The 57,671-nt window shown below is 37.3% G+C and carries 56 protein-coding genes and 1 pseudogene (2 of these 57 cut by a window edge); 32 read left to right on the top strand and 25 right to left on the bottom strand.

The genetic code is table 11. The annotated features are described in order from the left end of the window. The 4 genes from MMY79_RS07855 to MMY79_RS07840 form a co-directional block, all read right to left on the bottom strand. Window positions 1–315: the 5' portion of an alpha/beta fold hydrolase gene (locus MMY79_RS07855; RefSeq protein WP_252612807.1), read on the bottom strand. Its footprint begins 780 nt before the window's first position; the window shows 315 of its 1,095 coding nt (coding positions 1–315); its start codon is at window positions 313–315; the stop codon falls past the left edge of the window. Window positions 316–334: 19 nt separating this feature from the next. Beyond that, entirely contained in the window at window positions 335–1,051 is a 717-nt protein-coding gene (locus MMY79_RS07850; RefSeq protein ID WP_252612806.1) for an SGNH/GDSL hydrolase family protein, read from the bottom strand. Window positions 1,052–1,089: 38 nt separating this feature from the next. After that, window positions 1,090–1,497: a nuclear transport factor 2 family protein gene (locus MMY79_RS07845; protein WP_252612804.1), complete on the bottom strand. Its 408-nt coding sequence runs from the start codon at window positions 1,495–1,497 to the stop codon at window positions 1,090–1,092. Window positions 1,498–1,567: 70 nt separating this feature from the next. Further along, window positions 1,568–3,592, bottom strand: a complete 2,025-nt coding sequence (locus MMY79_RS07840; protein ID WP_252612802.1) for an NADPH-dependent 2,4-dienoyl-CoA reductase — start codon at window positions 3,590–3,592, stop codon at window positions 1,568–1,570. A gap of 135 nt (window positions 3,593–3,727) precedes the next feature. On the opposite strand from MMY79_RS07840, the gene MMY79_RS07835 reads away from it, so the two are divergent. Both MMY79_RS07835 and MMY79_RS07830 read left to right on the top strand, forming a co-directional pair. Beyond that, the gene (locus tag MMY79_RS07835) at window positions 3,728–4,288 is read left to right on the top strand and encodes a PadR family transcriptional regulator (protein WP_005306103.1); all 561 of its coding nucleotides are present in this window, start codon (window positions 3,728–3,730) and stop codon (window positions 4,286–4,288) included. 2 nt (window positions 4,289–4,290) lie between these two features. Continuing rightward, window positions 4,291–5,208: an alpha/beta hydrolase gene (locus MMY79_RS07830; protein WP_252612801.1), complete on the top strand. Its 918-nt coding sequence runs from the start codon at window positions 4,291–4,293 to the stop codon at window positions 5,206–5,208. 47 nt (window positions 5,209–5,255) lie between these two features. Here MMY79_RS07830 and MMY79_RS07825 read toward each other — a convergent pair whose 3' ends face one another. The 6 genes from MMY79_RS07825 to argC form a co-directional block, all read right to left on the bottom strand. Continuing rightward, window positions 5,256–6,311 carry a 3-deoxy-7-phosphoheptulonate synthase gene (locus MMY79_RS07825; RefSeq protein WP_252612800.1) on the bottom strand — a complete coding sequence of 352 codons (1,056 nt, stop codon included), beginning with the start codon at window positions 6,309–6,311 and terminating at the stop codon, window positions 5,256–5,258. Between the two features lie 424 nt (window positions 6,312–6,735). Further along, window positions 6,736–7,098: a YnfA family protein gene (locus MMY79_RS07820; protein ID WP_151767973.1), complete on the bottom strand. Its 363-nt coding sequence runs from the start codon at window positions 7,096–7,098 to the stop codon at window positions 6,736–6,738. 3 nt (window positions 7,099–7,101) lie between these two features. Next, entirely contained in the window at window positions 7,102–9,378 is a 2,277-nt protein-coding gene (gene clpA, locus MMY79_RS07815) for an ATP-dependent Clp protease ATP-binding subunit ClpA (RefSeq protein WP_004791985.1), read from the bottom strand. 9 nt (window positions 9,379–9,387) lie between these two features. Further along, the gene (clpS, locus tag MMY79_RS07810) at window positions 9,388–9,801 is read right to left on the bottom strand and encodes an ATP-dependent Clp protease adapter ClpS (protein ID WP_016137942.1); all 414 of its coding nucleotides are present in this window, start codon (window positions 9,799–9,801) and stop codon (window positions 9,388–9,390) included. A gap of 9 nt (window positions 9,802–9,810) precedes the next feature. After that, window positions 9,811–10,569 (bottom strand): DUF6776 family protein, encoded by a 759-nt coding sequence (locus MMY79_RS07805; RefSeq protein ID WP_080645537.1) that lies wholly within the window; start codon window positions 10,567–10,569, stop codon window positions 9,811–9,813. Between the two features lie 75 nt (window positions 10,570–10,644). Beyond that, a complete protein-coding gene (gene argC, locus MMY79_RS07800) occupies window positions 10,645–11,700 on the bottom strand; it encodes an N-acetyl-gamma-glutamyl-phosphate reductase (RefSeq protein ID WP_252612798.1) in 1,056 nt (351 codons plus the stop codon). 184 nt (window positions 11,701–11,884) lie between these two features. Here argC and MMY79_RS07795 point away from each other — a divergent pair, with 184 nt between their 5' ends. Beyond that, window positions 11,885–13,408 (top strand): hypothetical protein, encoded by a 1,524-nt coding sequence (locus tag MMY79_RS07795; protein ID WP_252612796.1) that lies wholly within the window; start codon window positions 11,885–11,887, stop codon window positions 13,406–13,408. Here MMY79_RS07795 and MMY79_RS07790 read toward each other — a convergent pair. Further along, a complete protein-coding gene (locus MMY79_RS07790; RefSeq protein ID WP_252612794.1) occupies window positions 13,405–14,085 on the bottom strand; it encodes a SprT family zinc-dependent metalloprotease in 681 nt (226 codons plus the stop codon). The two genes, MMY79_RS07795 and MMY79_RS07790, sit on opposite strands and share 4 nt — an antisense overlap. After that, window positions 14,085–14,756: a ribose-5-phosphate isomerase RpiA gene (rpiA, locus tag MMY79_RS07785; RefSeq protein WP_252612792.1), complete on the bottom strand. Its 672-nt coding sequence runs from the start codon at window positions 14,754–14,756 to the stop codon at window positions 14,085–14,087. Before rpiA ends, MMY79_RS07790 begins: the two co-directional genes overlap by 1 nt. 101 nt (window positions 14,757–14,857) lie before the next feature. On the opposite strand from rpiA, the gene ilvA reads away from it, so the two are divergent. The 3 genes from ilvA (at window position 14,858) to MMY79_RS07770 (ending at window position 18,556) form a co-directional block, all read left to right on the top strand. Beyond that, window positions 14,858–16,405: a threonine ammonia-lyase, biosynthetic gene (ilvA, locus tag MMY79_RS07780; protein WP_252612790.1), complete on the top strand. Its 1,548-nt coding sequence runs from the start codon at window positions 14,858–14,860 to the stop codon at window positions 16,403–16,405. 145 nt (window positions 16,406–16,550) lie between these two features. Further along, entirely contained in the window at window positions 16,551–17,201 is a 651-nt protein-coding gene (locus MMY79_RS07775; protein WP_252612789.1) for a TrkA family potassium uptake protein, read from the top strand. 17 nt (window positions 17,202–17,218) lie between these two features. Then, window positions 17,219–18,556 (top strand): TrkH family potassium uptake protein, encoded by a 1,338-nt coding sequence (locus MMY79_RS07770; protein ID WP_151989137.1) that lies wholly within the window; start codon window positions 17,219–17,221, stop codon window positions 18,554–18,556. Between the two features lie 42 nt (window positions 18,557–18,598). Here MMY79_RS07770 and MMY79_RS07765 read toward each other — a convergent pair whose 3' ends face one another. Continuing rightward, window positions 18,599–19,750, bottom strand: a complete 1,152-nt coding sequence (locus MMY79_RS07765) for a phospholipase A (protein ID WP_252612788.1) — start codon at window positions 19,748–19,750, stop codon at window positions 18,599–18,601. 20 nt (window positions 19,751–19,770) lie between these two features. Then, the gene (locus MMY79_RS07760) at window positions 19,771–22,710 is read right to left on the bottom strand and encodes an insulinase family protein (RefSeq protein ID WP_252612787.1); all 2,940 of its coding nucleotides are present in this window, start codon (window positions 22,708–22,710) and stop codon (window positions 19,771–19,773) included. 380 nt (window positions 22,711–23,090) lie between these two features. Between MMY79_RS07760 and MMY79_RS07755 the strand changes: the two genes are divergently transcribed. The 8 genes from MMY79_RS07755 (at window position 23,091) to MMY79_RS07720 (ending at window position 28,767) form a co-directional block, all read left to right on the top strand. Further along, window positions 23,091–24,095: an adenosine kinase gene (locus MMY79_RS07755; protein WP_252612786.1), complete on the top strand. Its 1,005-nt coding sequence runs from the start codon at window positions 23,091–23,093 to the stop codon at window positions 24,093–24,095. 16 nt (window positions 24,096–24,111) lie between these two features. After that, window positions 24,112–24,420, top strand: a complete 309-nt coding sequence (locus MMY79_RS07750) for a Rieske (2Fe-2S) protein (protein WP_252612785.1) — start codon at window positions 24,112–24,114, stop codon at window positions 24,418–24,420. Window positions 24,421–24,445: 25 nt separating this feature from the next. Beyond that, window positions 24,446–25,054, top strand: a complete 609-nt coding sequence (locus tag MMY79_RS07745; RefSeq protein WP_016137929.1) for an OB-fold-containig protein — start codon at window positions 24,446–24,448, stop codon at window positions 25,052–25,054. A 378-nt stretch (window positions 25,055–25,432) separates the two neighbouring features. After that, complete coding sequence (cydP, locus tag MMY79_RS07740; RefSeq protein ID WP_003652097.1) at window positions 25,433–25,627, top strand: cytochrome oxidase putative small subunit CydP; 195 nt, start codon at window positions 25,433–25,435, stop codon at window positions 25,625–25,627. Beyond that, window positions 25,627–27,213, top strand: a complete 1,587-nt coding sequence (locus tag MMY79_RS07735; RefSeq protein WP_252613479.1) for a cytochrome ubiquinol oxidase subunit I — start codon at window positions 25,627–25,629, stop codon at window positions 27,211–27,213. Before cydP ends, MMY79_RS07735 begins: the two co-directional genes overlap by 1 nt. Beyond that, window positions 27,210–28,355: a cytochrome d ubiquinol oxidase subunit II gene (cydB, locus tag MMY79_RS07730; protein ID WP_252612784.1), complete on the top strand. Its 1,146-nt coding sequence runs from the start codon at window positions 27,210–27,212 to the stop codon at window positions 28,353–28,355. The genes MMY79_RS07735 and cydB overlap by 4 nt, the downstream gene beginning before the upstream one ends. 10 nt (window positions 28,356–28,365) lie before the next feature. Continuing rightward, window positions 28,366–28,467, top strand: coding sequence for a cytochrome bd-I oxidase subunit CydX (cydX, locus tag MMY79_RS07725; RefSeq protein ID WP_002120988.1), 102 nt, complete (start codon window positions 28,366–28,368; stop codon window positions 28,465–28,467). After that, window positions 28,468–28,767, top strand: coding sequence for a cyd operon YbgE family protein (locus tag MMY79_RS07720; RefSeq protein ID WP_252613477.1), 300 nt, complete (start codon window positions 28,468–28,470; stop codon window positions 28,765–28,767). It abuts the gene before it with no gap. A gap of 12 nt (window positions 28,768–28,779) precedes the next feature. On the opposite strand, the gene MMY79_RS07715 is transcribed toward MMY79_RS07720, so the two are convergent. From MMY79_RS07715 to MMY79_RS07690, 6 genes are all read right to left on the bottom strand, one after another. After that, a complete protein-coding gene (locus MMY79_RS07715; RefSeq protein ID WP_252612783.1) occupies window positions 28,780–29,304 on the bottom strand; it encodes a GNAT family N-acetyltransferase in 525 nt (174 codons plus the stop codon). A gap of 78 nt (window positions 29,305–29,382) precedes the next feature. Beyond that, window positions 29,383–30,054, bottom strand: a complete 672-nt coding sequence (locus MMY79_RS07710) for a DUF2057 domain-containing protein (RefSeq protein ID WP_252612782.1) — start codon at window positions 30,052–30,054, stop codon at window positions 29,383–29,385. Window positions 30,055–30,271: 217 nt separating this feature from the next. Continuing rightward, window positions 30,272–30,868, bottom strand: a complete 597-nt coding sequence (locus MMY79_RS07705) for a nitroreductase family protein (RefSeq protein WP_252612781.1) — start codon at window positions 30,866–30,868, stop codon at window positions 30,272–30,274. Between the two features lie 188 nt (window positions 30,869–31,056). Further along, window positions 31,057–32,169 carry a signal recognition particle-docking protein FtsY gene (gene ftsY, locus MMY79_RS07700; protein ID WP_252612780.1) on the bottom strand — a complete coding sequence of 371 codons (1,113 nt, stop codon included), beginning with the start codon at window positions 32,167–32,169 and terminating at the stop codon, window positions 31,057–31,059. A gap of 120 nt (window positions 32,170–32,289) precedes the next feature. Further along, entirely contained in the window at window positions 32,290–32,616 is a 327-nt protein-coding gene (locus MMY79_RS07695) for a hypothetical protein (protein ID WP_252612779.1), read from the bottom strand. Between the two features lie 104 nt (window positions 32,617–32,720). Next, window positions 32,721–33,080 carry a hypothetical protein gene (locus MMY79_RS07690; protein WP_252612778.1) on the bottom strand — a complete coding sequence of 120 codons (360 nt, stop codon included), beginning with the start codon at window positions 33,078–33,080 and terminating at the stop codon, window positions 32,721–32,723. Between the two features lie 216 nt (window positions 33,081–33,296). Between MMY79_RS07690 and MMY79_RS07685 the strand changes: the two genes are divergently transcribed. The 3 genes from MMY79_RS07685 to MMY79_RS07675 all read left to right on the top strand — a co-directional run bounded on the left by MMY79_RS07685 (window position 33,297) and on the right by MMY79_RS07675 (window position 34,897). Further along, the gene (locus tag MMY79_RS07685; RefSeq protein ID WP_003652111.1) at window positions 33,297–33,530 is read left to right on the top strand and encodes a hypothetical protein; all 234 of its coding nucleotides are present in this window, start codon (window positions 33,297–33,299) and stop codon (window positions 33,528–33,530) included. Between the two features lie 416 nt (window positions 33,531–33,946). Beyond that, a complete protein-coding gene (locus MMY79_RS07680) occupies window positions 33,947–34,321 on the top strand; it encodes a DUF2750 domain-containing protein (protein ID WP_252612777.1) in 375 nt (124 codons plus the stop codon). Between the two features lie 144 nt (window positions 34,322–34,465). Further along, window positions 34,466–34,897 carry a CBS domain-containing protein gene (locus tag MMY79_RS07675; protein ID WP_252612776.1) on the top strand — a complete coding sequence of 144 codons (432 nt, stop codon included), beginning with the start codon at window positions 34,466–34,468 and terminating at the stop codon, window positions 34,895–34,897. Window positions 34,898–34,950: 53 nt separating this feature from the next. On the opposite strand, the gene MMY79_RS07670 is transcribed toward MMY79_RS07675, so the two are convergent. Then, a complete protein-coding gene (locus MMY79_RS07670; protein ID WP_252612775.1) occupies window positions 34,951–36,159 on the bottom strand; it encodes an aspartate aminotransferase family protein in 1,209 nt (402 codons plus the stop codon). 227 nt (window positions 36,160–36,386) lie between these two features. On the opposite strand from MMY79_RS07670, the gene grxD reads away from it, so the two are divergent. Beyond that, window positions 36,387–36,728 carry a Grx4 family monothiol glutaredoxin gene (gene grxD / locus MMY79_RS07665; protein ID WP_004643080.1) on the top strand — a complete coding sequence of 114 codons (342 nt, stop codon included), beginning with the start codon at window positions 36,387–36,389 and terminating at the stop codon, window positions 36,726–36,728. A gap of 47 nt (window positions 36,729–36,775) precedes the next feature. Here the strand turns inward: grxD and MMY79_RS07660 are convergent, their stop codons facing one another. Then, window positions 36,776–37,099 (bottom strand): hypothetical protein, encoded by a 324-nt coding sequence (locus MMY79_RS07660; RefSeq protein ID WP_252613475.1) that lies wholly within the window; start codon window positions 37,097–37,099, stop codon window positions 36,776–36,778. Window positions 37,100–37,341: 242 nt separating this feature from the next. Between MMY79_RS07660 and MMY79_RS07655 the strand changes: the two genes are divergently transcribed. Beyond that, window positions 37,342–38,241 carry a LysR family transcriptional regulator gene (locus MMY79_RS07655; protein WP_252612774.1) on the top strand — a complete coding sequence of 300 codons (900 nt, stop codon included), beginning with the start codon at window positions 37,342–37,344 and terminating at the stop codon, window positions 38,239–38,241. Window positions 38,242–38,283: 42 nt separating this feature from the next. Here MMY79_RS07655 and map read toward each other — a convergent pair whose 3' ends face one another. Then, window positions 38,284–39,078 carry a type I methionyl aminopeptidase gene (map, locus tag MMY79_RS07650; protein WP_252612773.1) on the bottom strand — a complete coding sequence of 265 codons (795 nt, stop codon included), beginning with the start codon at window positions 39,076–39,078 and terminating at the stop codon, window positions 38,284–38,286. 353 nt (window positions 39,079–39,431) lie between these two features. Here map and brnQ point away from each other — a divergent pair, with 353 nt between their 5' ends. The 3 genes from brnQ (at window position 39,432) to MMY79_RS07635 (ending at window position 41,854) form a co-directional block, all read left to right on the top strand. Further along, window positions 39,432–40,733, top strand: coding sequence for a branched-chain amino acid transport system II carrier protein (gene brnQ, locus MMY79_RS07645; RefSeq protein WP_252612772.1), 1,302 nt, complete (start codon window positions 39,432–39,434; stop codon window positions 40,731–40,733). Window positions 40,734–40,925: 192 nt separating this feature from the next. Continuing rightward, on the top strand, window positions 40,926–41,345 hold the full coding sequence (locus MMY79_RS07640) for a heme-binding protein (protein WP_252612771.1): 420 nt from the start codon (window positions 40,926–40,928) through the stop codon (window positions 41,343–41,345). 266 nt (window positions 41,346–41,611) lie between these two features. Further along, entirely contained in the window at window positions 41,612–41,854 is a 243-nt protein-coding gene (locus tag MMY79_RS07635; RefSeq protein ID WP_004643085.1) for a hypothetical protein, read from the top strand. A gap of 36 nt (window positions 41,855–41,890) precedes the next feature. Here the strand turns inward: MMY79_RS07635 and MMY79_RS07630 are convergent, their stop codons facing one another. Beyond that, window positions 41,891–42,346 carry a hypothetical protein gene (locus MMY79_RS07630; protein WP_252612770.1) on the bottom strand — a complete coding sequence of 152 codons (456 nt, stop codon included), beginning with the start codon at window positions 42,344–42,346 and terminating at the stop codon, window positions 41,891–41,893. Between the two features lie 140 nt (window positions 42,347–42,486). On the opposite strand from MMY79_RS07630, the gene MMY79_RS07625 reads away from it, so the two are divergent. The 8 genes from MMY79_RS07625 to MMY79_RS07590 all read left to right on the top strand — a co-directional run bounded on the left by MMY79_RS07625 (window position 42,487) and on the right by MMY79_RS07590 (window position 54,180). Further along, entirely contained in the window at window positions 42,487–43,347 is an 861-nt protein-coding gene (locus MMY79_RS07625; protein ID WP_252612769.1) for an alpha/beta fold hydrolase, read from the top strand. A 320-nt stretch (window positions 43,348–43,667) separates the two neighbouring features. Then, the gene (ptsP, locus tag MMY79_RS07620) at window positions 43,668–46,523 is read left to right on the top strand and encodes a phosphoenolpyruvate--protein phosphotransferase (protein ID WP_252612768.1); all 2,856 of its coding nucleotides are present in this window, start codon (window positions 43,668–43,670) and stop codon (window positions 46,521–46,523) included. A 15-nt stretch (window positions 46,524–46,538) separates the two neighbouring features. Beyond that, a complete protein-coding gene (gene pfkB, locus MMY79_RS07615) occupies window positions 46,539–47,486 on the top strand; it encodes a 1-phosphofructokinase (protein ID WP_252612767.1) in 948 nt (315 codons plus the stop codon). After that, entirely contained in the window at window positions 47,473–49,191 is a 1,719-nt protein-coding gene (locus tag MMY79_RS07610) for a fructose-specific PTS transporter subunit EIIC (protein ID WP_252612766.1), read from the top strand. Before pfkB ends, MMY79_RS07610 begins: the two co-directional genes overlap by 14 nt. An 858-nt stretch (window positions 49,192–50,049) precedes the next feature. Then, window positions 50,050–50,514 carry a MarR family transcriptional regulator gene (locus tag MMY79_RS07605; protein ID WP_004791909.1) on the top strand — a complete coding sequence of 155 codons (465 nt, stop codon included), beginning with the start codon at window positions 50,050–50,052 and terminating at the stop codon, window positions 50,512–50,514. A gap of 180 nt (window positions 50,515–50,694) precedes the next feature. Then, window positions 50,695–50,910, top strand: a complete 216-nt coding sequence (locus tag MMY79_RS07600) for a hypothetical protein (RefSeq protein ID WP_003652142.1) — start codon at window positions 50,695–50,697, stop codon at window positions 50,908–50,910. A 601-nt stretch (window positions 50,911–51,511) separates the two neighbouring features. Next, on the top strand, window positions 51,512–53,608 hold the full coding sequence (locus tag MMY79_RS07595; protein WP_252612765.1) for an EAL domain-containing protein: 2,097 nt from the start codon (window positions 51,512–51,514) through the stop codon (window positions 53,606–53,608). Window positions 53,609–53,736: 128 nt separating this feature from the next. Beyond that, complete coding sequence (locus MMY79_RS07590) at window positions 53,737–54,180, top strand: universal stress protein (RefSeq protein ID WP_005046644.1); 444 nt, start codon at window positions 53,737–53,739, stop codon at window positions 54,178–54,180. Between the two features lie 56 nt (window positions 54,181–54,236). Here MMY79_RS07590 and MMY79_RS07585 read toward each other — a convergent pair whose 3' ends face one another. Next, window positions 54,237–55,679: a glucose/sorbosone family PQQ-dependent dehydrogenase gene (locus MMY79_RS07585; protein ID WP_252612764.1), complete on the bottom strand. Its 1,443-nt coding sequence runs from the start codon at window positions 55,677–55,679 to the stop codon at window positions 54,237–54,239. A gap of 349 nt (window positions 55,680–56,028) precedes the next feature. Between MMY79_RS07585 and MMY79_RS07580 the strand changes: the two are divergent. Together MMY79_RS07580 and MMY79_RS07575 are read left to right on the top strand one after the other, a co-directional pair. Further along, window positions 56,029–56,127: pseudogene (locus MMY79_RS07580) on the top strand (SOS response-associated peptidase); the annotation flags it as partial. Window positions 56,128–56,367: 240 nt separating this feature from the next. Further along, on the top strand, window positions 56,368–57,671 hold the 5' portion of the coding sequence (locus MMY79_RS07575) for a SulP family inorganic anion transporter (RefSeq protein ID WP_252612763.1). 151 nt of this gene lie beyond the right edge of the window; 1,304 of the gene's 1,455 nt are visible here — the first part of the coding sequence; the start codon lies at window positions 56,368–56,370; its stop codon lies off the right edge, out of view.

Genomic DNA, 57,671 nt, shown 5'->3' with positions numbered 1-57,671 from the left:
AGTCGCTTTTGGAAGATTATAGCCATACCATGCAATTGCAGTTACGCCACCATCTTTCATGCTGAGCTGGTCAATACGGTCATATTCAAGCTTAATGGTTTTTTTTCTAATAATATCGAAATATAAAAGATGAACATGATTATTAGTTAACCATGGCGTAGGACGATACTTTTGCTTAAGTTGGGGCAACTTATCCAAAACATCTTTAATTTTCCCTTGTGGGTCATAATAGATTTTTGGCTGTTCCGCACCGAGTACTGAGTCAAACAATTCTGAACCGAAAGCTTTAATTTTATTTAAAGTAGATATGCCCATATCCAATCACGACCTCTGATTATGAGTTAAATGATTGCCGCACTAATGCTGCAACCTGCTGTCCCCAAATTGCATAAATTTCTTTGCTCGGATGAAAGCCATCACTTGCCATAGACAGATTCAATGCTTGAAAACTTTCAATATCATATTGAATGAATCTAAATTGGTTTTGTGCTTCTACCCATTTATATAATACTTGATTCATTTGCTCCGCGTATTTTCCAAACAACCAAGCCAATGGATTGGGTAAAGCTGGAAAATGTTGCATGGGAGGAACGCCTGAAACAATAATGAGTTTAGGTTGAAAACGTGCTTGTATATATTCAAATAATTGCTTTTGTTGTTTTATCCATGAATTTGCTGACGTTAATTTTGTCACATCATTAACGCCAATAGATGTAACAACAACATCATAATTTTGCTGCTCTAAATGCTGTAAAGCTTGAAAAACCTGCTTAGTAGTATCACCTGTTTTTGCGTGAAGCTTCCAACTTATCAAATATTGATCTTGTAACTCAGAAATAATTGCGCCAGATAAAGCGTCTTGTTGTGTTTCAACACCAACTCCCGCTGCGGCAGAGTCTCCTAAAATAAGCAGAGACAATGGTCTGCCCTTGCCAACCATGCCTTCTCTTTCACCACTGGCTTCTAGCAAGCGTGGTGTATTCTTACGAACCTTTGTTCCCTGCACAAAAAGTACAGGTAACAATGCTAAAGTTGAAAGTTTTAACCACATTCTATTAATCCCTATTTTACTTAGGCTATTTACTAAAATTATTGTGGTTGAAACTTGGCAATTCTTATACCCATTTGTTCAGCCAGCGCAGCTAAGCCACTCATTGGACGAATCATTACTTCAAAATCAACAATTTTGCCGTGTTCATTAAAACGAATCATATCAATACCTTTTAATGATTTACCACTGACATTAGCGCTGAACTCAAGCACTACATTCTCGCCATCTTCTGTATAGAACTCACGATGATATGTAAAGTTTTCGAACACCTGAATAACATTAGTAAGAATGAAGAAAACGACCTGCTTTCCTTCATAAGGCTTATAGGCAACTGGTGAACGAAAAACTACGTCATCTGCTAGTAAATCATTTAGATTGGACAAATTACCTGCCTGAATCATGTGATGCCATTTTTCTAAAGACTGTTTTGTAGTTTCAAGTATCATTGTTATTTTATCCTGTAATTTAACCAATAAAGTTAGGGGCATTTCCTTATAAAGAAATGCCCCACAAAATTTATAGAACCGCTGCTAGTTCAGCACCTTGACGTATTGCTCGTTTTGCATCTAGCTCCCCAGCTTCTTTAGCACCACCAATTAAATGAACATTTTTACCGTCTGTTTTTAATTGGTCATACATTGCAGTGAAAGATTCTTGACCCGCACAAATCACAACATGATCAACTTCAAGCACACTTGGTTGTCCATCTATAGTGATATGTAAGCCTTGATCATCTACTTTGTCGTATTGAACGCCTGCAAGCATTTTAACTTGGCGATTTTTAAGGCCCGCACGATGAATCCATCCTGTAGTTTTACCTAAACCAGCACCTACAACAGCAGTCTTACGTTGTAATAGATAAATTTCTCGTTCAGAAGTCTCAACTTTTGGCTGTTTTAAACCACCTACATGCTCATATTGAGTGTCAATTCCCCACTCTTCGTAGAACTTTTCTGGATTTAAACTACCACTTTCACCTTCATGAGTGAGATATTCAGCCGTATCAAAACCAATACCACCCGCCCCAATAATGGCTACACGCTGTCCCACTGGCACACGTTCTTTTAAAACTTGTAAGTAGCTAAGTACTTTAGGATGATCAATACCTTCAAATTGTAATTGACGAGGCGTTACACCAGTTGCAACTACAATTTCATCAAAATTTGCTTGGCTCAACTCTTCATAAGTTGCTTTATGGTTCAAAATTAGCTCAATATTTGGTCGCAACTCAATTTGGCGACCAAAGTAGCGTAAGGTTTCATAGAACTCTTCTTTTCCAGGAACAGTCTTTGCAATATTAAATTGGCCACCAATTTGATGACTAGCTTCAAAAACTTTAACTTGATGTCCACGGTCAGCTGCATATACAGCAAAACTTAAACCCGCAGGTCCTGCACCAATAACAGCAATATTCTTTTGAACTTGAGCATCTTTAAAAATAAGTTCAGTTTCATAACATGCACGCGGATTCACTAAACAAGTTGCAATTTTCATTGAGAAAATATGATCTAAACAAGCTTGGTTACAGCCAATACATGTATTAATTTCATCACTACGACCTTCACTTGCTTTTAAAACAAACTCAGCATCAGCGAGCATTGGACGTGCCATAGACACCATATCAGCATGACCAGATGCCAGCACATGCTCAGCCATTTCCGGTGTGTTAATTCGGTTAGAAGTAACTAAAGGGATAGAGACTTCACCTTTAAGTTTTTCAGTAACCCACGTAAACGCAGCACGAGGAACTTTGGTCGCAATTGTTGGGATACGAGCTTCATGCCAGCCAATCCCTGTATTAATAATAGTTGCACCTGCTTTTTCAATTTCTTTTGCAAGCTGAATCACTTCTTCAATACTTGAACCACCTTCAACTAAATCAAGCATTGATAGACGATAAATAATAATAAAGTTTTCACCCACTAAAGCACGCGTACGTTTTACGATTTCAATAGGAAAACGAATACGGTTTTCGTAGCTACCACCCCATTCATCATCACGATGATTCGTACGCGCGGCAATGAACTCATTAATTAAATAACCTTCAGAACCCATGATTTCCACACCATCATAACCCGCATACTGAGCAAGTTTGGCGCAGTTTGCAAAGTCATCAATGGTCTGCTGCACTTCGGCAGAACTTAAAGCTTTTGGCTTAATTGGGTTAATCGGTGCTTGAATTGCTGAAGGAGCAACGTTATTTGCCTGATAAGAATAGCGTCCAGTATGTAAAATCTGCATAGCAATTTTGCCCCCAGCTTCATGAACAGCTTGGGTAATCACTTTATGTTTTTCAGCTTCTTCAACTGTATCCAACTTCGTACCATGGCTAAATACAACACCATCATCATTCGGAGAAACACCGCCAGTTACAATTAAACCCACATCACCTTTTGCACGCTCAGCATAAAACGCAGCCATGCGCTCATATCCCTGTGGTGCTTCTTCTAAACCAATATGCATAGACCCCATAAGCACACGGTTTTTTAAAGTAGTAAAGCCTAAATCAAGTGGCTTCAATAAATGCGGATAAGCTGACATATTTTCTCCTTTGGCTAGCAATAAGCTTGCTAATGCAACTTGTTGCATTAATTTATAATCAAATTTTGACTTTTATGCAACATGTTGCATAATCTCATCAGTCACACTTTACTTTTGCTTACAAACCGGATTGCCATGTCACTTCCTCATGTTTTATTAACCAGTTTGCTTGAACGACCAAGTACAGGGTTCGAACTTGCCCGCCGGTTTGATCGTTCAATCGGTTTTTTCTGGAATGCTACCCATCAGCAAATTTATCGTGAACTCAATCACATGCTTAAAAAAGGTTGGGTTTCAACGCTAGAAAATGAAATGGAAAATAGTCGAAAAAAGACCTATCAAGTTGAACAGTTGGGGCGTATTGAACTAGCTTCATGGATGACACAACAAAGTGAACCCGCGCAGCTTCGTGATGATTTAATGGTTAGATTGCGTGCTGAAGCACAATTGAGCAATAATCAGATATTACCTGAGCTGTTAAGACATCTTGGTTTACATCAAGAGAAACTGAAACTTTATCAAAGTATTTATGATAAGGATTTTAAAGATAACGATGATCTAGATAACCGTGTGCTATACATTCACAAAATGATCTTAGAACTTGGGATTACGATGGAAAGTGAATGGATCAAATGGTTGGAACAAGTCATCCCTCAATTAAAACGCTTTGCTCAAGATAGCGTAGCTGGAGAATAGTCATGCCATATTACACCATGCCCGATCGGGAAAACTTATTTGTACGTCGTGTTGGTCGTGGTGAACCAGTTTTGGTTTTATCTGGTCTTGGCATGCAAAGCTGGCAATGGCTCCCTTTTATTTATGCAAACCGTAAAGAATATGAGTTTATTATTCCTGACTGGCGTGGTTTTGGGGGTTCAAAGAACTGTGCAATCCCTGAACAAGATGCAATTTCTAGCCACTGGCAAGATGTCGCCCATTTAATAGAACAATTAAAACTCGATAACTTTATCTTGATGGGTTATTCAATGGGTGCCACGACAGCCATGCATGGTATGAAACATGCTCATCTGGCTCAGCAGTTAAAAGCCTATTTACATATCGATCAAACACCAAAAATATCTGTCGATTCAACATGGGAATATGGTCTCTTCGGCCCTCTGCACCCCCAGTTCAAACAATTATTAAATGATATCTATCAATTATTATTAAAGCACAAAAATGCTAAATATCTTTATGAATTAGCACTTCCAGATCGACAAGAACTAGTTCGTCTTTGGGTAGATTTTATTGAGTTACAAAGTAGCAATCCATTTAGCCCATTAGTTTTTAAAACAGCGCTCAAACAACCTTTTCTACAAAAATATTTATTACCAATTCAACGTCTAGATTATTTATTTTGGTATGTCGAAAATTATCTTTATCACAATGAAGATTATCGTGAAGCCATTCAACAATTACAATGCCCAACAACCTTCTTTATTGGTCGGAATTCAACACTTTATCCAGAAACTGGACAGACACTTATTGCACATAGTGTTGAACATGCAAAAGCAATATATTTTGAGCGCTCAGGCCATACACCTTTATTAACCGAACCGAAAAAATTTGGGCATGAAATCACTACATTCTTATCAGAACTAAAACATGCTTCTTAAAAAATAAAGGGATCTATGAATAGATCCCTTTTTAAATCGGCAAATGATTAAGCAGAATGAGCTAACTCTTTCTCCTTTAATTGCTCAGAAACACTTAACAAAAGTTGCTCTGTTTTTTCCCATCCTAAACAACCATCAGTTACGGACTGCCCATAAGTCATATCACAAGAAATTTTTTGGCTACCATCAACTAAATGACTTTCAATCATGACACCCTTTACTTGTGTTTTTAAACGTTCAGCAACGATTTGCTGTAAAACTTCTGGCTGACGCAACGGATCTTTACTGCTATTGCCATGACTACAGTCAATGACTAATGCAGGAAGATTTTGTTTGTGTTTTTCTCGTATCGCCTGAATTGAAGCTAAATCGTAATTTGGCCCATGATTTGCTCCACGCAAAATCAAGTGTGGTAATGGATTGCCATCACTCTGAATCACTGAAGGCAAGCCTTGTTGGTTCATTCCTAAAAATTGATGCTCATTTTGTGCTGACTGAATCGCATCTAATGCAATCTGAATTGAACCATCAGTACCATTCTTGAAACCAATGCTGTATGGCATGTGGCTTGAGATTTCGCGGTGAATCTGAGATTCACTTGTACGAGCACCAATTGCACCCCAAGCCAATAAATCATCAAAGTAACCAGTCGCCATTGGACTTAAAATTTCACTCGCAATTGGCAAACCTTTTTCAATAATTTGCAGGTAAAGTTCACGAGACTTTTCTAAACCAAGTTGTAAATTTGATGAGCCATCTAAATTTGGATCGTACATAAAACCTTTCCAACCCACAGTTGTACGAGGTTTTTCAATATATGCACGCATCACGATAAAAATCTGATCTTTTACTTTTTCTTGTAATTTTTGCAATCTTTCAGCGTATTCAAGCACTGCAACCGGATCATGAATTGAACAAGGCCCTGTAATTACCATTAACCGAGGATCTTTGCCGATAAGAATATTTTGAATAGTTTGGCGATGTTCGGCAATTTGACGCACGAAAGAGTGTGCAAGCGGATATTTTGCTTTTAACTGGACAGGTAAACTAACTGGTGTTTCTTTTGTATTGCTTTGTGTCAATAAAGTATTTAGGGCATTCATTGGTTTTTTCCTTGGGACTGCAATCTATTCAGTCCGATCATTTATTTGAGCGTTTTGGATCTATTCGTTGGTAATGGTAAGCAAAAGTAAAACCAATAAAAGTTGCTAAAGTACGAATAAGTCATGTTGTTCATTTTAAGTTCCTCGATTCAAAAAGATAAAGCATAAAAAAACCTGATCGGGGTTGCCGATCAGGTATTAACTGTGATGGGCAACTTTCTCATGCCCGAATACGCTCAGGCAACTATCTAAATTGCCAAAAGTAATAATAAGCGTTAGTGTTCACAGATAGATTTAACATCTTTATCTCAAATATTAAAAAATGTTCCTTAAATCTAAAATACGCATTGTTGAGGGCTTTGACAAGTCTTTTTTTTGAAAAAACTTCTTATTTTCACGCTTAAGATTTGATTCGCTCATTGTGTTAACGAATCAGCCCTTGTGGTTGTAAAATAATTAAGCCAGCTCCACAAAGCACGATTAGACCACCCAATATATCCCATCTTGTTAATCCAACCTGATCCACAAAGCGCAACCACATAAGAGCAGTAAAAATATAAATGCCGCCATATGCAGCATAAATGCGCCCAGAAGCCGCTGGATGCAGAGTTAGCAGCCAGACAAAGATAGCCAAGCTCAAAGCTGTAGGTAGCCACAGCCAAGCAGACTTGCCTTCTCTTAAAATCAGATAAGGGAAATAACAACCAAGAATTTCAGCAATTGCTGTGATAATAAATAACCCGAATACACTCAGTATTCGAGTTATAGCAAGACTATCAATTAACATAAGTTACGCTGGTTCTGCCGTATGATGATCTTCAAAAACTTCGAGTTTTAAGCCGACAGCTTTACCATCTTCATTTTTCACTGATACAGCCACATTACCACCATGATCTGCAAGTTCGCCAAACAGAATCATTTCAGCTAGTGGTTTCTTCAAGTGTTCTTGAATGAGGCGTTGCATTGGTCGAGCACCCATCAAGCGGTCATAACCATTTGTTGCCAACCAATCACGAGCACTTTGATCGACATCAAGTACAACTTGTTTGTCATCTAGTTGTGCTTGTAATTCTGTTAAGAATTTATCAACCACAGACTCAATCACAGTTGTTGGTAATGACTTGAATTGAATAACACTATCTAGACGGTTACGAAACTCTGGTGAGAAAGCACGCTTCATTGCTTCTTGGTTATCAGAACTATGATCTTGTTCAGTAAAACCAATACTCGCGCGAGAAATACTTTCTGCTCCAATATTCGTAGTCAGGACAATAATAACGTTTCTAAAGTCTGACTTACGTCCGTTGTTATCCGTTAAAGCACCATGATCCATGATTTGTAGCAATAGATTAAATACATCAGGATGTGCTTTCTCAATTTCATCTAGCAATAAAACACAGTGCGGGTTCTTATGGATTGCATCAGTTAACAGCCCACCTTGGTCATAACCCACATAACCCGGAGGTGCACCAATCAAACGTGAAACTGCATGGCGTTCCATATATTCAGACATATCGAAACGCACAAGCTCAACACCTAACAGCTTCGCAAGTTGCTTAGTCACTTCGGTTTTACCGACACCTGTTGGTCCAGCAAAAACAAAACTACCCACTGGCTTATCTGGTGATTTCAACCCAGCACGAGACAACTTGATCGCTGAGCCTAAAGCGGTAATCGCCTCGTCTTGACCAAACACAACGCGTTTTAAATCACGCTCAAGATTTTCAAGCACTGACTTATCGTCTTTAGAAACAGTTTTAGGCGGAATACGAGCAATCTTAGAAACGATATCTTCGATATTCTCTACCGTAATCAAACTATCATCGCTTTCAGCTTTCAAACGACGCTGAGCACCAGCTTCGTCAATCACATCAATTGCCTTATCTGGCAAGAAACGATCATTAATGAATTTAGCAGAAAGCTCTACAGCTGATACCAATGCCTTATCGTCATATTGTACGTGGTGGAAATCTTCAAATTTAGATTTCAAGCCACGCAAAATATCAATTGTTTCAGCAATACTTGGCTCATTGACGTCAATTTTCTGGAAACGACGTGATAACGCATGATCTTTTTCAAAAACCTGACGATATTCTTGGAACGTCGTTGAACCGATACAACGTAAAGTACCATTAGCCAAAGCCGGTTTGATCAAATTCGAAGCATCCATTGTGCTGCCCATACTTGAGCCTGCACCAATGATCATATGAATTTCATCAATGAATAAAATCGCATTTGGATTTTTCTTCAAAGCATTAAGCAATTGTTTTAAACGTTTTTCAAAATCACCACGATATTTGGTGCCAGCAACTAATGCACCAATATCTAAGCTATAGACTTCAGCCTGACTTAAAGGTTTAGGCGCCTTGCCATTCACAATTAACCATGCCAAACCTTCAGCAATCGAGGTTTTACCAACGCCCGGATCACCTACAAGTAATGGGTTATTTTTGCGACGGCGGCAAAGAATTTGCGCTGTACGCTCAATTTCTTTTTCACGACCAATAAGTGGATCAGTTTTGCCTTTTTGCGCTTCAACATTTAAGTTCAGCGTATAAAGCTCTAATGGTCCTGCATTGCCCGTACTCGTTTCACCTTCAATATCTTCAACTTCTTCTTCAACTTGCACTTCATCTTTACGTGTCCCATGAGACAAGTATTGAGTCAATGTCAATCGATTGATTTGATGACGTTTAAGCAAATACACGGCAAAAGAATCACGCTCTGAATACATTGCAACCAAAACATCCGCACCTTCAACAGTACGATCGCCACCACTTGATTGCACGTGGAAAATAGCACGTTGCAAAATGCGGTCGAAACTTTCTGTTGGATGAGGCGCTTGCTCGCTATTTTCGCCAAGCTTAGGAGTATGTTGTTCTACATATTCTTCTAATTCTTTACGTAAAGAAACTATATCAGCCCCACATGCTTTTAAAGCATTTACAGCCGAATCGTTGTCGAGTAGTGCTAATAATAAATGTTCAACTGTAAGAAACTCATGTCTCTTTTGACGAGCCATGCTAACAGCCAAACGTAATGATACTTCTAATTGACGACTGAGCATGTAACCCCCTTATGCTTTAGGCTCAATCTGGCAAAGTAATGGATGACCTTGCGATCGAGCGTAATTATTAACAAGGTTTGCTTTGGTTTCCGCGATGTCTCTTGGATATACCCCAGCAATACCTTTACCTTCATAGTGTACTGTTAGCATTACTTGAGTTGCTTGGTCAAGATTCATTGCAAAGTATTGTTGTAAAATTTCAATTACAAAGTCCATTGGCGTGTAATCGTCATTCATTAATAAGACTGCATATAACGGTGGACGCTTGAGTTCTGGAGGTGCTGTTTGTACAACAACCTCTCCGTCATGATCTTCGTTTTGCGAATCACTTAAGCGTGGATGGAAGTGCCAATCGACATAACCAGACTGCTGAAAAGAAGCCTTGATATCTTTTAAGTTTGTTTGACGCTTATTTGTTCGCATAGGATGTTACTATTGTGAATTTGCTTCAGCTTGAGGAATTTCTGCCACGAAAGCAGAAGATGTTTCGACAGGTTTACCGCGCTGCCAACTAAAACGTTTAATAACTGGTGTATCAGAGCCGCCTGTTAAACGTACCTCAATAAATTGAGGTGTAAAACCTTTAGGCATCGTCCAACGACCTGTTAAGCGCTCGAAGTCAGTAAAGTTAAAACTTTTAGCTTCAAGTGGTACAACTAAAACTTCTGTATCTTTAATGAGTCTTATCTCAATTGATCCTGAAGCACGGCGCTTACTTGGGCTCACCTGCACAAGATCCAACTGATATTCATAAGCATTTTCAGGTAGAGGTTTGATCGCCAAATTTTGAATGGTCAAGCTTAAACCACCACGCTGCCTCAAGATATCACGGTAGATATTACTCATACCTTCTTGCTGCGTTTTATCAGCATTAGCTTGATTAAGAGCTTCAAACAGATCATTTGCATTTGTTACAGCAACATCACGCTCTTGTACCGCAGCGTTCAGGCTTTTATTAACCGCATCTAAAGCTGTTTTCTGTTTTTGCACCACTTCAACCAATTGCTCTGCATCTGCATCGTAACCTACAACAGTCAGACCTTGACGGTGCCCAATTGTATAGCCGAGCGCAAGACAACCACTCATTAAAATAGCCGCACCAATAAACAAAGGCTTATTGGTATTTAAAAAATTTTTCTTTTGCAACGAACTTTCTGCCGAAGTCGTCTGTCCAGAGTTTTGCATCGTCATCTCAGTGTTTAAGATCAGAGTCAAGACACACATTTAAATCGAAATTTAAATGTGTGTGAAGCAAAAAAGAGTTTTTTATGGTAATAAACCAATCCCTTGTAAGCCTTCATCTTCATCAAAGCCGAACATAAGGTTCATATTTTGTACAGCTTGACCAGATGCACCCTTCACAAGGTTATCTTGTACCGCAAGAATAATAAGTTTATTCGGCTGCGGCTTATATAAAGCAATACGAAGCTCATTCGCACCGCGTACACTACGTGTTTCAGGCGAACTGTTAGCAGGCATCACATCAACAAATTTTTCATTTGCATAAAAGTGCTCATACAATGCCTGAATATCAGTTTGTTTTCCAGTTTCTGTCAAATCGACATAAATTGTGCTGAGCATACCGCGAATCATTGGAACTAAATGAGGAACAAACAAAAGCCCATCAAAACCACCTTTTTGCCCAGAAATATTTTCTAATGCTTCAACGATTTCTGGATGGTGACGATGGCCCGCAACGCCATAAGCCTTGAAATTATCAGCATTTTCACTATAGATCATACCTAAGCTTGCTTTACGACCAGCACCAGAAACACCTGACTTCGCATCAATAATAATATTTTTTGTTTCAATCAATGCTTGTGCTGATTTCAAAAGTGGCGCCAAACCTAATTGAACTGTAGTCGGGTAGCAACCAGGGTTACCAATAACTTGCGCCTGTTTAATTTTTCCGCGGTTTAATTCAGCCAAACCATATACTGAGTTTTCTAAAACGTCTGGGCAAGCATGCTCCATGCCATACCACTTCTCAAACTGTTCAAGGTTTTGCAAACGAAAATCAGCAGCCAAATCAATAACTTTAGTACCAGCCGCAATCAATTCTTTTGCATGCTGCATCGCAACACCATGAGGTGTAGCAAAAAATACAACGTCACATTTTTTTAAATCATCAATATTTAAATCTGAAAATTGAAGATCAGTATGTCCACGTAAATTAGGGAACATATCTGCAACTGGTTTGCCCGCTTCTGTACGTGAAGTAAGAACTCGAACCTGCGCTTTAGGATGTCGTAATAAAATACGTAATAGTTCAACGCCTGTATAACCCGTTCCACCAACAATTCCGACAGAAATCACGTGCATTACCTCAATTTTTGAATCTATACTTGTGCAGTAGTATGACAGGATGTCCAAGCTTACAAAACCATTTCATGCTTGGTAATTTTAATTTTTTTAATTTTAGCGACAATTAGATAGCACTTATTCAACTGTCAGAACTAAACAAATATCAGCAAATAAATATCAGATTTAATTTTGGAGAGCTAGGATGCTTCATCAATCAAAAGAAACAAAATTACGCACTTACCTTGGTTTAAGCACATTAATTTTAAGCGCTGCACTTGTAGGTTGCGGAGGTGGAGGCAGTAGTAGTGGTAGTTCACCAAGCACTCCAACACCTGTTGATCCTACTCCTGAGGCAACAACGGATGTTACTGTTAAATCCCCTGTAGAAATTCGTAATATCCAACTCAAAGTATATGACAACACCACCAATTCTGTTTTAGTAGATACTTCAATTGCGAGTTTAAACAGCTTTAATGTCAAAATTCCTACTGCTAAATTAAGCCGTTTATATCGCGTAGAAATTACGACTCAAAATTCATCTCAAGTATTTGATCCGATTACTTCAACATACCAAAATTTCTCTGGCGTTTATCATGCGTTTATTACACCAAACAGTGTAAGTGGTAGAACCCTTTTCATTAGTCCAAGCAGTGAAGCGATTTACCAACGAGCTGCCATACGCTCGGGACAACTTCCTCAAGAGACAATTGACCCAACCCGCATTGAGCAATTGCATGTAGATTTAGCTTCTCAAGATGTTTATAGATCGCTTCTTAATGCATTCAAAGATGCCGATATTCCAAGTTTAAGTCCAGCCAATCCTCTTACAGTTTTAAATTTATTGCAGTATTCAACTAAAAAACCTAGTACATATGTGGATAGCTATCTTAGCTTTGGCTACTTACAATATTGGTCAACTTTTCATGCTGGAACAACCACATACCAAGAGTTCATTAAAAGTTTGGCAACCGATTTAAAAGATGGCTTTTTAGATGGGAAAAAACTTCAAGGTGATCAAACAACATTCACCCCTATTTTCACAGCTGCTCCAGATAATATTGATCCAGTCAAAAATACACTGTTAGATATCGCTGCTAATCAAAAAACAATACGCGATAATTTTGCAATCAATTTAAAAGTCGCTACCTTTAAATTAGCAGATGCCCAAAGCCAATCCACTCTAGACCAAACAGGTTATGACCTTCTACAAAAGAAACTATATTCAGGGGTCGTACCTGTCGGAAATACGACTGACTTTTTCCGCATAGATGGTGCTGGTGATTATCGTCGTGCTGTAGGTTTTAGCGGCATTACAGCCACCTGCAACGGCTCTGCGTATCCTTGCAAACAAGGCTTGACCAGCATTAATCTTTCCGACCCAAAACTACCTGCTACAGATTATTTAGTGGGTCATTACGAAGACACCGCAACAGGTTGCCAGCTTAATTTTCGTGCGAATGGACAAATCGACCTTATTAAAGGATCACAGACTTATCGCTCTGCGTTAAGTGCGGATAGTACAGATAATTTATTGCAAACAGATGCTGCAAGCTCAAGTTATTTACTCAACTCAAGTTCCGCCGAACCAAATAACTCAACGCAGCAATACAACTTTATACAATTATCAATTAAAGCAAATAAAATCGTGAGTGCTAAAGCAGGTTTAGACAGCCGAAAAGCACCAGATAACTTACAAACACCACAACTAGAATGTAGTTTTAGTTAGTTTGAAACATACCACCATGCAGGCAACGGATTTGATTTAAGTTGTCTGCGGTGTTTTTGAAAATATGGATCGTATTTTTCAACTTCTGCCCAAAAAGCTGGGCTATGGTCAAAATGTTTAGTGTGAGCTAATTCATGAATAGCAACATAGCGAGCAATTTCATGAGGCATGAGTACTAAGCCAGCATGTAGCATAATATTATGTTGACTGCTACAACTTCCCCAACGAGTTTTCGGACGGCGAATCGTACATTCCCTATAAGCCAAATGAGTGTGTTCACTTAATTCTTTTAAAAACTCGGGTAATTCTTGTTTTGCAAAGGCAATCACTGCACTTTGTAATGCCAAATATGGCTGCGTGTCTTTAAGAAATAAACAACTACTTTCCCAATCGAATTGAAAAACTCGATGCTGCTTTTGAACAATGACCTGAAACGGTTGCTCTTTATTAAAAAAATAAATCTCGGAAGGAATATCAATGGAAGTCGATTGGACGTTTTGCTGCTTATTCCACGTCTCGGTCAACCATTGCTCAGATTGCGCTAAAAAAAGCTGAATTTGTTTTTTACTACAAAACAAAGGAACCGTCAGGCGGATTGAAGCAGGCTCAACACGTAAGCGCAATTTTCTTGCTCTTACGTGTCGAACGATTTTAATTTCTGGCATCTTTGCAGACATTACTGTGCATTACGCTCTTCAATACCATTATTTGTTGCAACAATTGCAATCGTTGCTGGGTTTAAAGCAAAAATACCATTAGTCACAACACCCGGAATATTGTTAATAGTTTTTTCTAAATCAAGCGCATTTAAAATATTAAGATTAAATACATCTAAAATCACATTACCATTATCTGTTACTACACCTTCACGATAAACTGGGTCACCACCTAAACTCACCAACTTACGAGCCACAGCTGAACGAGCCATTGGAATAACTTCTACTGGAAGTGGAAAATCATGTCCAAGTTGATCAACCCATTTTGAATCGTCAACAATACAAACAAACTTCTTAGCAATTGAAGCTACAATTTTTTCACGTGTTAATGCAGCACCACCACCTTTAATCATATGCATATGACGGTCAATTTCATCTGCACCATCAACATAGGCATCTAAACCACCTACATGATTCATATCTACAACTTCAATGCCTAATTTTTTAAGGCGATCAGCAGTTGCTTGAGAACTTGCCACAGCCGCTTCTAATTGTAATTCAGGCAATAAATCAATTAGAAAGTTTACGGTACTTCCAGTCCCAACCCCCAAAATGCCGCCTTTGGGCAAGTGTTTTAAAGCAGCTTTCGCAGCAGCTTGTTTCTTTTCATCTTGGGTTGCATATAGACTCATGACATCACTCAACTATTTTTTGACATTTATGCACCAATAATCGGCGCAAATGCACAAGGGTTTGCTACAATAATTTCCTATTTTAAACTGTTATAGGGAAGATGAACATGCTGTCTCGTGTGGTACGACAAATTTTACAAGCAACGGTTTATGATGTTGCAATTGAAACGCCTCTCGAAGCAGCTCCACGAATTAGTCAAAAATTAAATAATACAATTCGTTTTAAGCGCGAAGATTTACAGCCTGTTTTTTCTTTTAAATTACGTGGCGCCTATAACCGTATTAGTCAGTTGCCTAAAGAAAAGCTCGAACGCGGGGTAATTTGTGCCTCTGCTGGCAACCATGCTCAAGGTGTAGCATTGTCAGGTCAACGCTTAGGAATTCCAGCAATTATTGTTATGCCAAGCACGACTCCTGACATTAAAGTTCAAGCAGTTAAACGCTTGGGTGGTCAAGTTGTGTTACATGGTGATAGTTTTGATATAGCAAATAAATATGCTCAGCAACGTGCCGAAGTTGAAGGCCTTGTATTCATTCCACCCTACGATGATGAACTTGTTATTGCTGGTCAAGGCACAATTGCAAATGAAATCTTACGTCAATGGCGTGATGTAGAATATGTGTTTGTTGCTGTAGGTGGTGGTGGCCTAATTTCAGGCGTAGCAGCATACCTTGGTGAAGTTGCGCCCCATGTGAAAATTATTGGCGTTGAATATGAAGAGTCTGCATGTTTAAAAGCAGCTTTAGAAGCCAATGAGCGAGTAATCTTGCCACATGTAGGCTTGTTTGCAGATGGCACAGCTGTTGCACAAATTGGCGCTTTACCATTTGATATTATTCGTCTGCGCAAATCTGATAACTCAGGACCAATTGTTGATCCAGATATTGTGACGGTAAATACAGATGAAATCTGTGCTGCCATTAAAGATACATTTGACGAAAACCGCAGCATTGTTGAACCATCTGGTGCAATGGCCCTTGCTGGTATCAAGAAATATATTACCGAACATAAAATCAGCAATAAAAATATGGTATCGATTGTATGCGGTGCCAATATGAACTTTGACCGCCTACGTTATATTGCTGAACGCACTGAGTTAGGTGAGCAACGTGAAGCGATCTATGCAGTAACTTTATCTGAAGAAAAAGGCGCATTCCTAGGCTTCTGCCGTGCTTTACAAGGTCGCAACATTACCGAGTTTAACTACCGAGCAAACAATACAGATGAAGCGCAAGTGTTCGTCGGTATTAGCTTAAAAGGTGGTGATGCAGAGCGTCATGAAATTTTAGAACAATTAAAGCAACAAAATTATGTAGTAGATGACCTATCTGATGATGAGGTTGCCAAACTACATATTCGTTATTTAATTGGTGGTCATGCAAATATAGATGATGAAAGATTGTTCCGCGTCGAGTTCCCTGAACGTCCAGGTGCCCTTTTAACCTTCTTAACTCGTTTAGGCCCAACCCACAATATTACGTTGTTCCATTATCGTAATCATGGCGCAGCAGAAGGACGTGTTTTAGTTGGTTTACAAGCAACCGATGCGAAACAAAACCCTGATGGTCTAATTGAAACTCTTGAGCAGATTAGTTATCCGTATGCAGAAATTACGAATAATGTCGGCTACAAACGTTTCTTGAAATAATCTTCAATTTTGATGAATAAGCCGACAAATTTGTCGGCTTATTCATATAATTCTTTTAATATTCTCATCATATTTACATTGCCTCTCTTTATCTCAAAGAAAATATCCTTAAAAATAAACGTCTAATCAGGAAACAAGGATCAATATGGCACAGTTTGCAGTCATTGGCTTAGGAAGTTTTGGAGCAACTGTTGCTCAAGAGCTCACAAAATTAAATCATGATGTTATTGGCATTGATACGGTAAAAAAGAATGTTGAAAATCTTGCCGACGTTTTAACTCATGCCGTCATTGCCGATGCGACTGACGAACACGTACTTGATGAACTTAACATTCAAAATTGTGATGCAGTAGTGGTCGCAATTGGTGAGGATATTGAAGCAAGCATCTTATGTGTACTGAATTTAAAAAATTTAGGTATAGACAAGATTTGGGTAAAGGCAAAAACTAAAGCACATCACACTATTTTGTCACATCTCAATATCAATAAAATTATTCATCCTGAAGAAGATATGGGGGTACGAGTTGCCCAAGCACTGAACTACCCCATGGTTAGTCGCTATATGTCTTTAGAAGACGATCACTACATTATAAAAATTGAAATTCCCGAGAGGCTTAATGGCATTAACTTATATGGCATTATGCAGCAAGCACCACAGGTTAAAACATTACTCGTAAAAAGACAGCAGCAAATTTTATTTGAGACCGAAGAAAATTTCACCTTGCAAACACATGACATTCTTATTTTAGAAGGTCATTTACCTCAGTTAAAGAAACTTTCTCATTGCTTCATATAAGAGGCGAAATCTAGAATATGTCTATATATCCCAAGCCCAATAAAACATTAAATTTAAGCCCTCCTTCACTATTAGCACTGGGTTTTTTGGGCTTTATTATTTTTGGCACTTTATTACTAAAACTGCCATTTGCCAATACGGGTCATGTGAGCTGGATGGATGCACTCTTTACAGCCACCTCAGCAGTCACAATTACTGGCCTATCTGTTTTAAATATTCATGAGTCTTTTACCCTGTTTGGACAAACCATTATTCTATTGCTGATTCAATCAGGTGGTTTGGGTTTCATGACTTTTGCCATCTTAGCTGCATTAAGTTTGTCACCCAAAGTTGGCCTTAAACAACAAATGATGGCACAAGATAGTCTTGGTCAAACGAGTCTATCAAAAGTTACGTTTGTTGCTAAAGGAGTTGTCACTTACACCCTTATTTTTGAGCTTATTGGTACAATTATTCTCACGACTGCTTTTACACCGACTTACGGCTTTGCACGTGGATTGTACTATGCGATTTTTTACAGTATTTCCTCATTTAACAATGCGGGTTTTTCATTATTTTCTAACAGCTTAATCAGTTTTCAAAGCAACTATATGATTTGTATAACTGTTAGCATACTTTACACCTTGGGTGGCCTTGGCTTTTTAGTTCTCATGGACATTAAGCAAAATAAAAAATGGAAAAAACTCACCCCGAATAGCAAGCTGATTCTTACAACTATTACGGTGATTAACCTTATTGCCTTTATTTTAATTTGGGCCTTAGAAGCTCAAAATCCTCATACCCTAGGAATGCTCAGTGTAGGTGATCAAGCATTAAATGCTTGGTTTCAAGCCACTGTTCCGCGCTCATCAGGGTTTAATACTATTGATACAGGTGCAATGACCAATAGCAGCTCTCTACTCATGATGTTGCTTATGTTTATTGGTGGTGGCTCACTCAGTACAGCTGGTGGAATTAAAGTTGGCACCTTTGTCATTTTAGTGCTCAGTGTGATTTCATTTTTACGTCGTACAGATGAAATCCGAATATTTAATCATTCAGTCGCACACGAAACGACTTATAAAGCTTTAGCTGTTACTGCAATTACGAGCATACTCATTTTCATAGGATTCTTTATTATTTTGCTTTTAGAGCCTAAAGCAGACTTTATGAACTTGCTTTTTGAGGTTGTTTCCGCAGCTTGTACTGTGGGACTTTCGCGAGGAATTACACCAGAGCTGCATAATGGTAGTTTATTCATTCTAAGCCTGCTCATGTTTGCTGGGCGACTCGGTCCATTAACACTGGCTTATTTAATTGCCACGCCGAAAAAAAGTCGGCTCAAACACCCTCAAGCCAACATTCAAATTGGATAATAAAAAAGCTGCTTTTAAAGCGGCTTTTTTATAAGTAAAAACTTAGTACCAATTCATGAGTGAAACACCCAAGCCCGCGTAGGTTGCTCGGTGGTTATAGTCAATTAAGCTTTCACCGTAACCATTAAATAACTGGAAGTGTCCACGCAGTTTGCCACTAATTGGAAAAGCCCAATCAAATTGAACAGCGCCATGAGAATCATCACCGCCTTTCAATGAATGACGCAGCATTAAAGAGAAATCATTCTGCTTCCACTTATAAAATGCTGTTAAATCACCACGACCAACGTAATCTTCAATATCCGGGTTATTATCATCTTTGCTGTCTTCTTCAAGACGAATCCATGGACGAAGCATTACAGCAAAGTTACCGCGCTCTAATCCAACGTTAAAAATCACACGGTTCCAGCTACGAGATAATGGATCTGAACGACCATTTGATTGATGGTTTAAAGTAACTCCAAGCAGACGCCCATCTAAACCAAGCAATTCATAGTTTGTTCTAAACATTAAACTTGCTTCAGGCTCATAATTCGTTTCACGAAAAGGACGAGACTCTTCAGCATTAAATGTCTGCCAACGTGAAGATTGGGTATAACCTACCCACAAATCACCATTATTACCAAAAATATTTTCCCAAGCTTTGGTCTTTAAAGAAATCTGAAATTTACTTTCTGTTGATTTCAGATTTTGATCTTCTGTTACCGTATTATTTGGGTTCGGACTATGTGGCAACTCATTTTTGTCACTGGTCCAGAATACAGGTAGTAAATAGACGGGCTGATAAGCACGAATATTCCAAACCCCTAGTTTACTTTTTTCAGACAACTCCCAACGTTGATCTAGCAAAGAAGTAGTAGGTTCAATTTTCGGTGCTTTACCAATTATTTTGATATTACTCACTGTATCTACCACCTTCTCTTTAAAAGTTTCAGGTGGAACAGCAGGTGCATCAATTTTTTTAACAGGCTCTGGTACAGCCGCAGCTTGAATAGCTGGTAAAGCTGACGGTTTAAATACAGAGTCATAACAAGCCAGACGATCGGCATTCGAAGCAAGAGCAACACATGCATCTACTGTCGCGGGGGTTACAGGTGCCAAGGTGTCAGCATATGTCACAGACGCACACAAACAGCTAAGCACGATTCCCATGCTTAGCTGTAAAGATGTGCGTTCAAATTGTCTGAACGCCATGTTCATCTCCAATTTTTATTTTAATTCACTTGTTGAATGGTAAAACCTAACTGTTGCAATTCATCACGTTTCGCAAATGGCGCAACTACAGCTTTTACAGGAGTTTGCTCAACCAAATATTGACGAGCAACACGTTGTAAATCATCTAAAGTTACATGCAACAATCTCTCACGCAAGAGACGGCGGAAAGCTGGTGTTCTTGCATGCAATAATGCATAACATGCAGTAATCGCCTCACCCGCTGGTGAACCTGGCTTATCCATACTTGCAACTAACCCAAGAATCGCTTCTTCAAGCTGATGAGGCTGTTGTTCCGTATTTAATAACCATTGCACACTTGCTTCAAAGTCTTTAAAAGTTTCTGCTAAACGCGGATCACGGTAACTATAGAAACGGAATGAACATGCATTCCCATCATAACTTGCTCCACCACCGTACGCACCGCCTTTCTCACGAATGGCGCTGTGTAAGAACCCATTACGTAAATAAGCTGCCAATACCATTAACGGAGCTGCATCTGGATGTGACACGTCCACCGCTTGATAAGCTGAAGCACAGAACTGAACATTTGCCTGAATTAACCATGCTTCATGATTATTATCATTTGCCTGTTCTACCTGAGTTAACTCTGTTGCAGTTGCATCAACGTTTAGTTTATCCCAAACATTCTGCACTTCTTCAACTAAACGTTCAGACTGATGTTCTTCACATACAAGCAAGAACTGTTTAGGTGCTTGCAATAATTTAAGATGAATACGCTTTAACTCTGCAATCAAATCATCATATGTAGCAGAGTCTTGAGTAATCTTTGTAACAAGCTCACCTAACCAGTTTAATGCACCTAAACCAGTGTTTTGATAGTCGCGTTGAGCCAATGCACTCATATTACGTGACGCGACTTGCATTGCGTAGCTATGGCCCGCTCCAGATAAGCGAGATTGCCAACGTGTTTTACGTTGTTGCAATAACTCAATAATTCGCTCTTTCTCATCAAATCGAAGCTGTTCAAATGCTAATTTTAATAAATGAATGGCATCAAACTTCTGAGTTAACGATTTAGTCGTTAAGGTTAACCAAGCACTAATTTTATCTTTGTCATCAACTTTACTACGCAATGAAGCGCCCATTCCTAAACCACCACTTACCGCCGTTTGTAAGTTTTGTAGTTCAAGATAGTCATATTCACCTGCACCCACTTCGCCCATCAAGATAGAAAGCAAATTGAAGTACGGTGACTTCACAATATCTTCAGGAATCTGAATAAGTACTTGTTGATAGTAAATACCATTCGTACCAGCATGGTACAAATTCAACGGCGTATCCATACGATTACAAAGAATTTCGCGTAATTGACCCTGTACAATATGCAAGTCAGCAGGCACATCTTCCAGACCTACTTTTGGTAATAGTTCAAGGTTGTCTGGAGTATCCTGACGCTCCTCTAGAGCCTTGGTATTAGCGATAATTTCAGCCTTATCAGCATCTGTTAACTTTTCACCAATAGCAGCTAAACGTGCTTTTTCTGCTTCCTGCTCTTTTACAGACTTAGTTGGGTCTGGAACTAGGGTCATCTGCACACGATGTGAATTGTCGAGTAAATGTGTTTGAATCAGATTTGATAACCACATTGGGTCTTTCAACTCTTCTTTAACTTGTGCAATTGCGCTGTCAACATCCCAGATTTGAATTGGGTCATTATGGTGAATCGCACCGCTTAAGCCATTTAAAATTAAACTTAAGCCATAAGGTGTACCATCACCATTAATTTCACGTTGATGCAACTCAATCTGATGTAAGATTGCATCGACTAAATTACTGTCAATTGGTTTTGCAGCAACATCACGCAGAATATTTAAAACACCATCTTTAAAGCTTTGTGCATGTTCTGGGTTTGAACCTTGGACACCACAGTAGAAAGTCATTTCAAAGTTACTGTCATCTACGCCCATTAATGGACCTGTTGATTGAGCATAACCACATGTTTCTAGGTAATGACGCAGTGGTGAAGCAGAATTTTCTAACAAAATTCCTTCAACCAAACGCATTCCCAAACGCAATTTCACTTCATTTGCTTCTGGTAATAACCAAGATAGAACGTGATAAGTTTTATCTTTTAAATCATCACTATCAACACCATAGTTTTCTGTTACTTCAATTGGCGCTGCTAAACGTTTTTCAGGCTTAGAATATAGAGTTGTTCCAGCAGAAAACTTATGTAGAGCTAGTTTTTCAAATTGCTCTTGCAACTCGTACGCTGTTTGATTACCAAAGGTCATGAATACAGCATTACTTGGATGGTAATGTACCTTGTAAAAATCGACTAACTGCTCATACGTTAAATCAGGAATATCTTTCGGGTCGCCGCCTGAGTTGTAATGATAGGTCGTTTCAGGAAATAAATGATGAGCCAACTGATGATAAAGTTGGTCAGACGGTGCACTCATCGCACCTTTCATTTCATTAAAAACAACACCTTTATAAACAGGTTGCCCATTTTCTAGTTCAATACGAATACCTTCTTGAGCAAAATCAAGCGGATTCAAATTAGCAGCAAATGCTGCATCAAGATAAACAGAGAGTAAGTTTTGGAAATCTTTTTTGTTTTGAGTAGCAAATGGATACGCAGTCCAATCTGCTGCTGTAAATGCGTTCATGAACGTATTTAAAGAACGGCGAATCATTAAAAAGAACGGATCACGTACCGGAAACTTTTCAGATCCACACAAAGCGGTATGTTCTAAAATATGTGCCGTGCCTTTAGAGTCCATAGGTTGTGTTCTAAAAGCAACAAGAAATACATTTTCATCATAGTCAGTTGCCAAGTGATAATGCACCGCACCTGTGACTTTATGCTTATATTCAGACACTAAAATATCTAATGCTTCTACATGGTGCTGACGTAGCAACTGAAACGCAGGGTGAACAGTTTGAGAAATGGTTTCAGTGACATCTACAGTCATGTGATCTCCTAACATATCGGATAAGTGAATAAGTCTCATTATAGCCTGAGTCAGCTTGAGATTGGCGAACAAAAGCCAAGTAAAATACTATGTTTTTGTTGAGTATTAGTTTTCATTGGCACGGCTTTGATATCAAGCACATAGCCATGAATGCTTCATCCTACCAGAACAAAAGCTTTTAATTCTATGTATATGATAGATATTGAATAAAAAAGCTTATCAATTTTATCTCAACGACCTATCTTCTGATCCCAAGAATATTCAAACAACAATATTTCTCCACTTTTTTTGAATTAACTGAATTTTATTCAACAAACTACAGCAAATCCAAGCAATGGTGTAAACTTAGCAACCTGATTTTTTTATTTGTGACAACACATATGGCAACTGTAGATCTTTTTGCAATTGGTAATGCATTAATCGACCAAGAATTTAAAGTGTCTGATGATTTTCTTAGTCAACAAGGTTTGCAAAAAGGCACAATGCAGTTGTCCGATGGTGACACTCAATCTGCTCTTTATGCAGAGTTAAAACAGCACCAAGATTACAAAGGTCAAGCGAGTGGCGGTTCCGCGGCAAATACGACCGTGGCTTTTAGTGCATTAGGTGGAACTGCTTTTTATGGTTGCCGCGTTGGTAACGATGATTTAGGTTCAATTTATCTGCAAGGTCTAAATGAAGCTAACATCCAGACCACACCAAAATCGATCAGTGAAGGCGTAACTGGTACCTGTATGGTACTCATTAGCCCTGACTCTGAACGCACGATGCACACCTATTTGGGTATTACTGCTGAACTCTCTCAAGATCAAATCGATTTTGAACCATTAAAAACAGCAAAATGGCTTTATATTGAAGGTTATCTTTCTACAAGTGAAACAGCGCGTAAAGCTGTAAAACAAGCGAGAGAAATTGCAAAAGCAAATGGCGTTAAAATCGCTCTATCTCTTTCAGATCCAGCTATGGTGCAATACGCTCGTGAAGGTTTGCAAGAACTTATGGATGATGGTGTAGATTTACTATTTTGCAATGAACAAGAAGCCTTAATGTATACAAATACAACATCTGTAGAAGATGCTCTTGCTCAGTTACGTTTTAAAAATCATACAGTAGTCATTACACAAAGTGCTAAAGGTGCTTTAGTTTCTAACCCTACTGAACATTTCCATGTAGCAGGCCGTCATGTAGAAGCCGTTGATACAAATGGTGCAGGCGATGCATTTGCAGGCGCATTCCTTTATGCCCTCAACCATCATCAAGATTTGAATGCTGCTGCACAGTTAGCTGTCTTAATTTCGAGTGAAGTTGTTTCTCAATTTGGCCCACGTTTAGCAATTAATGATTATGCTAAACTTCTTGAAAATTTTCAGAAGGAATGTGCTTGAAATGGAAAGGATCTGTATGACGGAAGAAGTTCCTGAGCGCGAAGCTAGGGCTTTTGACACTTTACAAGGAACGACTATTTTCGTTACGCAACGTGACGGCGCATTCTATGCTTATCAGAATTTATGCCCTCACCTACAAACTGAGCTTGAATATCTAGAAAATCAATTTCTAGATCAAGACAAAGAATATATCCAATGCTCTACCCACGGTGCTTTATTTAACGTGGAAACAGGCGAATGTATTTCAGGTCCTTGTCTAGGTGATTTTTTAAATAAAGTTGAGCTTAAAGTACATTCAGATGGCGGTATCTATATTGTAGACTGAAGCTATAAACATTAGAGTTTCTGCCATGGCTGATTTCTTTTTCAATTATTATCTTATGCCATTTCACTTAAGTGTAGTGGCTTTGATATTGCTCAGCGTGGTAGAAACCATTGGTATGTATATTGGACTCCGTCCAAGTCAGTTACTTAAAAAAATTGCACCAGATTGGCTTTCTAACTCACCGCTACTTAATGTTAAATTTTCTAAAGCTTTAATTTTCGTTTTTTTACTCATTAATTTCAGTTATGCAGGTTATTTTTTACAACTCTCTTTCTTCGCAATACAACATTATTTTATTTCACCATTTTATTTAATCGTCCCAGCCCTTGTGATCGCAATCTTTTTTACTGTGTTCATGATTCACTGCCTTGACCAAGTGATTAAGCCCAAGCTTACTCATACTAACTATAACCTTTTAGGCCGATTAGCAACCATTTCTAGTGGTAATGCTAGACCAGGCTTTTCTGCTCAAGCACGCGTACGTGATGAATTTGGCCAGCTTCACTATGTTCAAGTAGAACCAGAATACGGCGAACTCGAATTACATTCTCAAGTTATTCTTGTCAGAGTACATAAAAGCCATTATGTTGCCAAAAAAATCTCTGTATCAAACGATCTTTTCGCACCCGATTAATTTTCAATAATTCTTATAGTCCATTATTGCTCTTCGCAGGCTTTATTACGCCCTAATTTTATTATTCTCTTTTTAATTAGTTATTTATTATTCCGATCAATTTGGTTAGAAATAAAATCATTAGACATTATACTCAACCATTTTAGTTGGTATTAAATTAAAACAAACTATTTTAATAAGATTTATATTTTTATTTACAAGTGTTTTAGTAGGAATTAATAATCAATTCAAACTATTTTAGTATGATATTTATTTTAAAATATTAAGTATTTGTTTTATATGGATTAATAATTTAAATATCCATTTTAAATATATTTAATGTTTATTTTTATTATATTTTGATTAATAATAAAATTAATATCAAATGAGGTTTAATTAATGAGCCTTAATTTTCAAAATCTTAATAGTCGTTTAATTAAAGAAATCACTATTATTCTAATAATAAAAATAGTGCTTCTTTTAACGATTAAACATATTTGGTTTGATGCTCCCACCATCCCCAAAAATTTCGACAATCAGGTCGCTGAGCATATTGCTGGTGACAACATTTCTAATATTAAGGAGACACGTTGATGATTTCTGAAAGCGTGGTTGATCTTTCGCGGTTTCAATTTGCAATGACCGCAATGTATCACTTTCTTTTCGTCCCTTTAACTTTAGGTTTGGCATTTATCCTTGCCATCATGGAAACCACCTATGTCATTTCTGGTAAAGAAATTTACAAAGATATGACTAAATTTTGGGGAAAATTATTTGGTATTAACTTCGCTTTAGGGGTAACGACTGGCTTAACAATGGAATTCCAGTTTGGAACGAACTGGGCTTATTACTCACACTATGTAGGTGATATTTTCGGTGCACCACTGGCAATTGAAGGCCTGATGGCGTTCTTCCTTGAGTCGACATTTATTGGTTTATTCTTCTTTGGATGGGATCGATTAACTAAGGTTCAGCATTTAGGAGTAACTTGGTTAGTTGCACTAGGTTCTAACATGTCGGCACTCTGGATTTTAGTGGCGAATGGTTGGATGCAAAACCCAGTAGGTGCAGAATTCAACTTTGAAACCATGCGTATGGAGCTAGTGGATTTCGGTGCGCTTATCTTTAACCCTGTTGCTCAGGTTAAATTCGTCCACACTGTATCTGCGGGTTATGTAACTGGTGCAATTTTTGTTCTTGCCATCTCAAGCTACTACTTGCTTAAAAAACGCGATCTACCTTTCGCCCGTCGTTCATTTGCAATTGCTGCGATTTTCGGCCTTGCATCTACACTTTCAGTAATTTTATTAGGTGATGAATCTGGCTATGAGCTAGGTGATGTTCAAAAAACCAAATTGGCTGCAATTGAAGCTGAATGGGATACTCACCCTGCTCCTGCTCCGTTTACTTTGTTTGGTGTACCAAACCATGAAGAGATGCGGACAGATTATGCAGTTAAAATCCCATATGCATTAGGTTTAATTGCAACTCGCTCAACAACCAAAGAAGTTACCGGCCTTAAAGATCTCATGCAGCAGCACGAAGTTCGTATTCGTAACGGTATGCTTGCCTATGCTGAACTTGAAAAATTACGTGCAGGTGATCGCTCACCAGAGCTATTAGCTTCATTTGAAAAAAATCAAAAAGATCTAGGTTATGGCCTACTTCTTAAGAAATATGCACCGAATGTAGTCGATGCAAGCGAGCAAAATATTAAAGCCGCTGTAAAAGATACAGTTCCAAATGTTACAGCACTATTTTTCTCTTTCCGAGCAATGGTTGCCTCTGGCTTCTTAATGCTATTACTTTTCATTTTAGCAACTTGGGCTGTAGCAAAAAGAAATGCTGAAAATAAACCTTGGCTACTTAAATATGCATTGTTTGGTCTGCCACTTCCTTGGATTGCTGCACAAACTGGTTGGTATGTAGCTGAAGGCGGCCGTCAACCATGGTCTATTGGTGAAATTTTACCAACCCACCTATCTACTTCTAGTTTAAGTACTGGTGATGTATGGGGTTCGATTCTTGCGCTAGCAGCGTTCTATACCGCACTTTTAATTATTGAAATGTACTTAATGATTAAGTTTGCTCGCTTAGGGCCAAGTTCTTTGCACACTGGTAAATATCATTTTGAAAAGCAAGAACCGAAAACAGCAGTTAATGGGGAGGCCTTATCATGATTGAATATGAACTATTAAAAATCATTTGGTGGGTGTTAGTTGGCGTACTACTAATCGGCTTCGCTCTTACCGATGGCTTCGATATGGGTTCCATGGCTCTTATGCCTTTCGTTGGAAAAACTGATAGCGAACGCCGTGCTGCAATCAACACGATTGCACCGCATTGGGATGGGAATCAGGTTTGGTTTATTACAGCGGGCGGTGCACTATTTGCTGCATGGCCAATGGTCTATTCCGTTGCTTTTTCGGGCATGTACTGGGCACTACTGTTAGTTTTATTCGCGCTTTTCCTACGACCAGTAGGTTTTGATTACCGCTCTAAACTTGCAAATACCAAATGGCGTAATTCTTGGGACTGGGGCCTGTGCATTGGTGGTGCTGTTCCAGCCCTTGTATTCGGTGTTGCCTTCGGTAACTTATTTCTGGGCTTACCATTTAGTTTAGATGACACGTTACGCTCTGAATATACTGGCAGCTTTTTTGCCCTTCTCAACCCGTTTGCCCTAATTTGTGGTGTTGTCAGTTTATCTATGCTCTGTGCACATGGTGGTGCATGGCTCATGTTGCGTACAGACGATGCATTAAAGCAGCGCTCTGCCAAAGCAACGCAGATCATGGCAGCTATATTTTTAATATGTTTCCTTGTGATTGGGGCATGGCTGTATTTCGGGCAAGTTCCTGGTTATAGCTATGCTGTTGCTATTAATCCAAATGCTGCACTCAACCCTTTAGCTAAAGAAGTGGTGACTAATAGCAACCCTGGCTGGATGAACAATTACAGCACCTATCCAATGACTAAAGTTGCTCCAGTTCTTGCAATCTTAGGCGCAATTATTGCAGTTTTTGCCTCATCAAAAGCAAAAGCAGGCTTAAGTTTCACTGGCACAAGTTTAATGATTGTCGGAGCGATTTTAACCGCTGGTTTTGCATTATTCCCATTCTTGCTTCCATCTAGCATTAATCCTAATTCTAGTTTGACAATGTGGGACGCTGTGTCAAGCCATCTTACATTAGGTGTTATGACTGTAGCTGCTGGAATTTTTGTACCACTCATTTTGATCTATACCAGTTGGTCTTATTACAAAATGTGGGGCGTTATTACCAACAAACACATCGAGTCAAACTCGCATAGCTTGTATTAAGGAGAAGTAAATGTGGTATTTCGCATGGATCCTTGGCATTTTGATGGCATGTTTTGCAGGTGTACTCAGTGCACTTTATATCGAACATCATCAAGATCTAGATGAGGAATAAATCATGGCAAAAGCAATGACAGCATCAAATCATCGAAAAGCTCAAGCATTTGCAATGGCCCTTTCTTTTCTGTTGGCATTGCCTCTTGCTGCAATTTTGTTGGTTTACCCTTCACTCATGCTAGATGCTAACGGACACTATAATCATAGCCAACTCATGTTAGTGATGATTGGTATTTCTGGTGGCTTTATTTACGGAGTGGGTTTCGTACCTAGCTTCTGGTTATGGAAATGGCTATTTAGCCCATGGGTAGCTTGGCCTCTCATGCTTTTAGGCTATTACATCTGGTTTCTAACCTAAACAAAAAAGACCTCATTTGAGGTCTTTTTTCATTTCAATCAACTTAATAGGTACCATTGGCACGCCTACATTTGCTTCAACTGGATACGGCTGTTCATTACCAGTTTTCACATATCCACGTCGTTCATAATAAGCTATCAATTCCGAACGAACATCCAACACATACATGACGGCATTGACCAGATGAGGATCTTCTTTCAATGCATATTGCTCGGCATATTCCAAAACAGATCGGCCTATTCTCATGTTTTGAACATGAGGGTCTGTACAAAACGTTCCAACCTCAACCTGATTATTTTCAAATGTGAGACCAATACATGCAACAATTTTAGAAGAATTAGCTTCCGCTACCAATAATATAGAATTCGCAAACTGTAGCTGTTCTTCTAATTGATGCTCTGTAATACGCTGTCCTTTTACCCACTCAAGCTCTGTTGTCCAACTTCGACCTTGTTGTTCTCGATAAGACTTGTTAATTAAATCTATGAGTTGTGGAATGTCAGCAAATTGAGCTAAACGGAAATTTAAATTAGTCATAAAGTATACTTAGGCTATTTATAAAAATTCTAAAAATAAAGCCGATATTAAATCGGCTTTATTTTAAATAGCAATTAATTAATTTGATTGTTCAGCTAACCATGCCATAAATTTTTGACGCTCAGCTTTTGAGGCTTTCTGCCAAGTTTCCACTAAACGTTGATCATTCGTTTGTGCTACACCCGTTACTGGCATAGACGTTGGAGCTGGTACAACAACCTGAGCAGAAGTAGGTTTAGCCGATGCATACACAGCTTCAGGCTGTGGTTTAGATGATTTAGTCGTAAAATCACTTACTTTACCCAGTAAGCCAGTTGCAAACCATGGTTTTGCTTCATTGTTCGCACCCGTTTGTTTCACAATTAATTCATTATTTGCACTGTACAAAGCAACTGTTGGTTGCTCAGCATATTTTTTCGCATTTTCATAATCTTTAGGTACATCTACCATCGAAAGCTTATAAGTTTTCCCATCTTGCAATGTAGGTGTTTGAATTGTAACTACGCCAGATTTAACAATGTCATGCTCACCATTTAAATGTTCAAAATATTCTTGGTAACGCACACTTAAGCTGGTTTCACCTGCATCGACTTTATAATTATTTTTAGATGAACGAAATAACCCAGAATTGACTTCTTGACCATTCACAGCAAGGATTACAATTTCCTCTGGTGCTGTAATTGTAACTGCTGAAAATACCGAACCGCTGAGTAATAAACCAATTGCAGCAACACTTAATCTTAAAGTCATCTGTCTCTTTCTCTATATTTGATAAGCTATGAAATCATGAGCAATATGCAATATGATTGTGACTATTTTATGACAGTGTAGTTATTGGCTAATTTTTCGATTTATTATTTTTAATTATATAATTGAATTTAATCAATATCTATTTTACTTCGCCTTTTCATTAATTCTCAAAACATAAAAAAAGAGCACCTATTTGGGTGCTCTTTTTAACTTTCAATTAGTTGAAAGTTTTGAAACGATCAGCATCATTAATAAATGCTTTTTCGCCTGCTGGTGCTTCAACTGAACCAAATACTAATTGAGCACGTAATTTCCAATTTGCTGGTACATCAAATGCTTCAGCTGCTTCAGCATCAACAATCGGGTTATAGTGCTGCAAAGATGCACCTAAACCAAGCTCTGAAAGTGCTGTCCAAGTCGCAAACTGTGCAATCGCAGTTGAATGCTCAGACCAAACTGGGAAGTTGTCTGCATATAATTCAAATTGCTCTTGTAAGCTTTTAACAACAGCTTGGTCTTCATAAAATAATACAGTACCAACGCCAGCTACAAAGCTATCAATTTTTGTGTTTGTACCAGCAAAAGCATCTGCAGGAACAATTTTACGTAATGCTTCACGAACTAAATTCCAGAATTTAGCATGCGATTCACCATAAAGTGTCACTACACGTGAAGATTGCGAGTTAAAAGCTGAAGGACTATGTTTAACCGCCTCACGAATTGTTTCTTCAATTTTTGTGCGATCTAATGCAACATTTTTACCAATTGCATAAATAGTACGACGATTTTTAATTTTATCTAAGAAAGTAGACATTTTGTTATTTCCTACCTATTGATTGACCATGGGCCGTTGTTTGGGAATGAATACAGTGTATTGAACTCATTTTTTATAATCAGCATTAAAAATATGACAGTTCGTTTTATTTTCGCAACAATAAAATAAGATATACATATAAAAAAGCTCCACCATTTTAGTGAAGCTTTTTACCACTAACAACCGATTTACTTATCAGTTTCAAACAGTGCAGCAACAAATGATTTCGCCGAGAATGGTCTTAAATCATCAATTTTTTCACCAACACCAATAAAACGAATTGGCACATGGGTACGACTTGCAATATTAAAGAGCACACCACCTTTCGCAGTACCATCTAATTTGGTAATTGTAATACCAGTTAAACCCACAGCTTGGTCAAACTCTTGCACTTGGTTAATTGCGTTTTGCCCTGTACCCGCATCTACTACCAACATAATTTCATGAGGCGCAGTTGCATCAATTTTTTGCATCACACGTTTAACTTTTTTAAGTTCTTCCATCAAGTTGCTTTTATTATGTAAACGACCTGCTGTATCCGCAATTAATACGTCAATTCCTTTAGCACGAGCACTCTCAAAGGCATCAAAAATAACAGAGGCACTATCCGCTCCATGACCTTGAGCTACCACAGAGATATCGTTACGTTCGCCCCAGATCTGTAATTGTTCTGTCGCTGCGGCACGGAATGTATCTCCAGCAGCCAACATTACTTTTTTACCTTCACCCTGTAAACGTTTCGCTAATTTACCAATAGTTGTGGTTTTACCAACGCCATTTACCCCAACCATCAAAATAACAAAAGGCGATTTGTTAGGGTCAATATGCAAAGGCTTAACACGTGGAGCCAATAAAGCAACCAACTCTTCTTGCAACGCTTTATATAGAGAGTGGGAATAGATCAAATCACCACGAGCTGTACGCTCTGTTAAATTGGTAATGATCGTTTTAGTTGCTTCAACACCAATGTCTGCAACCAATAATTGTTCTTCGACTTCTTCAAGTAACTCATCGTCAATCTCCTTTCCACCGATCAAAATATTGACCATACCATCAGCGAAATTACGACGAGTTTTGGTTAAACCTTCTTTCATCCGGCCAAAAAAACCAGATTTTGGTTGTTCAACAGCGGTATCTGTAGAAGCCGATTCAACTTTGGCTACTTCAATATTTTCTTGTGATTTAACAGGAGATTCAACGATGGGAACATCGATAGCAGGTAAATTAGGTAATGTGACATCGTCATCACCGATCTCAGCATCTATCAAGAATTTATTTTGCATATTCGATTGTTGTTGCATGCCGATTCCTTGAAAAGCAGCGCGTTTAAAAAGAGAAAGTTTAGCATAAATTCAAAATTTTGCCTGCCACAATAGTGCTCAAAAAGCTTTGGAAACCAAGATTTAGCCTGATTACCCCCATTACTGAGTATCTTCCTGAGCAAGTGCTGGATATTGCTTAATATGAGCACCTTCAAATTGGTAAGCATGGATTAACTTTAAATACTCTGCCCGACGAATTTCTGACTGAGCTATAAGCAACTCAGCCATGTCTTGAGTTCTTGGATAAGTTGCCTGATGAGAAAGTTGTATAATTCGTTGATATTGATCCGGACTAATAGGCCGAAGTAATGCTAAATATGACAGCACAAAAATACAGCCAATGACAATAACCACAAATAGGTTAAAACATTGATCAACTTTTAACTCAGACTTTAATTTAAGAAAATTTTGTTTGAATATGAGCATGACCTACCTCGAATTAGTGTAGTGTAGGGTTCAATACTCATAAGTACAAGATCAAACATCCAGTAAGGTTAATATTCACACCTTACTGGATAGTATGACTATGCTTAACTTATTAGTGAACGAATGACGGAAAAGTATAAAATTGCTGCAATAATCACCAAGACTAAAAACATAGCAAAAATACTTAACCCTTCTTCTGCATCTGCTGGATGCAACTCGTCTTCATCGGCAATTTTTCGAAGCTCCCCATCATAAACTTGATAAAACCAGTTTTTTTGAACGGGTTCCAAATGCCCAGCAAAATCAAAAACCCTTTTACGTTGTGCTAGACAGTAATCCCCTAAATGGATTTCCTCATGAAAGATAGCTTCATCTAATAATTTACGGTGATAATGGGCCAGTTCTATGATTTGTTCCTCTTTAGGCGGAGTATCAAAAACAAAGCCATCGATTGTATTTGTCATATTTTATTCTCCTTGTCTTTTATTCTCATATTGATTTTAATCAAAATTATTTGTGAATAATGTTTAATCATGTATCCTAATAGTGAACTAAACGAAATGACAAATAGTTGACAAATCCATCAATTTGTAATATTAGTTTAATAATTCTAAGTTAAATTAATTTAAAGGCAGTGGCCTTTAGAAAAAAGTAATCATAATTACAATAAGGAGTTTTATATGATTCAACGTATCTCTCATCATGATTTAGAACATGTATACGCAACTGCAGTAAACACTATTCATTCTCAAATGAACTTCCAAGATGCAGTTACACAGTTAGAAGAAGTTGCTCGCGCTGGGCACGGGAAAGCTGCTCTATTCTTAGCAGAATTGTATTATCAAGGTTTCCGTGTTGAACGTGACTCGCTTAAAGCACAATATTGGCAAAAGTTAGCCACAATGCAAGCATAAAGAAACGTCACTTAGGTGGCGTTTTTTTATGCCTGTAAAAAAATATTTTATAAATATAATTCGCTACGCACTTCGTTTGTCTTGCGCTTCGCCAAAGCTTTAGTCGCTTTGTCTTGCTCAGGTGGTGTTTTTTTATGCCTGTAAAAAAATATTCTATAAATATAATTCGCTACGCACTTCGTTTGTCTTGCGCTTCGCCAAAGCTTTAATCGCTTTGTCATGCTCAGGTAGCGTTTTATACCTATAAAATCCAAAGTTATTAATTTATCTAAAGTTTGCCCCACCAATTAAGTCGTGGCTCAACAAGTAACTTTGCAGCTGTGAATATTTGTTTACGATTTGATACCTGTTTAAACTGAAATGTCATCTATTTTTTCTATAATAAGTAAGACAAGTTACGAACCATTAAATTGACAATGAATAGTTTAAGCAATCTACAACCGGTTTCAAAAGACTTGATGATTAAGATTTATATTTTAAGAACCATGATGTACTGCGGAGTTCTTTGGGGATTATTTCATGAAGGTTGGGCAATTAAATCAGATCATGAAGACTTTATTTTCCCTTTCTGGCTCAATGGATTGCAAGCTCACCGCTATGCCAAAGAACATTGGCCACATTACAAACCGAGAAGAATTACTCCTAAAGATTTTCACGAATCTTTATTACCAACCTTAACCCGCCTCAACGTTACGCCGGCATTATTTAATTCTTCTCATCGTAAGTTGAAGTTATCTACACAGCAAATGCATCATTTCTTTTTTAAACATCCGCACTGGCAAGGAGCCTAAAGTTTTCTTTAGGTTCTTAACCCTTATTAGAATGCTTTTTGAACGCTTGATTGTAAAACTTGTATTTGAATGACTACCAAGTCTTTGCATTTTTATAAAATCAGGCTAATTTAAAACAAAATGATAAAACACGGGACAGAAGAAATGACAATCGTTGCACAAGTAATCAAAAACAAATCAGAGCAAGATATTTTTACAATTTCTCCAGAAGCCACTGTCCTTGAAGCAATTAAGATCATGGCTGATAAAGGAATTGGTGCATTAGTTGTAGCCAAAGGTGAAAAAGTTGTCGGAATTTTATCTGAACGTGACTACACGCGAAAAGTGACGCTGATGGAACGTTCTTCATATAGCACTACAGTCGCTGAAATTATGACATCTAAAGTCCTTACAGTAAGCCTAAACAACACAGTTGAAGAGTGTTTACAGCTCATGACAGATCGCCACTTACGCCACTTACCTGTATTAGACAATGAAAAATTAGTTGGTTTTATCTCTATTGGTGATTTAGTAAAAGCAGCCATGGATGATCAGAAAAACTTAATTGAACAGTTAAAACAGTACATCTCTGGTTAATAATTTGAAATAAAAAATGGGCATATAAATGCCCATTTTTTAAATGCTAAAACTTAAAGATAATTATTAATCAAAGCGACTAAACGCTTTAACAAGTCATCAGCCTGTGCTTGAGTCATATTAATAGGTGGTAATAGGCGAACTACCGAACCTGCTGTAACGTTAATAATAAGCTTATGTTGATCACGAGCAATAGCAACAAGTTCAGCACAGTCTTTAGGCAATTGAATACCAATCATCATACCAAAACCACGCACTTGAACATTCTTGTCCGCTAACTGTGCACGAAGTTGATCAACAATATAACGTCCTACTACTGCCGCATTTTCTACAGCATTCTCTTTTTGGATTGTCTCGATTACTGTATAAACCACACGAGAACCTAATACAGTACCACCGTACGTAGAACCATGACTGCCAGGTCCTAATAAACCAACAGCTTTACCCTGTGTCATTACTGCTCCAACTGGAAAGCCATTTCCAAGTCCTTTTGCAGTCGTCAAGACATCAGGCACTATGTTGGTGTGCTGATATGCAAAATATTTACCAGTACGTCCATTACCTGTTTGAATTTCATCAAGCATCATTAACCAATTATGCTGATTACAAATATTACGGACTTCTTCAAGATAACTAAAGCCTTGAGGAGCAGTATTAATACCACCCTCACCTTGAATTGGCTCAATCAAAATTGCAACAATATCTGGATGTTGCAAAGCAGCTTCTTGAATTGCATTCACATCACCAAATGGCACACGAATAAAATCATTCACCAAAGGCGCAAATCCGTCTTGTACTTTTTTATTGCCCGTTGCTGAAAGTGTTGCCAAAGTACGACCATGAAATGATTGTTCTGCCACAATAATCTTTGGCAAACGTATGCCTTGTTGAGTACCAAATTTACGAGCAATCTTAATTGCACCTTCATTTGACTCAGCACCACTATTTGAAAAGAAGATTTCTTCCATGCCAGAAACTTCAGCAAGCTTCTGAGCCGCAGCAGTTTGCCAAGGAATTTCAAATAGATTACTTGTGTGCACAAGTGTTACAGCTTGTTCAGCAATTGCTTCTGCAATGACTGGATGCGCATGGCCTAAACCACATACAGCAATACCTGTTAAGGCATCTAGATATTCTGTACCATCTTCAGTATACAGATATGCCCCTCGGCCTCGTACAAAACTGATCGCTTGGCGACCATAAGTAGCCATTAAGTGTGATGGTTGATCAGGTTGTATTGGAGCTAGGGTAATATCAGTCATAACGAACTCTGTCTGTATGAGGTTTTAAGAAGGGTTTATATAAACAAAAACTGGCTCTGATGAAAAGTCTCATCAATCATTTATCTAAATTTTCGTCCGCTTTTCGCTATCACTTCGGTTTATACAATAAAATATTGAATATTCAATGCAACTTTAAGTATTCAGGTGGTTTGCAAAGCGACATAAACACCCCCTATAATGCTGCTAGATTAGTTGAGGATCTATTTATGACTGAACAAGCACGTGATACTGAAGCGTTAATCCGCGATCAAATTGCGAAGCATCCCGTTTTACTTTACATGAAAGGCACTCCACAGTTTCCACAATGTGGTTTCTCTGCACGTGCTGTAGAGGCGCTCAGTCAAATTGGTCGTCCATTTGCATATGTAAATATTCTGGAAAATCCTGATATTCGTGCAATCTTACCAGCAATTGCGAATTGGCCTACATTCCCGCAACTTTGGGTAAATGGCGAACTTATTGGCGGTAGCGATATCATGCTTGAAATGTTCCAAAATGGCGAATTAAAACCATTAGTTGAACAATATAGCGCTGCACCAGAAGCGTAAATAATAAAAAAGCCAATCAATAGATTGGCTTTTTTATGCTCTCAATTTTAAAGATCGCTTACCCCAACATAACGGAATAAACCTTCCACACCTAAATCAGATTTTAAAACAATCAAATTTTCATAAGCTGTTGTAGTCAAAGCTTCAAAAATATTCATATTTGGATCTTCGTGTAACTCATCCACGCTCTGGCTCATGCACTCTTCAAATCGATCTGCAACAAATTCAAAGCCCAAATCCATAGCAATAAATAAAGTGTGTTCGCATGGCTGAATATACTGTTCTTGCGCCCAGTCAATTATCGCTTGTTTGCAAAATGGACACTCAAGATTTGTAGAGGCATCGTTAAGTTCTATCAATTGATAAGGCATTAGATTTGAAAAGTAGAGAAAAATATAGTGTAGAAGAAAATGATGAACACTTCTATAGACAACGTCTAAAGTCACTTAAAATACACACATTAAAATTACAACGTAATTACAATATAATTTCAAAATTATTTATAGCAATGAGTAATGAATTTATCTCCTGCTTACAAAAAATTTAGTATAAGAATTATCGTTGCAAAAATAATAATGTAAAATCATGGTTGTTGCAGAAATAGGATATTTTAATGCTCACCGATCTTGATGATTTTTATTGTTTTGCTCTTGTTGTTGAGCATGGTGGCTTTAGTGCTGCTGAGCGTGTAACGGATATACCAAAATCAAAATTAAGTCGCCGCGTTTACAGCTTAGAGGAAAACTTGGGTGTTCGCTTAATCCAACGTAGCTCTCGTCATTTTGCTGTTACAGATATTGGGATGGATATTTATAGACATGCTCAAGTCATGATGAATGCGGCACAAGCTGCCCATGATTTGGTTGATCATTTAAGTATCCAACCTAGAGGTGTAGTAAAGGTTAGTGTTCCTGTTGATATTGCTCAAAATCAACTACCAAAAATCCTACCTGCTTTCTTAAAAAAATATCCAGAAATTCGTTTGCAACTGATGGTCAGTAACCGTCGAGTTGATGTTATTAATGAAGGGATTGATATCGCGTTACGAGTTCGCTCGAAACTGGATGACGACCCAAGTTTAGTTCTTAGACAGTTTGCGCTTATAGAACAAAGCCTATTCGCAAGTCAGGCCTACTTAAATGAGTTTGGAGATATAAAAAATCCTGAACAACTCAGTGAACACCGTATTTTAAGCTTGTCTGAAGAGCATCTTGATCAACAATTCATTTTACATGGACCTGACAATCAACAGAAGAAAATCAAAGTTAGCCCTATCGTAATGGGTACGAACATACATATGCTGGCTCAATTGGCGAGTCAAAACTGTGGTATCGCATTACTGCCAGAAACTGCAGCAGAAGATTTCTTGAAATCTGGTCAACTTATACAAATCCTACCAGACTGGAAAGCACCTCATGGAATATTACATGCCGTATATCCATCACGCCGAGGATTACTACCTGCTGTTCGAGTGTTTATTGATTATTTAGTAGAAAATCTTTCTGAGCGTTAAAATAAAAAAGTTCGATAAATTATCGAACTTTTTTTATATTTTTCAAATTGCAGGATAATTACCCACACCTTCAGGCCATGGGGTTAATAGTTCAAAACCAGTATCCGTTACTGCAACCATATGTTCCCATTGAGCAGATAATGAAAGATCTTGAGTAATGACAGTCCATCCATCATTTAACTCTTTTACTTGCGGTCTACCTGCATTCACCATTGGCTCAATGGTAAAGACCATTCCTTTCTTTAAGACCAACCCTTGCCCGCGCTGCCCATAGTGTAAAACATTAGGTTGTTCATGATAGACCTTACCAATCCCATGCCCACAATATTCTCGAACAATACTATATCCCTCTCGGTGAGCAACCGACTGAATAGCATAACCAATATCACCCAATGTAGCGCCTGGTTTAACAGCATGAATACCAGCAACCATCGCTTCATAAGTTGTATCAACTAATTTTTTCGCTTGCGGATTTACATTGCCCACAAAATACATGCGGCTCGTATCACCAAAATAACCGTCTTTAATAATTGCGACATCAATATTAATAATATCGCCATCTTTTAAAATTTTATTTGGCGATGGTATCCCATGGCAAACAACTTCATTGACTGAAGTGCATATCGTTTTTGTAAAACCGTGATATCCCACATTAGCAGGAATCACTTTTAAATTATTGACAATATAGTCATTACAGAGGTTATCTAAGTATTCGGTAGATACGCCCGGTTTAATATAGGCCTCTATCATTTCTAAAACTTGCGCCGCCAAGCGTCCAGAAACTCTTAATTTTTCCAGATCTTGTTCAGTTTTAATGGTAACAGTAGAAGCTCTCATTCAATTCTATCCTCGCAGACAAGAAACATGCCCTTCCCTACAAAACCCAAAGTAATTCAAAATATTTTAGGATGAATATAAGTCAGACCAAAAGCCTAAAATGTTTAAATATTCGACATTCAAAATAAAAATTTATGTTTTTATTCTTACATATTTTTTATAAAAAGTCAGAACTTAAAAAGAAGTTCTTTTATCCTTTTAATGGCTTTTCAAGTACATACTTTAACCAAACAAACGCTTATAACACTATATATCGTTTTAACCACCTGAAAAAAAGCTTTTTCACATAAATTAGCGCTTGATCATGATTACTTTTGCTCTAAAATTCCTTCTTTTTTTATTAAATTTAATTTATGCAACATCTTCGCACTGGAGATATTATTGCCTTAGGTTTTATGACCTTTGCCCTCTTTATTGGGGCCGGCAATATTATCTTTCCTCCCATCGTTGCTCAACAAGCTGGTGAGCATGTATGGTTAGCTGCACTAGGCTTTTTGATTACGGCTGTCGGCTTACCTGTAATTACCATCATGGCACTCTCTCGTATGCAGGGTTCCATTGAAATTATCAGCTCTCCCTTAGGTCGAGTAGCAAGTCTGATCCTAACAGTTGTTTGTTATTTATCAGTCGGCCCTCTATTTGCTACCCCACGTACAGCTACTGTTTCTTATGAAATTGGTTTTTCCTCTTATTTTGGAACCTCAAGTAGTAGTCTTTTAATCTATAGCGCAATTTATTTTTCATTTGTAACTATAGTTTCACTTTATCCAAACAAATTATTGGATACAGTAGGACATGTACTTGCCCCGCTAAAAATTATTGCTTTAGCAATTTTAGGTATTGCAGCAGTAATGATTCCTGCGGGTTACGTACCTGCCCCGATTAACCATTACGTTACATCTCCGGTTTCAGAGGGTTTCGTAAACGGTTATCTCACTATGGATACGTTAGGTGCACTAGTATTTGGTATCGTTATTATTCAAGCGATTTACTCTCGCGGCGTTACTGATAAAAAGTTAGTCACTAAATATGCAATTATTGCCAGTCTCATTTCAGGTGTTGGTCTTACTTTAGTTTATTTAAGCTTATTCAAATTAGGTTTAGGTAGCCATGAAGTAGCACCTAATGCAGCAAATGGCGCAGTAATTTTACATGCATATGTACAACATGCTTTTGGAAATATGGGTTCATTATTCTTAACTGGACTAATCTTTTTAGCATGTATGGTTACAGCGATTGGTCTAACTTGTGCATGTGGTGAGTACTTTGCCCAGTTAACTAAATTACCATATAAGCTTTTAGTCTTTATTTTAGTTGGTTTCTCTTTCATTATTTCGAATCTTGGCTTAACCAAACTGATTGCTATTTCAGTACCTGTCTTAAGTGCAATCTATCCACCCGCAATTGTGGTGATTATGCTGAGCTTCTTTTGGAAATTTTGGCATAAGCCTTCTTTTATTGTCGGTTCAGTAACGAGTATTGCTTTAATTTTCGGTATTATCGATGGTCTTAAAGTTGCAGGCTTCAGTGATTATTTACCTGAATTTCTTCAACATTTACCATTAAATGAACAAAACTTAGCTTGGTTGATCCCATCTTTAGTTGTTCTTGCAATTACCGTAATTATCGACAAAGTTAAATTTAAAAATATTTAATCTAGTGGCTTTTTTGAAATCGAGTTTTATCCAAACATGATTTTATATATTGAATAAAATGCTGTGTTTACCCAACCAGCATTTTATTTCCACACTAGTTTTTTAATGACAAATCAACAATAGAAATAATCATTTTTTACTGTAAAATTACACTAAAATAATTTTTAGCTTACTCAGGAAAGAAGAGCAACAATGAAAACTAAATATTACTTAACATTAGCAGACGCCGAGTTTTTAATGGAAGAAGCTCAAAAATATGCAATCGAACACAACTTTAAAGTCAGCATTGCGATTGTTGATGAAACAAGTTCCTTATTACTCATGAAACGTTTAGATGGCGCCTCTCCTTTAACTTCACACTTATGTTTAGAAAAAGCAAAGTGCTCTTCAATATCAGGTAGACCGTCAAAATTTTATGAAGAACTTCTGCAAAGTGGCCGTCTTGGTTTCTTAAGTATGCCTAGTGCTCAAGGAATGCTTGAAGGTGGAAAACCGATTATTCACGAAGGTGAAATTTTAGGTGCTATTGGTGTATCCGGTGTTCAATCTTTTGAAGATGCAGAAATTGCTCAACACGCGATCGATACCTTTTTTAAAAAGCAAAATAGCTAAAATAAATTGATAGGAAAGAGAAATTAATACACTTTTCACTTAAATAATTTCTCTTTCCTAAAAGAATAAGTATTTCATACAAAAATATTTAATATTTACTTTTTTAATACCTTAAACCTTTATAAACATAGAGTTTCTTATAAAACTGCTCAAAAAATTTTCTATTCGCTATTGAATTGAGTTGAAAATAGAAGTACAACATTAAGCTTAAAACTTATTCTTGACTAAAACATTAGGTTTTAGCGCAACCACAAGGAGGGATGGAGATGTTATCATTACATTTCAACAAACAAGTCTTCATTAACACTCTGAACAGCAAAGATTCAGTTGTTTATGGAGTAACGCCGCTTGCTCTTATGCTGACTTTACTGTTTCAAGGTATGATCAAAGGAAATCTAAAACCCGAATACTTTATGTATGCGATGGTGGTTTCTTTCATATTTTGCCTGTGGGCCTTTGTCGATCATAAGATGCGAAAACTAGCCAAACGACGTCTTAGTCAACAATAATTGTAAGATTAAAAATGGATGAGTAATCATCCATTTTTATATACCCAGAAATAAAAAAACTGTTCCAATAACTAAAATAGCTGTAGCTAATAATTCAGTAATAATTAATGCCACCATCATTAAAGACATTAACCACGAAGGTAAATTAAACCTACCCAACCGATGTGGAGTTTTGAATTGGTTTGTCGTGTCCTGCAAACATCCATGTATGATATAAACCAAGATTGAAAAGCTAAAAAAGAAGACATTTGCCAATACACACCACAAAGCAATATTTTCACTTAAAACAGTAAAATAACTCAACACAGCAAGAATTAGAGTAGCAGCGGCATAAAGCAAGCTACTGCGATGAGCGATATCAACATAATAGTAGGCACGATGTAACTCTGAACGGCGTATTTGCCAATATTTCCACACCCCTGTGAACATTCCTATCCATAAAAATATGCCACTAAACACAATCGCTAACTGTACAGCTTTCGGTAAATCCATCTTTTCCCAATTATTCGTTTTATTAAAATTTAATGAGCTGTATAGCATAAATTTTGACTTTATAGTCACACTTTAATCAAGTGTCGTTTTGGAACTCATGTAAATTAAAGTCATTAATAAGCTAATCATTAAGTAATATTATGGATAACACTTTTGAATCATTTTGGATAACTTGTGAAGACGGTTATCAACTTGCTGCACAATTTTATCCAACCGAATCAAAAAAGTCAGCAAATCCCGTTTTGATTTGTCCAGCCACAGGTATTACTAAAAACTTTTATCATCCCTTTGCTACATGGTTAAGCCAACAAGGTTATGAAGTATTAAGCTTTGACTTCCGTGGAATTGGAGATTCATTGCATGGGCCGTTAAAGCAAAGTGATGCAAGTATTAATGATTGGGGAACGCTTGATATTCCTTGTGCTATTGACGCCTTACTAGAAAAAACACAAGCAGAAAAAGTTACTATTCTTGGCCATAGTGCGGGTGGGCAACTGTTAGGAATTGTGCCAAATTTTCATAAAGTAGCAAAAGTTGTTGCAGTGGCAGGTTCTACTGGCCATGTAAAAGGGCTTAAAGGTAAAACTAAGTTTCTGGCCCCTGTCATGTTTAACGTTATTTTTCCAATTTCGAGTACCTTAAAAGGCTATGGTGCTACTCAATTTATTGGAATGGGTGAAAACTTGCCTAAGAAAGTTGCACAACAGTGGAGAGAGTTTTGTAGTCGCCCAGGTTATGTGAAAAATGCGATTGGTAAAACTATCTTTCATGACTTTCATACTGAAATTATTTGCCCTATTACTTCTATTTGGGCAAGTGACGATGAAATTGCAACTCAACACAACGTTGCAGATTTATTAAGTTTATATCCAAATGCACCTACTAAAATGCTAGAACTGAACCCGACAAAACTTGGCTATAAATCAATTGGGCACATGCTAATGTTTAAAAAATCACATCAAAAGCTGTGGTCACTTTTAGAGCAAGAAATTCAATATTAATGTAAATTTTATTATTTAGTTTTTGCCTCTATGCCCGTAATCCGGTGTAGAGGTTTTTTTTATTATTAACAGTCCCCTTTTTATAAAATCACTTTATTAAATTTATAGTTACCATAAGAAATTAAAATATATTAAGTCGTGATTCCTTTGTGTTTTTAATAAGCATTATTTACGTAAATACGTCGATATAACCTAAAAGTTCTGCTATGGTAATTTGTCTGAAGCTGTTGTTTAAAAACAGGTAAACCAACCTATTTTAATACAAACAGCTTCTTTTTTTCTGTTTTAGTTTAAACCAAAGAAATTGTTCAAGGATAAGTATGCTAGCACTCGAGCCTCGACATATTCATATGAATCAACATGCTGTTGATAAAAAGCATGCATTACAGTGTCTAGTAGATATATTAGTAAAAGATGGGTTAGTTACACCTGAATATATAACAGGACTCATCAATCGCGAACAACAAAGCGCTACCTATTTAGGCCAAGGAATTGCTATTCCACATGGCACACCCCAATCTCGTGAATTTATTTTAGAAACAGGTATTCGGTTAGCTCACTTCCCTGAAGGAATAATATGGGATGGGGAAAACACGATTTATTTAGCTGTTGTTATTGCAGCAAAATCTGATGAACATTTACAAGTACTACAAATATTAACTAGAGCGTTAATGCAGGATGTAAGTGAACAGGTAAAAAATGCGACGCAACCTGAGCAAATTATTGAACTCTTACAAGCTCAACCCTTATCTTTAACTCTGCATGAAAATTTAATTCAAACTGAAGTTGAATCTCAAGATATTGAAGACTTATTGTGGTCAGCCTCTCAAATTCTAAAAAAACATAATTTCGTAAAATGTGGTTTTCTAAGTTCACTTGAGCCAGATCAAGTTATACAGTTACAAGACCAGATCTGGTCTATTTCTAGCAGTAAGTTTGTTCAACAGCCAGCAATCAGTATCGTAAAGCCACGCCAAGCTTTAGATGTAAATGGACAAAAACTGAATACACTCGTCTGCATTGCTGCCAATGAGCAGTTAGATAATCAAAGATTTAACCGACTTATTGATATTTTATTTAATCCAGAACAAGTCGCACAGCTAGATCAAACGCAAACACCAAATGAGATTGCTAAAATTATTGGTGCAGATATTATTCCAGATTGGCCTCACCGCTCAGTTGTACTCGCTAATGCACATGGATTACATGCACGACCAGCGACTCATTTGGTGAACTTAACTAAAAGTTTTCAAGGTGATATTCAAGTCGCAGTGGACGAAGGTAATTTTGTTTCGGCCAAAAGTTTGACGCGCCTCTTGGCTTTAGGATGTAAACGTGGCCAGACTTTACGTTTTATTGCCGAACCGGAAACAGATGCTGTTGACGCTTTAGATAAAGTTATTCAGGCTGTGCAAGAAGGTTTAGGAGAAGAGGTTGAACCAATTCAATCTTCAGATAGCCAAGAAGCTCAATCGCCTCAAACAATAAAATCACTCCTGAAAACATTGAGTACAAATACAGGTATTCCAGCTTCTAGTGGTTTAGCTTTTGGCCCCGTACATGTCATCAAACCTAAGGTTTATCAATATGAACGTATGGGTTTAAGCGTTAAAGCAGAAAAAGAAAAACTTGATATTGCTCTTCACGCAGTTAAAAACAATATTCACCAAGTTATTGCAAAATCTGAAGTAGCTGAAATTAAGCAAATTTTCCAAGCACATTTGGAAATGCTAGACGACCCTGATCTTATTAATGGTGTTTATCAAAAGATTAACTTAAACCTTTCTGCTCCTGCTGCTTGGCATGAACATATTGAAGCAGCAGCTAAAGAGCAAGCAGCTTTACCAGACCGTTTACTGGCTGAGCGTGCTACAGACTTGCGTGATATTGGTGATCGTGTTTTAGCTCAACTCTGTGGTGAAGTTATCATCGAAGAGCCTAAAGAGCCTTATATTTTGATCATGTACGATGTGGGGCCAAGTGATGTGGCTCGCCTTAATAAAGATCGAGTAGCGGGTATTTTAACAGCTGTAGGCGGTGCAAGTGCACATAGCGCTATTGTTGCTCGTGCTTTAGGTATTCCTGCAATTGTTGGTGCTGGTGATCAAGTACTAGATATTGAACAAAAGAGTTCTCTTTTAATTAATGGAGATACAGGAACTTTTGTATTAAACCCTAACACTCAGCAAATCGAACAAGCAAAACAAGAACGAGAGCTTCAACAAAAAATTCGTGAAGAAGCTGAACGGCACAGCCAAGAACCTGCGATTACTCTAGATCAACACCAAATCGAAGTTGCTGCCAATTTAGGAAAAGTTCAAGCTACAACCCACGCAGTAGAATGTGGTGCCGAAGCAATCGGACTACTAAGAACCGAACTCGTTTTTATGGCTCATAGTAGTGCTCCAAGTGAAGCCACCCAAGAAGCAGATTATCGTGTTGTGCTAGATGCTCTTGCTGGTCGCCCACTTGTAGTACGTACTCTTGATGTAGGCGGTGACAAACCACTTCCTTACCTTCCAATTGCTGAAGAAGAAAATCCATTTTTAGGTCTAAGAGGTATTCGGTTGACACTAAGACAGCCAGAGCTGTTACGTCAACAACTTACCGCTTTGCTTAAAGCTGCCGATGATCGCCCTTTACGAATCATGTTTCCAATGATTGGTCGTGTGGAAGAATGGCGTACTGCTAAAGCTATTCTTGATGAAGTTAAAGCTGTACATCCATGCGCCAACTTACAAGTTGGTATTATGATAGAAGTTCCTTCTGCTGCTTTACTCGCGCCTATTCTTGCTCAAGAGGTGGACTTTTTCAGTATAGGAACAAATGACTTAACTCAATATACTTTAGCTATTGACCGTGGTCACCCTATCCTCTCGGCTGAAGCAGATGGCCTCCACCCAAGCATTTTGCAATTGATTGATCACACTGTAAAAGCTGCGCACAAACATGGCAAATGGGTGGGTATATGCGGAGAACTCGCAGCTGATCCAAAGGCTGTACCAATTCTTATGGGATTAGGCGTAGATGAGCTCAGCATGTCTCCAAATAGTATTCCTTTAGTAAAAGCCCAAATTCGTACACTTAACTACAGCCAAGCTCAAGCGCTTGCAAAACGCGCACTAGAATGTGAAAGCGCCACTGCTGTACGTCAGTTATCCGAACAAGAAATCTAAAGATTAGGAACACTAATGGCTAAAGTTTTAACAATTACTTTAAATCCTGCAATTGATGTAACGATACAACTCAATGAGTTACAGGTTGGCGAGGTAAATCGCCAAGAATCCGTAGAAATACATGCAGCAGGCAAAGGGTTAAATATTGCACAAGTTTTAAAAGATTTGGGGCATGAAGTTATTGTTTCTGGCTTTCTAGGAACGACGAACAAACAAATTTTTGATGACCATTTTAAAGAAGCTCAATTCCAACCTGAGTTTATTTATATTAAAGGCGAGACTCGTCAAAATATAAAAATTGCTGAACATTCTGGGCGTATGACCGATTTAAATGGAAAAGGTTTCTTAGTTTCTGAACTAGATAAAAAGAACCTCTTTCAAAAAATCGAAATGATTTTGCCACAGGTAGATGTAGTTGCCATTGCTGGGAGCCTTCCACAAGGTTTTAGTGTTGATGAATTACAGCAACTTATTAAGCTCATTCAACAGCAAGGGAAAAAAGTTGCACTTGATACAAGTGGTAAGGCATTGGTTGCTGCAATTGAGTGCCAGCCTTGGATGATTAAGCCAAATACAGATGAGTTAGTAGAAAGTTATCAACTTCCTGCCGCGACTTATGCAGAACAAAAAAGGCTTTTTGAAAACTTAGTTAAAATTGAACATGTCGTTATTTCGATGGGTGAAGACGGTGTAAACTGGCTACACGACACTCATCCACTTCATGCCAAAGCTCCTAAAGTAATCGTTAAAAGTACCGTTGGTGCGGGTGACTCGCTTTTAGCAGGCATGATTCATGGCTTAGTCAATGATTTTTCTGCTGAAGAAACATTAAAAACTGCTACAGCAATTGCGAGCCATGCTGTTACACAAATTGGCTTTCGTATTCCTAATACTGAAACGCTAAACCAATTAAAAGCCCAAACTACAATCAATTCATTGAGTGAATCTGATGCTAACTGCTAAACATTTGTTATTTGTCATTAATAGTCCGCAACAGCAAGTCAATGCTTTGATTTTAGCTCGGAAACTTGCACAAGTCGCATCCCAACAAGATTATCCAAATAGTATTATTTCGCTTGATGAATTCGAAGCAAATGAAAACTTGGATCAAGTCATCGTTGTTGGACAACGCCCGAAAGATCTTAATATTTTTGGTACACATCCTTTATCTTTCATTAGCATTGAAGAGATAAAAAATGATACCTCTTCAGTTTTCCAAACTGCCTTAGATCATTTAAAACCAGCTCAAGATTGGCTAAGTGATAATAGCTTGGCACTAACTACTACTAAAAAGTTTGTAGCAATCACTGCGTGTCCTACAGGTGTTGCACATACTTTTATGGCTGCCGAAGCTTTACAACATGGTGCAGAAAAACTTGGATATGAAATTGAAGTAGAAACACAAGGTTCTGTTGGTGCAAAAAATATTTTATCAGCTCAAGCTATTGCTGAAGCGGACATCGTGATTCTTGCAACTGACATTGAAGTTAACACAGACCGTTTTGTAGGTAAGCGTGTTTATCGGTGTGGTACAGGTTTTGCTCTAAAACAAACTGATAAAACCTTTGCTGAAGCAATCAGCAATGCGCAAGTTTTAGAACAAGGTAAGCAACAAGCATCGACAGAAAATAAAGATAAAACCGAAAAAGTTGGCGTATATAAACATCTCTTAACTGGTGTTTCTTTTATGTTGCCTATGGTCGTGGCTGGAGGTCTTTTAATTGCTCTCTCTTTATGCTTTGGCCTAAATGCTGCTGAACAAGCTGGAAGTTTACCAGCCATTTTAAAACAAATTGGGGCCGCTGCATTTATGCTCATGGTCCCAATGTTATCGGGTTATATTGCCTACTCAATTGCCGATCGCCCAGGTCTTGCACCTGGCTTAATTGGTGGCTTACTCGCCTCTCAGCTACAAGCAGGTTTTTTAGGCGGTATTGTTTCAGGTTTTCTTGCGGGTTATATCGCACTTTTCATTGCCAAAAAACTCAAACTTCCTACTAGTCTAGAAGCACTTAAACCGATTTTAATTATTCCATTATTAGGCACGTTATTTGTTGGTCTCATTATGTTCTACGTGGTTGGACAGCCTGTAGCACATATTTTTGAACTAATGAAAGACTTCTTAAATAACATGGGTACAACAAATGCGGTGTTAATGGGAATTATATTAGCAACCATGATGTGTATCGATTTAGGCGGTCCAATCAATAAAGCAGCCTATGCTTTTACTGTCGGATTACTAACAACAAATACCTATATGCCAATGGCAGCAACAATGGCAGGTGGTATGGTCCCTGCTATTGGTATGGCGATTGCAACTTTCATTGCTAAAAATAAATTTAGTACAGGAGAGAAAGATGCTGGAAAAGCTGCATTCGTATTAGGCTTATGTTTTATTTCTGAGGGTGCGATTCCTTTTGCTGCTAAAGACCCCATGCGTGTTATCCCGACGTGTATTTTAGGTGGTGCAGTGACTGGAGCACTTGTTGCCTTATTCCACTGCGAATTAGTTACTCCTCACGGCGGTGTATTTGTTCTTTTAATTCCAAATGCAATTAACCATGCTTGGTTATATCTCGCTGCCATTGCAGCAGGTAGCATCGTTACAGGCATAAGCTATGCGATTGTTAAGAAAAAAATAGAAGAAAAAATTGTGACCACTGCATAATTAAAAAAGGGAGAATATAAATTCTCCCTTTTTATAAGTTTTATATGCTTCATCAAATAAATTTTTAAACTCTGCTTTAACTAGCTTTTGCACTACTCGTATCGCTTAATTTGAATAGCTCTTACCATAATCTGTGCTGGTACTTCCTCTGCCAACATTACAGTTAAAGTCGGTTCTTTTTACGATTTAGAAGATGTGTGGCATATAACATGGATAAAAACTGTTAAAAATATAATTTATAGACAAAAAAGCTAAATTTATAAAATTAAACAATAGATCATTACTTTAATTTTATATATAAAAATCAATTATTTGATGAACAAATTTTTTTGATTCACTAAATAATAGATGATTCATGTTAAATGTATGGTAAATTTTACTAATCAAAAAATAAATCAAACAACTGATATTTATAAATATTTATTATTTAAATATCTTGATTTTTCATAATTATGACTTTAGAGACAAAAACTATCTCGTTCAATGCCACGGTCAAATCATCATTTTTTTTCTACGATGCGTTTGCAAGCCAATATCGTTTAATTAACGATCAAGCAAGCCTAGATGCAATCTTGTATATCTGTTCAAAGATTTTAAGGAATTAATGGCGCTGGCTTATCAAGTCACATTAATTTTCAACAAACTTTGACTATAGAAGAAGAGTATTTGTGGTTTATGCAAAGTATAGAGATGTTTATCAAGATAAGGACCACCAAACCATGTCATTGTTAAATTTAGCTATATAAATTTTGCTCACCAAGTAAAGTCCTGATATAACTTGCTTGATGAAACTATATTTTTCAACTATTAAAGATAGTTCACCAGAAATGCGATCCACCAAGGTATGGGGAAAAGTCAATGACAAAGAAGTATGCGCGTTTTTTACCTACAACAGAATCTTTTACTCTTGAAGATTTTCCATATTATTGGATTACTCAAGTACATGCTCAGTATGTACAAAACATTGATAATGCTTTAAAAAAATATGGTTTAGATAACTCACGTCGACGTATTATGTTGGCTTTAAGTAGTAAGCCGCATGCAAGTGTTTCTGAACTTTCAGATATGATTATTTCAAAAATGTCGACAACCACCAAGATTGTTTATCGTTTAAAAGATGAAGGCTTGGTTGAAACTTATTCTTGTCAGACCGATGGTCGAATCACCCGCGTCGTACTTACAGACAAAGGTACTGAAATGATCAATAAGATTAATGATCTGACCAGCGTGGTACTCGAACAATCTTTCGAAGGTATTACACCTTTGCAATTAGAAAAGATGATGGAAAGTTTAAAATTACTTTTAAAGAATCTTTCTCGTTAAAAATGGAATAGATATCTTATTAAGCTCTCTTAGGAGAGCTTTTCTACTTTAATGCCTTGTTTAGGTATTGATAGAAACAACTCTTCACATAAAATAAGCAATTAACTTCTCATCTGTTGACTTGGACTCTTAACTCCAGTAGAAATTCTCTTTCAACAACTGAATAGCAAATTTTTGAAAATGGCTAAAAGAAAATACAAAAGTGACAAGTTTCAAGTGCGTCGTATTAACCGCCAATGGTGGGTACTTGAAAAAGACCTCGAATCAAACTGCTATTTAAAACATGAACAAGTGGCAACAAAAACCTTAGCAAATAACTATGCTGATGATTATATTGAACAATATTATATGAATCTTTATATTCAACAAGAGTTGAAAAAACCCGAAACTGTATAAAAAAAGCCATTTGGCTTTTTTTATTTTTAATATTTAAAGATTATAAGTTCAAAAATTAGGAATAAAAAAAACCTACATCTTGGGGAAAATGTAGGCTATAAAATGCACAAAAAGGAAATATATATCCTTCTTGATGAAAAGAATTTTACGATAATATAAGCCTTTATTTTATATTACTTTTGTAAACTTAATAGTGGTTATTGTATTTATTCAAACTTTTAAAAACCTCCCCGTCTTTATATATCGTGGTTAAATTTTGGCTTATTAAAATTTTAATCATCGCAATTTAATCCTTCTCATTTTTATAATTTATTTTCATGGCTTTTATTATGATAGTTCTGCAAAAACAAATATAAGCTTCTGTTTTAATAAGTTTTTTACAAAAATAAGCATAAATGTTTTTTTAAGTTAAGACAGATAAAAATTAATAAATAACAAAAACATAAATTAAATATTAAGTATATAATTTATTTAAGATCTCAATTTTAGTTCAAAAAAAAGACAATTGAAATTTATTTATTACTGTTTTGATTACTACAGAAAGATTACAATAACGACTGATAAATAGATTACCCGCCCATACAATCTTTCTAGGCATGTTATGACTTCAATGTCGAACAACACCCAAAAGCATTTTATTGTTGAGCAAATTCCACTACCAACTTGGGTCAGTGATGAAAATGGCTTGATATTATATTGCAATGTAGAGTGTACAGAATATTGGCAGGATACTTTTTCTCCATTACCACAGCAATGGTTAGATTTTATATCTCCTGTCGATTTAGACGAAGTCAAAAATAGATGGCTCGAAGCAATTCGCCTGCAAAAAAGAATAGAATTAAAATGTCGACTTTTACAAAGTGGCAATCAATATAGATGGTGCAAACTTTCTATTCAAGCATCCAAATATCGTGGCTCTTCTCTAGCCAGTGAATGGTATGTCAGCTTTTTAGATATTGATCACGATATTCAAGAACAACAAAACTTGCAAAAGAATATTGAAATACAAAATCAAATGTTAGACATCAGTGTAGATTGTATTAAAGTATTAAATGTAGATGGCACAGTCTCTCATATGAATAAATCGGGATGCCTTGCTTTAGGGGTTCCTGTTAATGAAACAAAATTTGGAATGAAATGGCTTGAGCTTTTGCCACCTCATATTCGTAAACGTGGACGCGTCGCTTTAAAAAAAGCCCTTCAAGGCAAAGTTGCCAGATTCGCTGGAATGAGCTGTTTACCAGATCAGGACCCTGAATATTGGGATAATATGTTGACCCCGATTCATCGGGAAAATGGTGAAATCATACAAATACTGTGTGTATCACGTAACGTTACTCAACAGCATTTGACTGAAAATCAGCTTAGAAACATGAGTGAACGAGATGAACTGACCGGATTATGTAATCGGCGTTCATTTAAATTTCAGCTTAAACGGACCCTTGCATATTCAAAAGATAGCCAAACAAGTGTGGGTTTGCTATTAATCGATCTTGATCATTTTAAGCATATTAATGACACATTAGGACATAGCGCAGGCGACCATCTTTTAAAGGTCTTATCTAAACGGTTTAGCCATTGTGTTGATGATGAAAGATGCTTTGTTGCACGACTAGGTGGAGATGAGTTTGCGGTTATTATTAATAACCTTAAATCTGAAAACGATGTGCGCGAGCTAGCAGCTATTTTACTTCAACAGTTAAATCAGCCAATTACTTATTTGGGTAATGTTTTAAATGGTGGAATGAGTATTGGTTGTTCAATCTATCCCCAAGATGCTGTAGACCAATCGGGTTTACTCAGTTGTGCAGATATGGCATTGCATGACTTAAAAGCACGTGGTCGCGGTGGCATTCGCATGTATGATCCATGCATGATGCAAATGACCGAAACAGTTGCCTCTCAACTTAATTTAGCACGTCAGCTTATTCGTCATCACACAATCCAGCCTTACTATCAACCTAAAGTAGATTTAAAAACTCATCGTGTTGTTGGCTTTGAAGCTTTATTACGATGGCATACAACTTCAGCTCAAAGAGGTTATCCTTCCCAAATTGCAGAGGCTTTTAAAGATTATAATTTAGCAAGTAAAATCGGTGAAACGATGCAACATCAAGTTTTACGTGACATCGCAAAATGGATAGATCTTGGTATTAAACCCCTTCCCGTTTCACTAAACGCTGCGCCAGTTGAGTTTTTAAGAGACAACTATGCTGAACGGCTTTTGAAAAAGATCAATCAATTTCAAATTCCAACACATTATATTGAAGTAGAAGTTACTGAACATATGCTGGGTGATCGAGGTTCAGAGTATGTGATCCGTGCACTTAATAAATTGAAGCAGCATGGTGTACATATTGCACTAGATGATTTTGGTACAGGTTTCTCATCGCTCACCCATATTCGTGACTATCCAATAGACAGTTTAAAAGTAGATTGTAGTTTTATACAAAAAATGCAACATGACCCATCAATTTATGCGATTGTCCAAGCAATTGGGTTACTCGCTCCAAATTTATCACTTGGGCTTATTGCAGAAGGGATTGAAACTCCGGAACAAGAAGAACTACTTCGACAATTTGGATATAGTACAGGTCAAGGATTCTTGTTTGAATCTGCTATAGATGCTAATCAAGTCATTTCAATACTTAAGCAGAATCAACCTTACTTAGAAAGTCATTATCATGCTTTAAGATAAAACTTCTCGTCTCTATTCATACTAAAAATAAACAATAACTCTTAAAAAATTGCTCATAATATAAGCATAAAGATAATAAATCGGTGTTTTGGCATCATACATTGTCACAGGACAATAAGGAGCAATATATGAGTTATCACCATATCTTGGTTCCAGTCGATGGTTCTCCTACTTCACTCATTGCTGTTAATCATGCAGCAGCACTTGCTAAGGCCTTTGGTAGTAAAGTGACTCTAGTATATGCGCTTACTATAGATCCTTTTATTTCTGTAGAATTTATTGATAGTACAGAATTAGCACAGGATTATTTTAATAAAGCTAGAGCATCCATTCAGGGTATTTTAGACCAAGCGAAAGAACAATTTAGCCAACATGGAATTTCTGTTGAAACAAAAATTGTTGAGGGTCAAACAATTCACACAGAAATTATTAAAGCCGCTACTGAACTCAAAGCAGACCTATTAGTTATTGGTTCTCATGGTCGAAAAGGGTTTAAAAAGTTCTTCTTAGGAAGTGTGACTCAAGCTCTTTTAGGAGAAATTCATTTACCGGTATTAGTCGTAACTGAATAATTTTTCTTAAGCTAAAAAAACCGATCTTATGTAGATCGGTTTTTTAATGCCCTGTGTTACTGAGCTTTATATGTAAATTTAATCAGAGATCCAGGGTTTTCTAATGTGTTCGTTACAGAACCATCATCTTTTTGAACATTTCCAGCAGTGTCAGTCAACACGTATAAAACATTCCCATCCGGACTTGCAATCACATCACGGTAACGGTTGTTGCTTTTAAACATAGGTACAGCATCATCATAAGTCGCACTATACGTTGAATCTAACTTAATACGGAAAATAACTCCGCGTTTTAAAGATGGAACTAACAACGTATTTTCCCAACCAGAAATTGCTTTTTTGCCACCCTTATAGACATAAGCAGATGACGGCGCAACCGTTGGCCAGCAAATGTAGGTCATATCCCCACAAGTTGGGTCATTATAGTTATAGGTATCTTGAACGGTATATAAAGTTTTTAACGGCGGTACAAAGTTTTTACCAGTCCATTCAGACTCTTTAGTTACTGGTACGCCTGCTGCTACTTTTAAACCATTTTGACCTAAATCTTTAATCTGTGCTTTATTGGTTGCGGCTGAATAATTTGCATAGGCATAACCACTGTCATCTTTATAACCCGCTACATTTGGCCAACCATAGTTACCACCTTTAACTATGAGGTTAATTTCATCGTCAGAGTTTGGACCTTGTTCAGATTGCAACAGTTTACCATTTGGAGTGAATGCTAAGCCCTGTGGGTTACGATGACCGAGCGTATAAATATGGCTAACCACCCCATTAAAGCTTGGATTATCTTTTGGAATACTTCCATCTAGATTTAAACGCAGTACTTTACCCATATAGGTATGATAATCCTTGCCACTCACTTCTTGTTGAGTAGGCGTATGCTGTGCTTGATTTGGCAAGAACAAATAAGCAAGCTGGTTACGTCCTTGGTCACCAATCGTATAGTAAATCTTTTGGTCTGGACCAATGACAAGACGACCAGACTGATGGTCTTTTGATGAAGGTAATCCTGCTAATAAATCTACTGGCTTCTCAAGCGTATCTGTTGCTTTGTTATAGGTATATCGACGAATAATCGTTTGGTTCGGTAATTCTTTATCTGTAGATTTCGGATTTTTAAATGTACCTGAAACATAAATATAAGGATTATTTTTAAAGTCAGGATGGAAGGCAAAGCCTAATAAACCGTTTTGTCCATCTGCATCATTTACAATCTCAGGAACCTGAAAAACCGTTTTTACATTGCCCGACTCTGGATTAACTCTTAAAATCTTGCCTGTTACTCGCTCAGTTAACCAAATTTGATTATCAGGTCCCCATAACAAAGCATGTGGCTTATTTAAATTAGATAGAATAACTTTCTTGTCAAAATTTTCTGTTTTCGCTTTAGCAAATTGAGATGGAGTAAGAGGAACATCAGCAAATGCTGAATTGAGGGTAACGAGCTGAGCAGCGCCTAATAAAGCAATTTTAGCCAATAAATGTTTATTCATGTGTCCACCTTATAAATTGTCAAAATTTTCCGAGAATTTTTAAACCTCTAAAAAAGGGTTTGTACGAATTCTCTATATGATTTGTATTATGATGAATAATGAATCTATTAAAATCTAAATTTCTGAAAGGCTCTGTTGCATAAAAGTAGCTATTCAAAATGGATGAACACTCTCACAAAGTCATCTTTAAGATGAATAACTTAAACTTAGGATTGATCTATTTTTTATACTTTCTATATTCATTATCTCTTAATACTCTTGAAATGAACATAATTAAAAATAAACACTTACTAACGAAGTAATTGGTAGTTAAAAATTAATACTTAAAGTGAAAATTCTAATTATTTGACTTAACTACACTTATTATGAAGCAAAAGATTTTTTCTTAGATATGCCATTGAATGAATTTATCTCAGTGCCCAAAGCCGAAATGAAAAATTATGATTAACCCTTTTATCTACTCAATTTAATAAGCTCAGGTTAGTCAACCTTAAAAACTTATGCTATTCTTCGGGCACATTTAAAAGTCTCAAACTCCTTATCTCCCATGACACTTACGCCACCTTAAGTTTATTTGCCCTTATCATTGTAAATAACTCATCATTGTTTAGTGATGTGGTGTAGTCGCTTGTGTTGATATATCACATCACTAGCCTTTTCAAAATTTAAAACTATAGGCTATCCCCTCATGTTATCGAATGTCCGAGAACAATGGTTCTCTAATGTCCGTGCAGATATTCTTTCAGGTCTTGTTGTTGGTCTTGCTTTAATTCCAGAAGCAATTGCATTTTCAATTATTGCAGGCGTAGATCCAAAAATTGGTTTATATGCATCTTTTTGTATTGCAGTGATTATTTCATTCGTGGGCGGTCGTCCCGCTATGATTTCAGCAGCTACAGGTGCTATGGCCCTCGTCATGACAACGCTTGTAAAGGACCATGGGCTTCAATACCTATTTGCAGCAACTGTTTTAACTGGTGTCATACAAATTTTAGCTGGATATTTCAAACTCGCTAAACTCATGCGTTTTGTTTCTAAATCGGTCGTTATCGGTTTCGTTAATGCCCTCGCCATACTCATTTTTATGGCTCAGTTACCAGAATTAGTAAACGTAACTTGGCATGTCTACTTATTAGTAGCAATCGGCTTAGGAATTATTTATCTTTTCCCCTATATTCCCAAAATTGGAAAGTTCTTTCCTTCCCCACTTATTTGTATTGTAGTCGTTACATTACTCGCTATTCTTTTAGGGTTTGATATTCGAACGGTTGGTGATATGGGGTCATTACCAGATACTTTACCTATATTTCTAATTCCGAATATTCCTTTAAATTTAGAAACACTCCTTATTATTCTTCCATACTCATTAGCCCTTGCAGCAGTTGGCTTACTTGAGTCAATGATGACAGCAACTATTGTTGATGAAATGACAGATACGCCTAGTGACAAATTTCAAGAGTGTAAAGGTCAAGGTATAGCGAATATTGCTTCAGGTTTTATGGGCGGAATGGCGGGTTGTGCCATGATTGGCCAATCAATGATTAATGTAAAATCGGGTGGTCGCACACGCTTATCCACTTTCTGCGCAGGCATATTCTTACTTATTCTAGTTGTATTTTTAAGTGATTGGTTAAAAGTGATTCCTATGGCTGCTCTGGTTGCGGTCATGATTATGGTATCGATTAGTACTTTTGAATGGAAGTCACTTACCCAATTTAAAAATAATCCTAAAAGTAGCAATGTCGTTATGATTGCCACTGTTATTGTCGTCGTTGCCACCCATAACTTAGCGCTCGGTGTATTGACTGGCGTATTACTTTCAGCACTTTTCTTAGCAAATAAACTTGAAAATGATATTCACGTAAGTACTTCATTTGAAGGTAAAACACGTTTATATGATTTAAGAGGCCAAATATTTTTTAGTTCTTCTGAAAAATTTATGCAAAGTTTTAACTTTAAAGAAGATGTTAAAGAAGTCATTATTGATCTTAC

This window comes from Acinetobacter sp. XS-4, assembly GCF_023920705.1.
Classification (GTDB): Bacteria; Pseudomonadota; Gammaproteobacteria; order Pseudomonadales; family Moraxellaceae; genus Acinetobacter.
This window is presented reverse-complemented; position numbering and strand designations above follow the sequence as displayed.

Bases quoted from the DNA above. Each gene is read 5' to 3' on its own strand.
- MMY79_RS07850 (WP_252612806.1), bottom strand. From the start codon at position 1,051: ATGTGGTTAAAACTTTCAACTTTAGCATTGTTACCTGTACTTTTTGTG.
- MMY79_RS07845 (WP_252612804.1), bottom strand. From the start codon at position 1,497: ATGATACTTGAAACTACAAAACAGTCTTTAGAAAAATGGCATCACATG.
- MMY79_RS07840 (WP_252612802.1), bottom strand. From the start codon at position 3,592: ATGTCAGCTTATCCGCATTTATTGAAGCCACTTGATTTAGGCTTTACT.
- MMY79_RS07835 (WP_005306103.1), top strand. From the start codon at position 3,728: ATGTCACTTCCTCATGTTTTATTAACCAGTTTGCTTGAACGACCAAGT.
- MMY79_RS07830 (WP_252612801.1), top strand. From the start codon at position 4,291: ATGCCATATTACACCATGCCCGATCGGGAAAACTTATTTGTACGTCGT.
- MMY79_RS07825 (WP_252612800.1), bottom strand. From the start codon at position 6,311: ATGAATGCCCTAAATACTTTATTGACACAAAGCAATACAAAAGAAACA.
- MMY79_RS07820 (WP_151767973.1), bottom strand. From the start codon at position 7,098: ATGTTAATTGATAGTCTTGCTATAACTCGAATACTGAGTGTATTCGGG.
- clpA (WP_004791985.1), bottom strand. From the start codon at position 9,378: ATGCTCAGTCGTCAATTAGAAGTATCATTACGTTTGGCTGTTAGCATG.
- clpS (WP_016137942.1), bottom strand. From the start codon at position 9,801: ATGCGAACAAATAAGCGTCAAACAAACTTAAAAGATATCAAGGCTTCT.
- MMY79_RS07805 (WP_080645537.1), bottom strand. From the start codon at position 10,569: ATGACGATGCAAAACTCTGGACAGACGACTTCGGCAGAAAGTTCGTTG.
- argC (WP_252612798.1), bottom strand. From the start codon at position 11,700: ATGCACGTGATTTCTGTCGGAATTGTTGGTGGAACGGGTTATACAGGC.
- MMY79_RS07795 (WP_252612796.1), top strand. From the start codon at position 11,885: ATGCTTCATCAATCAAAAGAAACAAAATTACGCACTTACCTTGGTTTA.
- MMY79_RS07790 (WP_252612794.1), bottom strand. From the start codon at position 14,085: ATGTCTGCAAAGATGCCAGAAATTAAAATCGTTCGACACGTAAGAGCA.
- rpiA (WP_252612792.1), bottom strand. From the start codon at position 14,756: ATGAGTCTATATGCAACCCAAGATGAAAAGAAACAAGCTGCTGCGAAA.
- ilvA (WP_252612790.1), top strand. From the start codon at position 14,858: ATGAACATGCTGTCTCGTGTGGTACGACAAATTTTACAAGCAACGGTT.
- MMY79_RS07775 (WP_252612789.1), top strand. From the start codon at position 16,551: ATGGCACAGTTTGCAGTCATTGGCTTAGGAAGTTTTGGAGCAACTGTT.
- MMY79_RS07770 (WP_151989137.1), top strand. From the start codon at position 17,219: ATGTCTATATATCCCAAGCCCAATAAAACATTAAATTTAAGCCCTCCT.
- MMY79_RS07765 (WP_252612788.1), bottom strand. From the start codon at position 19,750: ATGGCGTTCAGACAATTTGAACGCACATCTTTACAGCTAAGCATGGGA.
- MMY79_RS07760 (WP_252612787.1), bottom strand. From the start codon at position 22,710: ATGACTGTAGATGTCACTGAAACCATTTCTCAAACTGTTCACCCTGCG.
- MMY79_RS07755 (WP_252612786.1), top strand. From the start codon at position 23,091: ATGGCAACTGTAGATCTTTTTGCAATTGGTAATGCATTAATCGACCAA.
- MMY79_RS07750 (WP_252612785.1), top strand. From the start codon at position 24,112: ATGACGGAAGAAGTTCCTGAGCGCGAAGCTAGGGCTTTTGACACTTTA.
- MMY79_RS07745 (WP_016137929.1), top strand. From the start codon at position 24,446: ATGGCTGATTTCTTTTTCAATTATTATCTTATGCCATTTCACTTAAGT.
- cydP (WP_003652097.1), top strand. From the start codon at position 25,433: ATGAGCCTTAATTTTCAAAATCTTAATAGTCGTTTAATTAAAGAAATC.
- MMY79_RS07735 (WP_252613479.1), top strand. From the start codon at position 25,627: ATGATTTCTGAAAGCGTGGTTGATCTTTCGCGGTTTCAATTTGCAATG.
- cydB (WP_252612784.1), top strand. From the start codon at position 27,210: ATGATTGAATATGAACTATTAAAAATCATTTGGTGGGTGTTAGTTGGC.
- cydX (WP_002120988.1), top strand. From the start codon at position 28,366: ATGTGGTATTTCGCATGGATCCTTGGCATTTTGATGGCATGTTTTGCA.
- MMY79_RS07715 (WP_252612783.1), bottom strand. From the start codon at position 29,304: ATGACTAATTTAAATTTCCGTTTAGCTCAATTTGCTGACATTCCACAA.
- MMY79_RS07710 (WP_252612782.1), bottom strand. From the start codon at position 30,054: ATGACTTTAAGATTAAGTGTTGCTGCAATTGGTTTATTACTCAGCGGT.
- MMY79_RS07705 (WP_252612781.1), bottom strand. From the start codon at position 30,868: ATGTCTACTTTCTTAGATAAAATTAAAAATCGTCGTACTATTTATGCA.
- ftsY (WP_252612780.1), bottom strand. From the start codon at position 32,169: ATGCAACAACAATCGAATATGCAAAATAAATTCTTGATAGATGCTGAG.
- MMY79_RS07695 (WP_252612779.1), bottom strand. From the start codon at position 32,616: ATGCTCATATTCAAACAAAATTTTCTTAAATTAAAGTCTGAGTTAAAA.
- MMY79_RS07690 (WP_252612778.1), bottom strand. From the start codon at position 33,080: ATGACAAATACAATCGATGGCTTTGTTTTTGATACTCCGCCTAAAGAG.
- MMY79_RS07685 (WP_003652111.1), top strand. From the start codon at position 33,297: ATGATTCAACGTATCTCTCATCATGATTTAGAACATGTATACGCAACT.
- MMY79_RS07680 (WP_252612777.1), top strand. From the start codon at position 33,947: ATGAATAGTTTAAGCAATCTACAACCGGTTTCAAAAGACTTGATGATT.
- MMY79_RS07675 (WP_252612776.1), top strand. From the start codon at position 34,466: ATGACAATCGTTGCACAAGTAATCAAAAACAAATCAGAGCAAGATATT.
- MMY79_RS07670 (WP_252612775.1), bottom strand. From the start codon at position 36,159: ATGACTGATATTACCCTAGCTCCAATACAACCTGATCAACCATCACAC.
- grxD (WP_004643080.1), top strand. From the start codon at position 36,387: ATGACTGAACAAGCACGTGATACTGAAGCGTTAATCCGCGATCAAATT.
- MMY79_RS07660 (WP_252613475.1), bottom strand. From the start codon at position 37,099: ATGCCTTATCAATTGATAGAACTTAACGATGCCTCTACAAATCTTGAG.
- MMY79_RS07655 (WP_252612774.1), top strand. From the start codon at position 37,342: ATGCTCACCGATCTTGATGATTTTTATTGTTTTGCTCTTGTTGTTGAG.
- map (WP_252612773.1), bottom strand. From the start codon at position 39,078: ATGAGAGCTTCTACTGTTACCATTAAAACTGAACAAGATCTGGAAAAA.
- brnQ (WP_252612772.1), top strand. From the start codon at position 39,432: ATGCAACATCTTCGCACTGGAGATATTATTGCCTTAGGTTTTATGACC.
- MMY79_RS07640 (WP_252612771.1), top strand. From the start codon at position 40,926: ATGAAAACTAAATATTACTTAACATTAGCAGACGCCGAGTTTTTAATG.
- MMY79_RS07635 (WP_004643085.1), top strand. From the start codon at position 41,612: ATGTTATCATTACATTTCAACAAACAAGTCTTCATTAACACTCTGAAC.
- MMY79_RS07630 (WP_252612770.1), bottom strand. From the start codon at position 42,346: ATGGATTTACCGAAAGCTGTACAGTTAGCGATTGTGTTTAGTGGCATA.
- MMY79_RS07625 (WP_252612769.1), top strand. From the start codon at position 42,487: ATGGATAACACTTTTGAATCATTTTGGATAACTTGTGAAGACGGTTAT.
- ptsP (WP_252612768.1), top strand. From the start codon at position 43,668: ATGCTAGCACTCGAGCCTCGACATATTCATATGAATCAACATGCTGTT.
- pfkB (WP_252612767.1), top strand. From the start codon at position 46,539: ATGGCTAAAGTTTTAACAATTACTTTAAATCCTGCAATTGATGTAACG.
- MMY79_RS07610 (WP_252612766.1), top strand. From the start codon at position 47,473: ATGCTAACTGCTAAACATTTGTTATTTGTCATTAATAGTCCGCAACAG.
- MMY79_RS07605 (WP_004791909.1), top strand. From the start codon at position 50,050: ATGACAAAGAAGTATGCGCGTTTTTTACCTACAACAGAATCTTTTACT.
- MMY79_RS07600 (WP_003652142.1), top strand. From the start codon at position 50,695: ATGGCTAAAAGAAAATACAAAAGTGACAAGTTTCAAGTGCGTCGTATT.
- MMY79_RS07595 (WP_252612765.1), top strand. From the start codon at position 51,512: ATGACTTCAATGTCGAACAACACCCAAAAGCATTTTATTGTTGAGCAA.
- MMY79_RS07590 (WP_005046644.1), top strand. From the start codon at position 53,737: ATGAGTTATCACCATATCTTGGTTCCAGTCGATGGTTCTCCTACTTCA.
- MMY79_RS07585 (WP_252612764.1), bottom strand. From the start codon at position 55,679: ATGAATAAACATTTATTGGCTAAAATTGCTTTATTAGGCGCTGCTCAG.